This is a genomic window from Haliscomenobacter sp. (assembly GCF_033763495.1).
GTDB lineage: Bacteria > Bacteroidota > Bacteroidia > Chitinophagales > Saprospiraceae > Haliscomenobacter.
In genome coordinates this window covers 1-57,671 of the sequence record NZ_JANRKL010000209.1, presented here as the reverse complement: position 1 = coordinate 57,671, position 57,671 = coordinate 1, and the positions used below count along the sequence as shown (strand labels likewise).

The 57,671-nt window shown below is 46.3% G+C and carries 49 protein-coding genes and 3 pseudogenes (1 of these 52 running past the window's edge); 43 read left to right on the top strand and 9 right to left on the bottom strand.

The features are described from left to right. The 3 genes from SFV55_RS24775 to SFV55_RS24765 all read left to right on the top strand — a co-directional run. On the top strand, positions 1 to 334 hold the 3' end of the coding sequence (locus SFV55_RS24775; RefSeq protein WP_320032262.1) for a hypothetical protein. It extends 548 nt beyond the left edge of the window; the window shows 334 of its 882 coding nt (coding positions 549-882); its start codon lies beyond the left edge, outside the window; the stop codon is at positions 332 to 334. 77 nt (positions 335 to 411) lie between these two features. Then, positions 412 to 1,815, top strand: coding sequence for a dicarboxylate/amino acid:cation symporter (locus tag SFV55_RS24770; protein ID WP_320032261.1), 1,404 nt, complete (start codon positions 412 to 414; stop codon positions 1,813 to 1,815). A gap of 109 nt (positions 1,816 to 1,924) precedes the next feature. After that, entirely contained in the window at positions 1,925 to 2,695 is a 771-nt protein-coding gene (locus tag SFV55_RS24765; RefSeq protein WP_320032260.1) for a LytTR family DNA-binding domain-containing protein, read from the top strand. Positions 2,696 to 2,767: 72 nt separating this feature from the next. Here SFV55_RS24765 and SFV55_RS24760 read toward each other — a convergent pair whose 3' ends face one another. Next, the gene (locus SFV55_RS24760; RefSeq protein ID WP_320032259.1) at positions 2,768 to 3,781 is read right to left on the bottom strand and encodes a sensor histidine kinase; all 1,014 of its coding nucleotides are present in this window, start codon (positions 3,779 to 3,781) and stop codon (positions 2,768 to 2,770) included. A gap of 391 nt (positions 3,782 to 4,172) precedes the next feature. Between SFV55_RS24760 and SFV55_RS24755 the strand changes: the two genes are divergently transcribed. From SFV55_RS24755 to SFV55_RS24680, 16 genes and pseudogenes are all read left to right on the top strand, one after another. Further along, the gene (locus tag SFV55_RS24755; RefSeq protein ID WP_320032258.1) at positions 4,173 to 5,795 is read left to right on the top strand and encodes a SulP family inorganic anion transporter; all 1,623 of its coding nucleotides are present in this window, start codon (positions 4,173 to 4,175) and stop codon (positions 5,793 to 5,795) included. Positions 5,796 to 5,931: 136 nt separating this feature from the next. After that, positions 5,932 to 6,666, top strand: coding sequence for a DUF2490 domain-containing protein (locus SFV55_RS24750; RefSeq protein ID WP_320032257.1), 735 nt, complete (start codon positions 5,932 to 5,934; stop codon positions 6,664 to 6,666). Between the two features lie 285 nt (positions 6,667 to 6,951). Beyond that, on the top strand, positions 6,952 to 7,536 hold the full coding sequence (locus SFV55_RS24745) for an OmpH family outer membrane protein (protein WP_320032256.1): 585 nt from the start codon (positions 6,952 to 6,954) through the stop codon (positions 7,534 to 7,536). Positions 7,537 to 7,698: 162 nt separating this feature from the next. Beyond that, complete coding sequence (locus SFV55_RS24740; protein WP_413776737.1) at positions 7,699 to 9,537, top strand: phosphoenolpyruvate carboxykinase (GTP); 1,839 nt, start codon at positions 7,699 to 7,701, stop codon at positions 9,535 to 9,537. A 127-nt stretch (positions 9,538 to 9,664) separates the two neighbouring features. Beyond that, positions 9,665 to 9,880: a hypothetical protein gene (locus SFV55_RS24735; protein WP_320032254.1), complete on the top strand. Its 216-nt coding sequence runs from the start codon at positions 9,665 to 9,667 to the stop codon at positions 9,878 to 9,880. Positions 9,881 to 10,089: 209 nt separating this feature from the next. Beyond that, entirely contained in the window at positions 10,090 to 10,806 is a 717-nt protein-coding gene (locus SFV55_RS24730) for a TIR domain-containing protein (RefSeq protein ID WP_320032253.1), read from the top strand. A gap of 2 nt (positions 10,807 to 10,808) precedes the next feature. Further along, positions 10,809 to 11,702 (top strand): hypothetical protein, encoded by an 894-nt coding sequence (locus tag SFV55_RS24725; protein ID WP_320032252.1) that lies wholly within the window; start codon positions 10,809 to 10,811, stop codon positions 11,700 to 11,702. A 146-nt stretch (positions 11,703 to 11,848) separates the two neighbouring features. Continuing rightward, complete coding sequence (locus tag SFV55_RS24720; RefSeq protein ID WP_320032251.1) at positions 11,849 to 12,700, top strand: Rpn family recombination-promoting nuclease/putative transposase; 852 nt, start codon at positions 11,849 to 11,851, stop codon at positions 12,698 to 12,700. Between the two features lie 14 nt (positions 12,701 to 12,714). Beyond that, positions 12,715 to 13,326: pseudogene (gene rhuM / locus SFV55_RS24715) on the top strand (RhuM family protein); the annotation flags it as partial. Positions 13,327 to 13,421: 95 nt separating this feature from the next. Beyond that, a complete protein-coding gene (locus SFV55_RS24710) occupies positions 13,422 to 15,251 on the top strand; it encodes an ABC transporter ATP-binding protein (protein WP_320032249.1) in 1,830 nt (609 codons plus the stop codon). Between the two features lie 288 nt (positions 15,252 to 15,539). Beyond that, positions 15,540 to 15,755: a hypothetical protein gene (locus tag SFV55_RS24705; protein WP_320032248.1), complete on the top strand. Its 216-nt coding sequence runs from the start codon at positions 15,540 to 15,542 to the stop codon at positions 15,753 to 15,755. After that, entirely contained in the window at positions 15,740 to 16,078 is a 339-nt protein-coding gene (locus SFV55_RS24700) for a type II toxin-antitoxin system PemK/MazF family toxin (RefSeq protein WP_320032247.1), read from the top strand. The genes SFV55_RS24705 and SFV55_RS24700 overlap by 16 nt, the downstream gene beginning before the upstream one ends. Before the next feature lie 169 nt (positions 16,079 to 16,247). After that, on the top strand, positions 16,248 to 16,979 hold the full coding sequence (locus SFV55_RS24695) for an MBL fold metallo-hydrolase (protein WP_320032246.1): 732 nt from the start codon (positions 16,248 to 16,250) through the stop codon (positions 16,977 to 16,979). 51 nt (positions 16,980 to 17,030) lie between these two features. Continuing rightward, positions 17,031 to 17,909 carry a helix-turn-helix transcriptional regulator gene (locus tag SFV55_RS24690; protein WP_320032245.1) on the top strand — a complete coding sequence of 293 codons (879 nt, stop codon included), beginning with the start codon at positions 17,031 to 17,033 and terminating at the stop codon, positions 17,907 to 17,909. Positions 17,910 to 17,971: 62 nt separating this feature from the next. Continuing rightward, positions 17,972 to 18,559 (top strand): Crp/Fnr family transcriptional regulator, encoded by a 588-nt coding sequence (locus tag SFV55_RS24685; RefSeq protein WP_320032244.1) that lies wholly within the window; start codon positions 17,972 to 17,974, stop codon positions 18,557 to 18,559. Positions 18,560 to 18,734: 175 nt separating this feature from the next. Further along, entirely contained in the window at positions 18,735 to 19,439 is a 705-nt protein-coding gene (locus tag SFV55_RS24680; RefSeq protein ID WP_320032243.1) for a hypothetical protein, read from the top strand. A 176-nt stretch (positions 19,440 to 19,615) separates the two neighbouring features. Here the strand turns inward: SFV55_RS24680 and SFV55_RS30290 are convergent. Then, positions 19,616 to 19,690, bottom strand: a pseudogene (locus tag SFV55_RS30290) (SEC-C metal-binding domain-containing protein); the annotation flags it as partial. A 228-nt stretch (positions 19,691 to 19,918) separates the two neighbouring features. Further along, a pseudogene (locus SFV55_RS24675) lies at positions 19,919 to 20,578 on the bottom strand (DUF1186 domain-containing protein); the annotation flags it as partial. 262 nt (positions 20,579 to 20,840) lie between these two features. Here SFV55_RS24675 and SFV55_RS24670 point away from each other — a divergent pair. From SFV55_RS24670 to SFV55_RS24635, 8 genes are all read left to right on the top strand, one after another. Further along, on the top strand, positions 20,841 to 23,351 hold the full coding sequence (locus SFV55_RS24670; RefSeq protein WP_320032241.1) for a DUF2309 domain-containing protein: 2,511 nt from the start codon (positions 20,841 to 20,843) through the stop codon (positions 23,349 to 23,351). Between the two features lie 4 nt (positions 23,352 to 23,355). Beyond that, positions 23,356 to 25,227, top strand: coding sequence for a proton-conducting transporter membrane subunit (locus SFV55_RS24665; protein ID WP_320032240.1), 1,872 nt, complete (start codon positions 23,356 to 23,358; stop codon positions 25,225 to 25,227). 341 nt (positions 25,228 to 25,568) lie between these two features. Beyond that, a complete protein-coding gene (locus SFV55_RS24660) occupies positions 25,569 to 26,597 on the top strand; it encodes a sensor histidine kinase (RefSeq protein ID WP_320032239.1) in 1,029 nt (342 codons plus the stop codon). Continuing rightward, positions 26,594 to 27,319 carry a LytTR family DNA-binding domain-containing protein gene (locus SFV55_RS24655; RefSeq protein WP_320032238.1) on the top strand — a complete coding sequence of 242 codons (726 nt, stop codon included), beginning with the start codon at positions 26,594 to 26,596 and terminating at the stop codon, positions 27,317 to 27,319. The genes SFV55_RS24660 and SFV55_RS24655 overlap by 4 nt, the downstream gene beginning before the upstream one ends. Positions 27,320 to 27,407: 88 nt before the next feature. Beyond that, positions 27,408 to 28,166, top strand: coding sequence for a M15 family metallopeptidase (locus tag SFV55_RS24650; protein WP_320032237.1), 759 nt, complete (start codon positions 27,408 to 27,410; stop codon positions 28,164 to 28,166). 17 nt (positions 28,167 to 28,183) lie between these two features. Further along, positions 28,184 to 28,546: a rhodanese-like domain-containing protein gene (locus SFV55_RS24645; RefSeq protein ID WP_320032236.1), complete on the top strand. Its 363-nt coding sequence runs from the start codon at positions 28,184 to 28,186 to the stop codon at positions 28,544 to 28,546. A gap of 117 nt (positions 28,547 to 28,663) precedes the next feature. After that, positions 28,664 to 30,601 (top strand): tetratricopeptide repeat protein, encoded by a 1,938-nt coding sequence (locus tag SFV55_RS24640; RefSeq protein WP_320032235.1) that lies wholly within the window; start codon positions 28,664 to 28,666, stop codon positions 30,599 to 30,601. A 55-nt stretch (positions 30,602 to 30,656) separates the two neighbouring features. Next, positions 30,657 to 31,193 carry a hypothetical protein gene (locus tag SFV55_RS24635; protein ID WP_320032234.1) on the top strand — a complete coding sequence of 179 codons (537 nt, stop codon included), beginning with the start codon at positions 30,657 to 30,659 and terminating at the stop codon, positions 31,191 to 31,193. Positions 31,194 to 31,213: 20 nt separating this feature from the next. Here the strand turns inward: SFV55_RS24635 and SFV55_RS24630 are convergent, their stop codons facing one another. From SFV55_RS24630 to SFV55_RS24615, 4 genes are all read right to left on the bottom strand, one after another. Further along, entirely contained in the window at positions 31,214 to 33,367 is a 2,154-nt protein-coding gene (locus tag SFV55_RS24630; protein ID WP_320032233.1) for a cation:proton antiporter, read from the bottom strand. Positions 33,368 to 33,501: 134 nt separating this feature from the next. After that, positions 33,502 to 34,374 carry a hypothetical protein gene (locus SFV55_RS24625; RefSeq protein WP_320032232.1) on the bottom strand — a complete coding sequence of 291 codons (873 nt, stop codon included), beginning with the start codon at positions 34,372 to 34,374 and terminating at the stop codon, positions 33,502 to 33,504. A 1-nt stretch (position 34,375) separates the two neighbouring features. Continuing rightward, positions 34,376 to 35,089 carry a DUF2306 domain-containing protein gene (locus tag SFV55_RS24620; RefSeq protein WP_320032231.1) on the bottom strand — a complete coding sequence of 238 codons (714 nt, stop codon included), beginning with the start codon at positions 35,087 to 35,089 and terminating at the stop codon, positions 34,376 to 34,378. 207 nt (positions 35,090 to 35,296) lie between these two features. Then, positions 35,297 to 35,647, bottom strand: coding sequence for an antibiotic biosynthesis monooxygenase (locus SFV55_RS24615; RefSeq protein WP_320032230.1), 351 nt, complete (start codon positions 35,645 to 35,647; stop codon positions 35,297 to 35,299). A 112-nt stretch (positions 35,648 to 35,759) separates the two neighbouring features. On the opposite strand from SFV55_RS24615, the gene SFV55_RS24610 reads away from it, so the two are divergent. The 8 genes from SFV55_RS24610 to SFV55_RS24575 all read left to right on the top strand — a co-directional run bounded on the left by SFV55_RS24610 (position 35,760) and on the right by SFV55_RS24575 (position 45,294). Further along, positions 35,760 to 37,217, top strand: a complete 1,458-nt coding sequence (locus SFV55_RS24610) for a PLP-dependent aminotransferase family protein (protein ID WP_320032229.1) — start codon at positions 35,760 to 35,762, stop codon at positions 37,215 to 37,217. Positions 37,218 to 37,269: 52 nt separating this feature from the next. Next, the gene (gene truA, locus SFV55_RS24605; RefSeq protein ID WP_320032228.1) at positions 37,270 to 38,040 is read left to right on the top strand and encodes a tRNA pseudouridine(38-40) synthase TruA; all 771 of its coding nucleotides are present in this window, start codon (positions 37,270 to 37,272) and stop codon (positions 38,038 to 38,040) included. Between the two features lie 154 nt (positions 38,041 to 38,194). Further along, positions 38,195 to 40,303 carry a PQQ-binding-like beta-propeller repeat protein gene (locus SFV55_RS24600; RefSeq protein ID WP_320032227.1) on the top strand — a complete coding sequence of 703 codons (2,109 nt, stop codon included), beginning with the start codon at positions 38,195 to 38,197 and terminating at the stop codon, positions 40,301 to 40,303. A 77-nt stretch (positions 40,304 to 40,380) separates the two neighbouring features. Then, positions 40,381 to 40,809 (top strand): nuclear transport factor 2 family protein, encoded by a 429-nt coding sequence (locus SFV55_RS24595; RefSeq protein WP_320032226.1) that lies wholly within the window; start codon positions 40,381 to 40,383, stop codon positions 40,807 to 40,809. A 348-nt stretch (positions 40,810 to 41,157) separates the two neighbouring features. After that, the gene (locus tag SFV55_RS24590; RefSeq protein ID WP_320032225.1) at positions 41,158 to 42,111 is read left to right on the top strand and encodes a fasciclin domain-containing protein; all 954 of its coding nucleotides are present in this window, start codon (positions 41,158 to 41,160) and stop codon (positions 42,109 to 42,111) included. A gap of 196 nt (positions 42,112 to 42,307) precedes the next feature. After that, complete coding sequence (locus SFV55_RS24585; protein WP_320032224.1) at positions 42,308 to 43,489, top strand: lycopene cyclase family protein; 1,182 nt, start codon at positions 42,308 to 42,310, stop codon at positions 43,487 to 43,489. Beyond that, entirely contained in the window at positions 43,486 to 44,442 is a 957-nt protein-coding gene (locus SFV55_RS24580; RefSeq protein WP_320032223.1) for a Brp/Blh family beta-carotene 15,15'-dioxygenase, read from the top strand. The genes SFV55_RS24585 and SFV55_RS24580 overlap by 4 nt, the downstream gene beginning before the upstream one ends. 102 nt (positions 44,443 to 44,544) lie before the next feature. Further along, the gene (locus SFV55_RS24575; RefSeq protein WP_320032222.1) at positions 44,545 to 45,294 is read left to right on the top strand and encodes a bacteriorhodopsin-like; all 750 of its coding nucleotides are present in this window, start codon (positions 44,545 to 44,547) and stop codon (positions 45,292 to 45,294) included. 240 nt (positions 45,295 to 45,534) lie between these two features. Here SFV55_RS24575 and SFV55_RS24570 read toward each other — a convergent pair whose 3' ends face one another. Both SFV55_RS24570 and SFV55_RS24565 read right to left on the bottom strand, forming a co-directional pair. Continuing rightward, positions 45,535 to 46,224, bottom strand: a complete 690-nt coding sequence (locus SFV55_RS24570; RefSeq protein ID WP_320032221.1) for a hypothetical protein — start codon at positions 46,222 to 46,224, stop codon at positions 45,535 to 45,537. Then, positions 46,217 to 46,933 carry a hypothetical protein gene (locus SFV55_RS24565; RefSeq protein ID WP_320032220.1) on the bottom strand — a complete coding sequence of 239 codons (717 nt, stop codon included), beginning with the start codon at positions 46,931 to 46,933 and terminating at the stop codon, positions 46,217 to 46,219. The genes SFV55_RS24570 and SFV55_RS24565 overlap by 8 nt, the downstream gene beginning before the upstream one ends. A 172-nt stretch (positions 46,934 to 47,105) precedes the next feature. Between SFV55_RS24565 and SFV55_RS24560 the strand changes: the two genes are divergently transcribed. The 8 genes from SFV55_RS24560 to SFV55_RS24525 form a co-directional block, all read left to right on the top strand. Next, the gene (locus tag SFV55_RS24560) at positions 47,106 to 48,254 is read left to right on the top strand and encodes a radical SAM/SPASM domain-containing protein (RefSeq protein ID WP_320032219.1); all 1,149 of its coding nucleotides are present in this window, start codon (positions 47,106 to 47,108) and stop codon (positions 48,252 to 48,254) included. 81 nt (positions 48,255 to 48,335) lie between these two features. Then, on the top strand, positions 48,336 to 49,586 hold the full coding sequence (locus tag SFV55_RS24555; protein ID WP_320032218.1) for a hypothetical protein: 1,251 nt from the start codon (positions 48,336 to 48,338) through the stop codon (positions 49,584 to 49,586). 129 nt (positions 49,587 to 49,715) lie between these two features. Continuing rightward, entirely contained in the window at positions 49,716 to 50,489 is a 774-nt protein-coding gene (locus tag SFV55_RS24550; RefSeq protein WP_320032217.1) for an SDR family oxidoreductase, read from the top strand. Positions 50,490 to 50,526: 37 nt separating this feature from the next. After that, positions 50,527 to 51,411 (top strand): alpha/beta hydrolase, encoded by an 885-nt coding sequence (locus SFV55_RS24545; protein WP_320032216.1) that lies wholly within the window; start codon positions 50,527 to 50,529, stop codon positions 51,409 to 51,411. A gap of 105 nt (positions 51,412 to 51,516) precedes the next feature. Beyond that, positions 51,517 to 52,407, top strand: a complete 891-nt coding sequence (locus tag SFV55_RS24540; RefSeq protein WP_320032215.1) for an alpha/beta hydrolase — start codon at positions 51,517 to 51,519, stop codon at positions 52,405 to 52,407. Between the two features lie 25 nt (positions 52,408 to 52,432). Beyond that, positions 52,433 to 53,638: an MFS transporter gene (locus tag SFV55_RS24535; protein WP_320032214.1), complete on the top strand. Its 1,206-nt coding sequence runs from the start codon at positions 52,433 to 52,435 to the stop codon at positions 53,636 to 53,638. 706 nt (positions 53,639 to 54,344) lie between these two features. Next, positions 54,345 to 56,699 (top strand): TonB-dependent receptor, encoded by a 2,355-nt coding sequence (locus SFV55_RS24530; protein WP_320032213.1) that lies wholly within the window; start codon positions 54,345 to 54,347, stop codon positions 56,697 to 56,699. 4 nt (positions 56,700 to 56,703) lie between these two features. Then, positions 56,704 to 57,671 (top strand): PepSY-associated TM helix domain-containing protein (locus SFV55_RS24525; protein ID WP_320032212.1); only part of this gene is annotated, 968 nt, incomplete at its 3' end.

Genomic DNA, 57,671 nt, shown 5'->3' with positions numbered 1-57,671 from the left:
CCTTGCTCCATCCCTTTCGGGTTTGTTTGGCACCGAGAACATTCCCTTTTACACCTTGCCTTTGACCCAATTTGAAAGGACAAGCGGAGTACGCTGGGCGGAGCGCAAAAAGAAACTCCCAACCCCGAACCCCAGGCCCCGACAAGAAAGCAGCACCAATGTTTTTGGTCTGATGAGCATCAATTTGGCGGTACCCCTGTATTACTATGCGGGCAATTGGACTTTTAGCCTGTCACCAAATTTGGTCATCCCGGTGCCATTGCCTGGTGAAACCTATACTGAGGAACAAACCAGCAGTGCCTTTTTCAGTTTGTCCATATCCCGGCAATTTTAAGATTTTTAGCCGCTGCCCTAGGTTTTTCACCATTGTTGCTATCTTGTAAGCTGAAACCAAATTACAGACAGCACGAGATGGAACAAACAAACACCAAATCTTCCCCACAACTGACCTTGAGAGAGCAATTGCCTGTATGGATAGTTGTTGGTATCGCTTTATTTATCAACTTCCTGGCCTATAAGCTCCAAGTTTTACCTGACCAGGTTGCGACCATTGCCCGGTGGGTTGGCCTGGCTGGTCTGGCCTATCTGGCTTATCGAAAAAAAAGCATCACCACCTGGATTCTCTTTGCGCTGGTTTTGGGTGCCGAAGTTGGCCATACCCTGCCTGGGGGTGCCGAATGGTACAATGTGATGAGCAAAGTGTTCATCAAATTGATCAAAACCATTGTCGCACCGCTGATTTTTGGTACTTTGCTGGTGGGTATTGCCGGGCATTCCGACATGAAATCGGTAGGCCGGATGGGGCTGAAAGCGATTATTTATTTTGAAATTGTGACCACCATTGCCTTGGTAATCGGGTTGGCAGCCATCAATATCACCAAAGCAGGCGAAAACCTGCCGCCCATGCCAACATCCGAGACACTACCGGAGGTGCGCAAACCCATGACTGGCCCTGAGATCGTTTTGCATACTTTTCCTGAAAACCTGATCAAATCTGTAGCCGAAGGGGAAATCCTGCAAATTGTCGTCTTTTGTTTGATTTTCGCCTTTGCCATGACGCAGGTTAAGCCAGAGCACCGCCGCCCTTTCCTGACTTTTGCGGAGAGTTTGTCCGAAATTATGTTCAAATTCACCAACATCGTCATGTATTTTGCGCCTTTTGGCGTTGGTGGGGCAATTGCCTACACTGTAGCCAAATTGGGACTTGGCGTTTTTGCCAATCTGGGACTCCTGCTGCTTACCTTATATGGTGCCTTAATCGTCTTTATTCTGGGGGTATTGCTACCTGCTGCCTTGATTTTCCGCATTCCGATTCGGCGTTTTTGGAAATACGCCGCTGAGCCTGTCACCATTGCTTTTGCGACAACCAGTTCAGAGGCAGCACTACCCAAGGCTCTTGAAAACATGGAAAAAATGGGTGTTTCCCGCCGGGTGGTTTCCTTTGTTTTGCCTACCGGATTGAGTTTTAACCTGGATGGCTCCACCTTATACTTGTCCCTTGCTGCCATTTTTGTGGCGCAAGCGGGTAAAATTGAAATGCCCATTGGAGCCCAAATCACCATGCTGCTGACTTTGATGTTGACCACTAAGGGCATCGCCGGGGTATCGCGTGCATCTTTGGTGATTCTGACTGGAACCGCTGCTTCATTTGGTTTACCTGATTGGCCCATTGCAGCCATCCTGGGTATCGACGCCCTGATGGATATGGGGCGCACAGCCACCAATACCTTGGGTAATTGCCTGGCAACGGCTATCGTAGGTCAGTGGGAAGGGGAGACGAATTTTGTGGATGAAGAGCCGTTTGCGCAAGTTTAGAAAGTTGAAGATAGTTGAGGAGTTGAGAAGTTGAGGCTACCGCAGCGACTTAGACAAGGACGATGTCTAAGTCGCTGCGGTAGCCTCAACTTCCCTAAACCATTTTACAATGAAAGTGCTAATCGTAGAAGACGAGCCCAAGACCGCCCAGGACTTGAGTGAAACCCTCCAGGAAATCGATCCTTCCATCACCATTCTGGGTATCACTGATTCGATTGAAGGCACCCTTAATTTTTTGGCTTACCCACCGGCTCCGGATTTGATTTTTTTAGACATTCAGTTGGCGGATGGCCTCAGCTTTGAACTTTTTAAGGAAACTACCATCGCTTGCCCAGTGGTGTTTTGCACTGCTTACGATGAATATGCGCTACAAGCTTTTCAGACCAATGGCGTAGCCTATGTTTTGAAACCCTTTAGTGTAGGCGATGTGCGCCTGGCCTTGGATAAAGTGAAATCGCTAGCCAGTTTTTTTCGAGCCGATGTCCCAGATTTTCGCGCTTTTGCCGAGGCAATGGATACTTTCCGCACAAATGGAGGTTTGAAGAGCAACTTTTTAGTCTCTTTTCGGGGCAATTTCATCCCAATACCTACCAAGGAGATTGCCTTGTTTTATATACTCGGTGAAGATGTTTGTTTGCAAACTTTTAAAGGAAATACCTATCTCATACCACATTCTTTAGAAGAAATTGAACGAATGGTGGGCCACCAACAATTTTACCGCGCCAACCGCCAACACCTGATTAATTTTGAGTTGATTGAATCTGTTGAACAGGATTTTGCTAGGAAACTCAAAATTAAACCCAAAGTAAAATGCCACGATCAAATTACCGTTAGTAAAGCGAAGGCAAGTGAGTTTTTGCAATGGATGAACACGAGGTGAGTGAAAAGTGATGAATGATAAATGCTGAATTGGCTACCGCAGCGTTATTGACAATTCATCTCTTATCACTCATCACTTTTCACTCAAAACAGGTAGCCACACTTCAAAGTATTTTTCTCCTTTCAATACTTTAACTTCCTGGTTGCTAAGGAGCTGATATCGTTGGTGGATGTTCTCAAGGCCAAGTCCGGTATGGTGTTCAACGGTGCGTTTGGGCTGGAGGTTGTTGCGAATGATGATGTGGCCATCTTCGTTGTAAATTTCGACTAAGAGCGCTTTCCCATTACCTATCACGTTGTGTTTTACCGCGTTTTCAATGAGTAGTTGGAAGGTATTGGGAGGAGTATAAGTCTCATATATCTCTGGTGACAGCTCCACTTCAAGTTTAAAATTGTCTTCAAACCGTGCGTGGATCAAACTGGCGTAGGAACGGGCAATTGAAAGATCTTCACGCAGGGACACTTTTTCTTTTTGGTTATTTTGTAACAAATAGCGGTACACGTCCGCCAACTGAACAATGAAGTCCTGAGCATTGGGATTGTTGCTTTTGACTAAGGTTTTGAGGGTATTCAAGGCGTTGAATAAAAAATGGGGATTGACCTGCTGGCGCAACAGATCCATTTGAGCTTTTGCGCTCATTTCCATCAACTGGGCATTGCTTACTTGTACTTGTTGGATTTGGTAAACCGAACGCACCGCGTAGAAGAGAATTTGTAGGATGATGTTGATGAGGATGCCCCGAAAAATGAAAAAGGGCAGCGGTGCATTTTCTTCCTTGATGGTTTTGTGAACAATGAACTCAACCACTACAACCAAGGTGATGCCAACAAACAAGCTGATCGCACTTTGCACAAAGAGCCGGATGGCCTCCGATTTGAAGAATTTTTTCAATCGATTCTCTTGCTTGTCCAACGCGAAATTGAATTGCCAGATCAAAATGGAATAAGTGCACAATACCAAAAAGTCGATGGATGCATGCAACACATCCTTGTATTCTCCATCTACCGCCCGATTGAGCATGAAGAAAAAAGTAATTGCCAGTGTAGACCAAACCGCAATTTTCCGGAAATAACGTTGGAATTTCAAAATCTGATTTTTGCTGCAAAATACACGCTCTTCAGAATAGTTGTATTCCGGAATGTCAAGTCCCGCCCCTGAAATGGCCAATCTGTGCCCTCAAGCGGGCAAAGTCGCCCCTGAAGTTTCTCCTTGAATCCAGAAATTTGTGTCGTAAGAAACAGCCTACATCATCATTCTAACCAATCGACTGGAAGGAAGATCGCCAAGAGCTTAATTGGGGTTTTTCGGACGTTGGAGAGAAGCGTCCGAACATGGGTTGGGGGAATTCTTTTCCCCCATCTTTAACCTCAATAAGCAAAATTTCACCCAATTAAGGAATCTGACGGAATAATCACTCCTGCGCAGGAAGCTCTACCTGTTGCAACCAGGAGATTTTTGACCCAAATAAGTATTCCTTATGAAACAACAAACCACTGCTCGTCCCAAAACAGGTTGGGCCGGATTTAAAGAAAACTGGTCAAAAGACCTATTGTCAGGATTTTTGGTGTCCCTGATTGCCTTACCTCTGAGCTTAGGGATCGCTGGCGCGAGTAATTTTCCACCCATTATGGGGGTAGTAACTGCAATAGTCGGTGGGATTGCGGTTGCTTTTTTTGCAGGCTCTGAACTGACCATCAAGGGGCCTGCGGCGGGTTTGATTGTCATCGTTGCTGGAGCAGTAGAAGAATTGGGCCAAGGCAACAATGATTTGGGCTGGAAATTGGCCCTCGGCGTCGTTGTTGTGGCTGGGGCCATCCAGGTGCTGTTTGGCATTTTTAAAGTGGCTAAACTGGCTGATTTTTTCCCTCTTTCAGCTGTTCACGGCATGTTGGCGGCAATTGGCATCATCATCATGTCCAAACAAATTCACCTGGCCGTAGGGATTTCGCCTATGGAATTAAAAGGCAAAGAACCTTTGGAATTACTAACAATGGTGCCGCATAGCCTGTACCATATGGAATACCACGTGGCCATCATCGGTTTTATAAGTTTAGTAATTCTGTTTGGCTGGCAATTTATCAGGCCGAACGCGCTGAAAAAAGTTCCCCCTGCACTGCTGGTTTTGATTGTAGGGGTGCTTTTGGGCGGCTACTTCCACCTTTCTGACCCCAATTATGCCAACATTAAGCCGCTGGTCAATCCTGGCGATTTGAGATTGGGTTTTAATGCCAGTTTTGCCGGAATGAGTGGCGATTTGTTGCCCATTTTCCTGAAATACGTCTTGATGTTTACCCTGGTAGGTAGTCTGGAGTCTTTGTTGACCGGAAAGGCCGTAGACCTATTGGATCCCTACCAGCGCAAAGCCAATTTGAGCAAAGACCTCACTGCTGTAGGCATTGGCAATATGTTTGCCGGCCTTTTGGGCGGCTTGCCCATGATTTCGGAAGTAGCCCGCAGTGCCGCCAACATCAACAATGGCGGGCAGACTCGCTGGGCCAATTTGTTCCATGGCCTGTCTTTGCTCTTGTTTGTGGTGTTGCTTACGCCCTTGATCAAAATGGTTCCGGTGGCTTCTTTGGCGGCAATGCTCATTTTTGTAGGTTTCCGTTTGGCGGCACCGCGGGAGTTTGTGCATGCCTACCACATTGGTTTGGAGCAACTCTTTCTTTTTTCCATTACTGTAATCGTGACGATTTGTACCGACCTCTTGATTGGCATTGGAGCAGGAATAACTGCCAAATTCATCATTCAATTGGCCTTAGGCGTGCCAATAAGGTATGTTTTCCGCCAGCCAATCCGGGTTATCCAGCAAGGGGGTGAGCACCTGTTGGAAGTTGAAGGGGCAGCCACCTTCAGCAACTTATTGAATTTGAAAAAACACTTGCATAACATTCCTAACGGAACTCGACTACGGGTGAGTTTTGCCAAAGCTCGGTATGTAGACCACACAGTATTGGAAAACTTACATCATTTTCAGCGGGAATACGAAGCCAATGGCGGAAAGTTCACCCTTGAGGGAATCGAGCGGCTCAAGCCTTTGTCCAAACACCCCTTGGCTGCCCGCCGTAGCAAAAACGATGATTTGATTCAGCGTACTTAAATTAAACTTTTGAACGATACTCCTTCATTCCATTCTATACCATTCTTTCTTTTTGATTTTATTTGTAAAATTGTCTTTTAAGGCTAGTCCGGGGCGGTACTTGTTGTGCTGCCCCAATTTTTAAATCAATCACTCGATGAAAAAATTCTTTCTGACGACCTTTGCTATCTTCATCGGCTATTGGGCCATTGCTCAAGGAGGAAGAATAGTAGCCCCCTCAGGTCACGCGTGGTACATGGAAAATGGCACCATCAAACTCAGCGAAAAATGGCTGCTGTTTCATGACGTACAATTCCGTCGAGCCGATATTTTACCTGAAGCTCAGCAGTTGTTGCTACGGGCTGGCATTGGATACAACCTCTCCAAGTCCATCCAGATCATGGGCGGCTACTGTTTTGTACAAACCTATCCTTATGGCGATTTCCCGGTGAAACATGAGTTTCCTGAAAACCGCTTTTGGGAGCAGTTGATCATCAAAGCCCCCATTGGCAGGGCTACTTTTATCAATCGTTATCGACTGGAGCAGCGCTATCTTGGCAACAGTACCACTGGAAGCCTGGCCAATCCACGTTTTGAAAACCGGATTCGCTACTTCGGACGGATGAACATACCGCTGCAAAAGGCTGAGGAGTATAAATTGTACGGCTTTGTGTACGATGAGATTTTTATCAATTTTGGCAAAAACGTGGGGGTCAACATTTACGACCAAAACCGCATTGCTGCTGGCCTGGGCTGGAAGCTCGATAAAAAACTCAGCCTGGAATTGGGCTACATGAATCAGATGGTGCAACAACGCGCCTTACAGCCCAATGGAAAATCGGTAGTGGAAAACAACCATACCTTGATTGTTTCCCTGGTGAGTAACTTTTAGGACGAAAAAAATAAATTGTTCATTTTGCCAAACATGAGTCATCCCAAAAATTCGGGATGACTCATGTTTGGCTCAAGAAAAATGAACATTTATTTTTGCTCCACTACTTGGTAGCCTTGAAAAGCATTGACAAGATTTATTTTTTTAATTGACAATCGTCATCTTCCCCGACCCAGGCTTGCCCGATCTTGCCCTTGATTTCATGCAAAACCTTTACTTTCTTGGTTTTTTTCCAAAAATAATGGCAGTTTTGCCTTTGTTTATTCAAAATCAAAACAGCCATTAATGAAAAACATCACATCAGTACTGACATGGATATTGTTGGTAGCCGTCGGTTACCTGTTTTTTGCACATTTCAGCAACGCTGCATCAGGTCCAAAGAAAAAAACCACTGAAGTTAGCGCAACAGAGGAAACGCCTAAGATTGTGTACGTCAATGGCGACAGTCTGCTGAACAAGTACGCGGTTTTTCAGGCTGATTTAAAAGCATTGGAGACCCGTAGCAAAGGTATGGAAAGTACCCTGGCCAGTCGTGGTCGCTCTTTGCAACAAGAGTTGATCGCTGCCGAACAAAAGGCCCAGTCTGGTCAGTGGGCACCAGCGCAAATCCAGAAGGAACAACAACGCCTCATGCAAAAGCAACAAAACCTGGTTGCTCAGCAAGAAAACATGTCAAAACAACTGCTGGACGAACGCCAAAAATTGCAAGAAAATCTGGAAAAGCGGGTAAAAGAACTGCTCACCGCCATCCGCAAGGAAAAAGGGTATGATTTTATTCTGAATTACGGTCCAGGAACCGGGGTATTGATGGTCAATGATAGCCTCGACATCACCAAGGAGGTACTGGAAAAATTGAACGCCAAACAGTAGCAGCAACCCTCGCGGTTGCCGTTTTGTGGTCAGTCTTACGAGGGCGACCGCGAGTGTCGCCCCTACGATTTTCCCTAACCAAATTTCTTCCTGGACCGTCAGCCTTACCATATTTTCTAACCCAAAATAGGCATTGACATGTTACAGGAAGAAGCATTAACCATGAAAAACCCATACAGCGGTTCCTTCAAGGAACTCAAGCGCTGGCTCGAAAAAACGATCGAGCTCTGCCAACCCGACGAGGTGCACCTCTGCGACGGATCAGAAGCGGAGTACAATACCATGACCGAAAAACTGGTCGAAAAAGGGACCTTCATCCGCCTCAATCCCGAAAAATGGCCCAATAGTTTCGCTTGTTTCAGCGATCCCAGCGATGTAGCTCGCGTAGAAGACCGCACCTACATTTGTAGCATCAACCGCTCGGATGCAGGTCCTACCAACAACTGGGTGGAGCCCAAACAAATGAAAAAGACCCTAGACCCTCTGCTCAAAGGCTGCATGAAGGGTCGGACGATGTACATCATTCCCTTCTGCATGGGGCCTTTGGGCTCAGAATTATCCCGTTACGGCGTCCAGATTACCGACTCGGAATACGTAGTGGCCAACATGCGCATCATGACCCGCATGGGTACTCCTGCTCTGAAGCTCATCGAAGCAAAAGAAGATTACGTCAAGTGTTTGCACACGGTAGGCGCACCTTTGACCCCGGATCAAGAGGACAGTTCCTGGCCTTGTAATCCTACCGTAAAATACATCGTGCACTACCCCGAAGAGCGTTCGATCGTTTCCTACGGCAGTGGATACGGTGGCAACGCCCTCCTGGGCAAAAAATGTTTTGCTTTGCGCATTGCTTCGTCCATTGGGCGGGCGGAGCACTGGTTGGCCGAGCACATGCTCATTCTGGGGGCTGAATCGCCTGAAGGCGAAAAAACCTACGTGGCCGCAGCTTTCCCTAGTGCTTGTGGCAAAACCAACTTCGCCATGATGATTCCGCCGGATGCCATGGAAGGCTGGAAAATCACGACAGTGGGTGACGATATTGCCTGGATTCACCGGGGTGAAGGGGGCCGACTCTACGCCATCAACCCCGAAGCGGGTTACTTCGGTGTAGCTCCGGGAACCAACTTCAAGACCAACCCTAACGCCATGGCGGCGCTTTCCAAAAATACCATTTTCACCAACGTGGGGGTTACTCCCGATGGTGACATCTGGTGGGAAGGCATGAGCAAAACACCACCTGCCAACCTGATCGACTGGCGCAAACAACCTTGGGATCCAACTAGTGGGAAACCTTGTGCGCACCCCAATTCGCGTTTCACCGCCCCCTCTGGCCAAAATCCGGCCATCGACAGTGAGTGGGACAACCCCGAAGGTGTACCCATTGGTGCCTTTATTTTCGGGGGGCGCCGCAGTACCACGGTTCCGCTGGTGGTGCAATCGTTCAACTGGAACTTTGGCGTTTACCTCGCCGCTACCATGGGCTCAGAAATGACTGCTGCCGCTTTTGGTGAAATTGGCAAGGTGCGCCGCGACCCATACGCCATGTTGCCCTTCCTGGGTTACCACCTGGGCGATTATTTCAACCACTGGCTGGATTATGGCCGCGACTTGCCCAATGCTCCCCGGATTTTTGGGGTCAACTGGTTCCGCAAAGACGAAAATGGCGACTTCATTTGGCCTGGCTTTGGGGAAAACATGCGGGTGCTGAAATGGGTCATCGACCGCGTCAAAGGCCGCGCTTCAGCAGTGGAGAGCCCCATCGGCTGGATGCCCCGCTACCAAGACCTGGACTGGGAAGGACTCACCGACTTTACCCAGGAGGACTTCGATAAGATCATGTCCATCGACCGCGAAGCCTGGAAAAAAGAGGTCATCAACCACGAAGAATTGTTCGCTACCGCTTATGATAAATTGCCGAAGGAATTCCTGTTCATGCGGGAATTGTTGCTCTCGGCACTGTGGCGGTCTCCTGAGAAATGGGGATTGGCGGAGGAAAGGTAGAAGATTTTTGAGTTTAGATATGAATTGAGGGTGCCAGCTGAGCGGGAGTTCGGCTGGCATTTTTTTGTTGGGGAGAAAAAATTGCGAGGCGTGGGGTTTTTACTTATTTTTGTATGAAATGATACCAATGACAGATAATTTGTCCATCCCTATACAAATCACTTTTGCTCAGTTGCTTGATGCCGTTGATCAGCTTTCCAAAGCCGAACAGCATCAGCTTTTGCTGCATGTTTTACGCCGCCATGAGGAGGATAATTTGATCGTGACTCATTTTGCGAGTGAAACGGTATTGGCGAAAGATTGGAATAACTCAATAGAAGATGAAGTATGGCGGGATTTGTAACTATGGTACATATCGGGCAAGTGGTGCTTAACCATTTGCTTGCATAAATAAGCACGAAAGCTTATATTGTGTTTCAATTAAATATTTGTCGGCATTTATACCAATAGAAATGCTGACTACGTAAAAACACACACAACTTGGAGTGAGAAAATAAATTGGGATATGAGGTAGTACCCTTGTTCTGCTCAATTGTGTAAAAACAAAATGGAATGAACTGGAATAAAGCAATTTTTTTAGCACATGCCTCGGAGGATAAAGAGAGGGTTAGAAAGTTGTATAGAACGCTTAAGGAAAATGGCCTAGAGCCTTGGTTAGATGAAGAAGATTTAATGCCTGGCGTAAAATGGGATGATAAAATAAAGGAGGCTATAAAAAATGCAAGATTTTTCATGGCTTGTTTATCCAAGCACAGTGTGTCTAAAACTGGATACATTCAAAAAGAATTAAGACTTGCCCTAAATGAGCTTGAACAAAAGTCTCCTGATGTTATTTATTTTATTCCGGCTTTAATTGACAATGTTGAATTGCCAAACATAACAGTAGGAACAATTAACCTAAGAGATTACCAAGCAGTAAACATTTTTGATGATAATGGTTTAGATAAGCTAATCCGTCATCTACAAAAACAAGCCAATATAATTTCTGAAATTAAGAAAAAGGAAAATCCCAATTTTCAAGATTTACGAAATTCCATATCGAAAGGCCAAATAGAAACGGCATTAAGATTATTGATGGAGATTGTCAAAGATAAAAATGATGACCTCTATAATACTTGCCTTTTAACTTCATCTAAATACAATCGGGTCTCAAAAGAAAATATTTTAGGAATAATTACTAGAGAAAGTTATACAATGGAAACCAATCAAATCGTTTATTCTATTCTTGAAATCATAAAAATTCTAGAAGAAAGAGAAAATTATAATTGAACATGAAGAATTTTCTTTCATTTCTAAAGACTAAAAAATCAAGTGGAATATTTGTTCCACATGGCCGGGAATACATAGAGCTAAAGGACGAAATTGAAGATAAATCAATTAATGGCATAACTCGGCATTTAGGCTACAAACCAATTGAAGCATATTCTTATTTTGGTGATTTTAACCCTAAATCAATTGTTCGGCATGTAGTTTTAGAAATATTTACTGATAACATAATTTTCGTTTTAGCAAAAGACAATGTCAGTAAATTGGATAGTGAAAAGGTTAAAGAATTCATGAAGAAATTCAAACCTGAAGAAGAGTATGACATAATTAATATTAAGGGAATTCTCCTTGATGGAATTGAAGAAAAATCATTCGAGATAGGTTTTTTGAGCAGGGTTCTGCAAATTGACAATCCTTCGCAAAATGGCATATATAGGGTAGAAAAATTGGGAGTGAACCTATCATTTGCTGAGGGAATATTGGTAAGTTTTAAGCTTGATAATGAGTTAGGTGAATGGGCAAGACATTTTAAAAGTATTAATCCTGAATTAGTTGCAAATTACGCAAGAGTTGCCAAAATATTTTGGGGAGAAGATTACGACAAGATTTTTGATGAGGTGAATTTGCAGTTTGAGGCATTGGCAAATACTCCAGAGGGAGTTAAAAATAAATTCATTGACCTACACAGAGAAAAATATGGAACAATTAATTTTTTCATGTTGATTGTTTGTCATTATGGACAGAGAGTGAATCTAGAACAATTTGAGACGATAAATAAAGGAAGGTTTAAAGTGGTACCATCAACGAATGAAAATTTAGAAATTCGCTCATTAGGAAATTTTGTCTATGAATTTGATGAAAACGGAATTTTAATGAATACTGGAAGAAATAAAACCTGAAGAACGTGTAAAATAATTTTCTCCTGGAAATTGCTTCTAAATGCCGCGAATTTGAAAAGTAAAACTTTACTCCCCCAATCCCAACACAAAAAATTCCCCTCACCTACTCCCTAAAACATCTTATCTTTGTTTGAAAATTCACCGCAATGGCAAAAAAGCTGGTTCGATTCGACTGGGCGATGAAAAAAATGCTTCGCAACAAAGCCAACTTCGGCATCCTCGAAGGTTTTTTGTCAGAATTGCTCGGCGAAGAAATCAAAATCAAACAAATCCTCGACAGCGAGAGCAACAAAGAATCTGAGGACGACAAGTTCAATCGGGTGGATGTTCTTGTCGAAAACGCGAAAGGTGAACTCGTCATCATTGAGGTTCAAAACAGCAAAGAATACGATTATTTTCATCGGATGCTCTACGGCACATCCAAAGCCATTACCGAACACATTAAAGAAGGACAGCCATACGCCGATGTGAAAAAAGTGATTTCCATCACCATTGCCTATTTTGATTTAGGGCAGGGGAAGGATTACGTTTATCATGGAAAAACCACGTTTAAAGGCATCCATAAAAACGACATTTTAACGCTTGCCGATAAGCAGATGGAGTTGTATCGAAAAAGCCATATCCACGAGATATTCCCTGAGTATTATGTGATAAAGGTTGGTAAATTCAGCAACCGCGTAAACGACAAATTGGATGAATGGATTTATTTTTTTAAGAACGCAGAGATCAAAACTGACTTTTCAGCGAAAGGTTTGAAAGAGGCGAGCGAACGCCTTGACGAGATGAAATTGAACGAAAAGGACGCAAAAGAGTATAAAAAATACCTTAAAAACCTTCGCGACCTGGCCAGCGACCAGCATACCAAAATGGCCGACGCACAAGATTTGATAAAAAAGGGAAAAATCGAGGTGGCTCAAAACCTGAAATCGATGGGGCTTTCAAATTTGGACATAAAACAGGCGACCGGGCTTAGCGACGAAGAAATCGAAAAGCTTTAAAGCAAGTACACCAAATGAACACCAGCGAAATCCTCATCTATCAAAACCAAAACGGCCACATCAAAATCGATGTGCGGCTAGAGGATGAAACAGTGTGGCTTACGCAGAGCCAGCTTTGCGAATTGTTTCAAAAATCCAAGGCTAACATCAGCGAGCACATCAAAAACGTGTTTGAGGAGGGCGAATTAGAATCGGAGGCAACTGTTCGGAAATTCCGAATAGTTCAGCAGGAAGGCAACCGCCATGTAGAACGGGAATTGGAGCACTATAACCTCGACGTCATTATCTCCATCGGCTACCGCGTAAAATCCCCCCAAGGCACCCAGTTCCGTATCTGGGCAACTCAGCGGCTCAAGGAGTACATCATCAAAGGTTTTGCCCTGAATGATGAGCGTTTCAAGTCGGGCACTTCGATGAATTACTTCAGCGAATTGCAAGAACGCATTCGCGAAATCCGCCTCTCGGAGCGCTTTTTTTACCAGAAAATCAAAGACATCTACACCACCAGCATCGACTACGACCCCAAAGACGAAAAGACCCTCGAATTTTTCAAAGTAGTCCAAAACAAACTACTTTGGGCCATCAGCCAGCAAACGGCGGCTGAGTTGGTGTACCGTAGGGTAGATTAATAAATACCCTTCCCCCTACCACTTGAAACCAGAGCAACGAATAAAGTGTTTATCTTCTTTTCACCAACTTGAACACCTCCACCACCTACAATATGAAACTACTTTTCCGCTATTTCGCCCCCTATCGTTGGCTTGTCATACTGGTACTGCTACTGGCTGCCATCAACATCGGGTTTTCGCTGATTGACCCCATTATTTTTGGGAAATTGGTCACCTTGGCTTCCAACCACCAGGTGTCGTCCACCCCGCCGGGTGCCTTCGACTGGCAACGCTTCCTGTTCATCAACGAGAACGTCACCGACCAGGCCGGCAAAAGTGTGATGGTTTACGGCCTCATGTGGCTGCTGATCGGCTCCATTTCGGTGGCCATGATCAGCCGCATCGCCAAGGCCTTTCAGGATTATTTCCTCAACCTCATCACCCAAAAATTCGGAGCTACCATCTTTACCGACGGCTTGCAGCACGCCATGAAACTGCCCTATCAGGAGTTTGAAGAGCAGCGCAGCGGCGAAACATTGGGCATCCTCCAAAAGGTGCGCACCGACACCGAGAAGTTCATTTCCACCTTCATCAACGTGTTGTTTCCAGTCATTGTGGGCATCGTCTTCGTGGCACTGTATGCGTTCAACAAACACTGGAGCTTGCCTGTGATTTACTTCGGCGGCATTTTTTTACTCACCTGGGTGTCCAACCTCCTGAGCAAAAAAGTGAAAGCCATCCAGAAGATCATTGTCAAACAAACCACCTCGCTGGCCGGTGCCACCACCGAGTCGCTGCGCAACATCGAGTTGATGAAAAGCCTTGGTCTGACCAAACAAGAAGTCGAACGCCTCAATAAAAATACCTTCAACATCCTCAAGCTGGAGCTCACCAAGGTGAAACGTATCCGCAGCATCAGCTTCGTGCAGGGTACCTTTGTCAACACCCTGCGGCAGCTCATCTTGTTTATGCTCATGTGGCTGGTGTACAAGGGCCAATTGGCACCGGGCGAAATCGTGACCATGCAGATCTTTTCCTTTTTCATCTTTGGCCCCTTGCAGGAAATTGGCAACATCATCCTCAGTTACCGGGAAGCCGAGGCATCGCTCAATAACTTTGAGAACCTGATGAAAAAGCAGCCCGAGTCCGAGCCCACTCATCCCAAGCATCTGGGCGACATCGAAACCTTGGAGTTCCGGCACGTGGGCTTCCGCCACCAATCGGCGCAACAAAATGCCCTCAACGACATCAGTTTCCAGGTGAAAACGGGCGAAACCATCGCCTTTGTCGGCCCCAGCGGCAGTGGCAAAACTACCTTGATGAAACTCCTCGTCGGGTTGTACCGCCCGCAGAGTGGCAGCATTCTCTACAATGACCTCGACGAAAAATCCATCCACTTCGATGACCTGCGCCGCCAAATTGGCTTTGTTACCCAAGACACGCAGCTCTTCTCCGGCACCATCCGGGAGAACCTACTTTTTGTGAACCCCACAGCTACCGAAGCCGACCTGCAAAGAGCATTGACCAAAGCCTCCTGCAACACCCTGCTGGCTCGTGCCGAAAAGGGCCTCGACACCACCATCGGCGAAGGTGGCCTCAAACTCTCTGGTGGCGAAAAACAACGCATCTCAATTGCTCGGGCCTTGCTGCGCATCCCCAAACTGCTCCTGTTCGACGAAGCGACCTCCGCCCTCGACTCCCTCACCGAGGAGGAAATCACCGATACCATCCGGGAAATCAGCGCCGAAGGCCGGCAGATTACGTTGCTGATCGCGCACCGCCTCAGCACCATCCTGCACGCTGATCGGATCTATGTGTTGGAGAAAGGGGATATCGTAGAGACGGGATCCCATGAGGAATTGCTGGCCGAAAAGGGGCTGTATTATGCCATGTGGCGGCAGCAGATTGGGGAAAGGAAGGAGAAGGTGTTTTCGATGAATTAGGAGGCGGGTTGTTGAGTTATTCCGCAAAACATGAATCACCCTGAATTTCTTAAAGCATTACAAAAGCGACATTTTTTTATCACAAAGGAAAAAAAGAGAGCACAAAGGACGCAAAGTTAGAAGTAGACGAAGCTTAGCTTTGTGTCCTTTATGTTTCTTTGTGCTTTCTTTGTGAAAATCATGTCGCTTTGGGCTCATTTTTGAAAATTCGGGATAACGCTTGTTTTTGCCACGAGAAAAGATTGCGAAGCGTGGCGATTTTACTTATTTTTGTATAAAATGATACCAATGACAGATAATTTGTCCATCCCCATACAAATCACTTTTGCACAATTACTTGATGCAATAGATCAGCTTTCCAAACCAGAGCAGCATCAGCTCTTACTTCATGTTTTACGCCGCCACGAAGAAGACAATCTGATCCTGACTCATTTCGCAAGCGAAACAGTATTGGCAAAAGATTGGAATAACTCAATTGAAGACGAAGTATGGCGGGATTTGTAAAAGGGGAGGTTGTGGTCATTCCATTCCCTTTTTCTGATTTATCTGCATCAAAGCGTAGACCAGCGCTGGTATTAGCCGATCTTCCTGGAGATGATATTATCCTTTGCCAAATTACCAGCAAAAATAGTCCCTCTGACCCTTTTTCGATTCCAATCAGTAATGCCAACTTTATTAGAGGTTCATTGATGCTGGATTCAAACATAAGACCAAACCGAATTTTTACAGCAGACAAAGGCATTATCATTCGGTCGGTTGGGGTAGTTAATCCATCCGTTTTTAAATTGGTGACGGAATCTATTTGGGAGATTATTAAAGAAGTTTAGATATAGTTTCATGCTGTAAGCATTTTAAAAAACCAATCATTAAACCTGTCAAATTTCAGTGCCTAAGCACCTAGAATATCCATGTGTTAGCCAAAATCCTCCATTCCTGCTCTCATAGCTTGACCTGATCTTTGCTTTGTCAATTTGACAATCGCAAAATCAGCAAAACATGGAAGTTGCACCCGACATTTTTAAGTTTGACACTGGTCCATTCAATTGGTATTTGGTGAAGGAAAATGGACGCTTCACACTCGTTGACGCCGGTTTTCCGGGACATTATTCGGTATTTTTAAACGGTTTGAAGTCCATTGGCCATGTCGTAAAAGACCTTGAAGCCATCGTTTTGACACACGCTCATGCCGACCATATCGGCTTTGCGGAAAAGGTTCGGCAAGAAACGGGGGTGCCTGTTTTTGTCCATAAAGACGATGCGCGAATGGCCTCGCGCCCGCTTCAGTTGCCTTGGTTTGGCTTGCTTTCCAATGCCTGGCGGCCATACACGGCCACGATGCTTGGGGCAGCAATTGTCAATGGGGTATTCACTTTACCGCATCTCACAAAGACTATTTCTGTAAAAAACGGTGACATTTTAGACGTACCAGGCAGGCCACAAGTCTTGCACACCCCCGGCCATACGCCCGGAGAAATTGTACTTTTCCTGCCCGAAAAAAAGATTTTAATCAGTGGTGATACCCTGGTAACCCGCAACCTTTTTACCGGGAAACTGGGCCAACCACAATTGGCCAGTCCAATTTTGAATACCAATTACCGGGAGGCCATGCGTTCGTTGGATTTATTGAAAGAGTTGGGCGAAGTCACTATGTTGCCAGGGCACGGAAATCCCTGGAAAGGCAATATGGAAAAGGGCGTTTCAATCGCAATTCAAACCGGGAAGGTTTAAACATTTGCAAATTTCAAATCGTTTCCATAGTGCGCAAAAGTGGAAAATAAAATGGCCGATCAAAGTGTTTTCACCTTTATTAATCAGCAAAATGGCCACCTTGCTTTCAAACTTTTTTGGTTTGAGGACAACAGCCATTTCGACCATTTGCAACACAACAATTATTACTCCTTAATTTGGGTAAAAACTGGCGGAGGCTCGCTTCGCGCAGATTTTTCGGAGTACCTTTTTGAGGAAAACTCTTTGTTCGCCTTTGCGCCTTACCAACCTTTCCTGTTTTCTGTCAATGAAAAGATCAGCGGCATCGCCATTCAATTTCACTCCGACTTTTATTGCATCCACCGCAACCCTAAGGAGACGAACTGCGATACCACTTTGTTCAACAACCTTTACCAGCCGCCGTTTTTCAAAATGGACAAACCCTCGACTGAGGCATTTGATTTACTGTTGGGAGAACTCAAAAAAGAACTGGAAAGCATGAATTCAGGCGATGCTGAATTGCTCGTTCCGTATTTGAAAATCCTTTTGGTCAAGTCGTCCCGGTTAAAAATGCAATCTGAATCATCAAATTTTCAATTGGCCGAATCAAAACCGCCTTTCCTTTTGACCAAACTAAAAAGCGCCATAGAAGAAAATTTCAAAGAAAAACATTCTGCCAGCGACTATGCCGAAATGCTAAATATTAGCCCTGGTAACCTCTCCAAAATCGTCAAAACGCATTTTCAAAAAACACTCATGTCCCTCATCACCGAGCGAATCATCATCGAAGCCAAGCGGGAATTGTACATGACCCACAAACCAGTAAAGGAGATCGCGTGGCATTTAGGCTATTCCGACGAGTTTTATTTCAGCCGGGTTTTTAAGAACTATGCTGACGTTTCGCCTCAGGTTTATCGAGATACGGTGGGTTTTGGGAGGGCGGAAAGTTGAGTACAGATTTTTTTTGGTGAGCACCCAAAAACACTGACTTTTGTCTTTTTAATTGAAAATTTATGGAACAAGATAAACAAGTGTTGATCGATTTTATCAAAAAAAACGCACACACTTCCGACCGAATTGTGCAGGAAATTGTATCCCATTTTGAGTGTAAAAACATCCCCAGGAACGGTTTTTTTTTGAAATCAGGAAAAGTGAGCAACGAGTATTTGTTTTTGGAAGAAGGTGTCCTTCGGGCATTTACATTGGCAGTCAGCGGTGAGGAGGTGACCACCAACTTTTTCACAAAAAACAGATTGGTTTTTGAACCTTCCTCTCTTTTCATCCGAACCGTTTCAAAAGAAAACATTCAGGCATTGACAGATTGTAAGGGTTTTTCAATCACCTACGAAAAACTGAACATGCTTTTTCATTCTATCCCGGAATTTCGGGAGTTTGGTCGGGCGATGTTGGTCAAAGAATTTGCTGCCTTTAAAGCACGTACCTTGTCGTCAATCACAGAAACGGCGGAGGAACAATATGCCCGGCTTCTCGCCGAAAACCCCGAAATTTTCCAGTCCGCCCAATTGAAGCACATCGCATCTTACCTTGGCGTTACCGATTCTTCACTGAGCCGGATTCGGCGGGGATTTTCAAAAAAATAGTCCGTTTTTCATTTCTTGTCTTTTGGCAAGTGTCCGTTTTTGTGCTGCCCCTATCTTTGTGCCATCAAAAATGATGCACAATGAAAGAAAAAATTTTGGTCACTTCTGCCACTGGAAAATCGGGGTTTCAAACCACCGTACAGCTTTTAGCGGGTGGCTATAAACTCCAAACAAGATGATACAAATACCACAGACCATTTCGATCCTCTTTGGCCTTATTACTCTGGTAGTTCTGATGCTGTTTTACCGAGTAGTCAATAATTCGACCTCCCCGAAAGTTAGAAGCCAATCCATTCAGATATGTATTGGTTTGGCAATTTGGATTGCCCTTCAAGGTGTTTTGGCGTTTAATGACGTCTACAATTCCAATCTTCAAGCTATGCCACCAAGAATAGTTTTGTTTGGCATTTTGCCTGCTTTTCTTTTTACGCTTGGATTGTTTATCACCTCAAAAGGAAAGCTGTTTTTGGACACTCTGCCCCTAAATAATTTGACCTGGGTGCACCTTATCCGAGTACCTGTTGAGCTAGGTCTTTACTTTTTGGCGGCAAAAAAAATGCTTCCTGAACTTCTCACTTTTGAAGGGCGAAATTTTGACATTTTAGCTGGCTTGACGGCCCCATTTGTTGCTTATTTTGGGATTAAAAAAGGGAGAATGAGCCGTAATTTATTGTTAATTTGGAATATATTCTGCCTCGGTTTGTTGCTCAATATTGGTTTTCATGCTTTGTTTTCCGTTCCAACACCTTTTCAAAAATTTGCTTTTGACTTACCCAATCTTGCCGTGCTAAATTTTCCGGTTAGTTGGCTGCCGACATTTATTTTTCCATTGGTTTTGTTTTCCCATTTGACAGCGATCCGACAACTTTTTAAAGCTTGAAAGTTTGGAAACACTGGGCAAAAAACAAGCGATCAAGGCAAACAAATTCACTGATAATTGGCAAAAATATACTGTGAAGATAAATGCATTTAAAGCATCTGGATTTTCAAATTGGCTCTTTCTTTACGCAAAATGGTTCACTTTGATTTGAACTAAAATTTAATTTGGCTAACATTTCAATGCATCCCATGACACTTTTTATACTTCTTCCCACTACCACAAGGACAGGGATCATTTCTGCCGATTTTTTTGTTCTTGTTCGTTTGCTGGGCTTGAGTTTTTTCTCGCAATTTTTGTAGGCGCTCTAACTGACGTCGTTCCTCCTCCAAAGTATTATTTTGCATAACATCTAACCAATAGCGACCTCTATCGGCGTACCAATCGCGAATATCCAGGTACACTTTTTTCCCCAAATCGTAGGGGTTTCCAAAATCTTTCTGAAATTCAAACCAATCGCCTCTGAGGTTTAGGTCAATTCGGTCACGTTCGAACAGAGAGGCAATAAATGGTAGATATTCAGTCGCATTCAAGTCCGAAATACTACTGGCAAGATTAGAACATATAATGCAATGGTCTTCTGAAAATTTTTCATCTGGAATTTGATCAAAATGGCGCAATAATTCTGCCAAAACCTGAAGTATTTCTTGCCTACGGCTTGGGGCGTTGATTACAATTTGATCAAAGGTATCAACCATTTCTGTTCGGCAAAATACTCCAGGTACCGTATCATCAAGGATGAAATTTTTCAACAATGGAACCTGGTGCTCTCCACAAAGCCACAACACTTGCCAAAGATCTTCGTACAACAAGTCACCGAACACTAAATCAATGGTATCAGGCTCAAGCCGCCAAACTTCCAGGATGAGCGGCAAGCTTTTTTCTGAGCGCAAATGACCCAAAATCATCAGCGTGTGAAATAGCGTATAATTTTCTTCCTCTTCATCCTCCTCGTCTAAAGATTGAACATAATCAAGCTCATCCCTTATAATCCATTCCAAATCTTCAATTAAAGTTGCCCCAGGCAAGGCCAGCAGTTCTTCCAATAAATTACGAGGTGGTATAAAGTGCACGTCATAAAGCTTCTCCACAATAGGATGATTAAAGTTGGGCGTCAAACCTAGTGGTAGATTTAGCGACATAGATTGGTGTTTTAATGAAAGGTAGCATCAAGATAAAACTTTTGTCGAATACAAAAAATAACCTAATCCATTTACCTTCCCCAACTTCGCCCCCTAAATTTGCCCGCTTCAACCCTTTTTCCCCTCCCTAAATTTGACTGCTCCACTTTCAAGCCAATACCTTTGCTTTCAATCAGCACAAAAACAAAACCAAGCATGGAGCGTGGTTTTTTCGTACTTTAACCCAACTAAAAGCACCCACAACAACTTTAAGATTTCATCCATGAGTCAATCCATTGATTTATCGAGGGGCTTTGACGTACAGCACGTTTTACACGAGCTCAAACATTACCTCCCGGCACAAGCGCCCTTAATGGACTTTGTGCACCACAATACCTTACACGCTTTCCAAAATTTGGATTTTAGTGCAGGCACCCAAAAAGCAGCGACCATTTTTGGATACAAGGTTACCTTGTCGATGCAGGAATTTCGCGACTTGTACGCAGCAGAGCGCATCAATCCACAAGTCCTGGATCGGGTGATCACCGAGCGCAAAGGAGTAGGCCATGTGAAAGAATGGTTGGAAAAAGCCTTGTACCACAATTACCGCAAAGAAACAAGCCCCCGCATCGGCACCTTGCGCAGCCATTGGAAAACCCTTTACAACCTGGACATGGACTCGCTGATGCACCCCCTGCTTTTCCGCATTTTGTGCAGTTTTTTGGATCAAGGCATTTCCATGTGGCATTTTCCAGTGAATGAAAAAGGCTTTTTATCCGCTTTGCGGCGCTTGGAAAAACATAGTGACATCAGCATTTTTCGGCGCAAACGAGCCCGAGATTTGTTGCTGAACACCAAGTGTGAAATCAGCGACTTGTTGGGCTTGCTAATTGGGGACGAAAGCCTGTATGAACATTACCTCTTTGATCAACAGTTTGCCCACCAAGGTTGGTCGGGGATGGTTGCGACCATTGAGGAGCATCCCCATACACTGTTGGATACCCGCAGGATCAGCTTACACGATCTAATCGTTTTTGAATTGTTGTTGGAAATCGACACCCTGGATTTTGCACTGGGCAGGGATTGGGCCCCTATGGGTAAAAAGATCAAAGTGCAGCCCCAGCCCCTTTTTGATAAAATTGACTACTCCGAACGCTCCGAGGTGCTCAGCATCTGGCAGGAAGCATTTGAGTGGACGTATTACGACCAGGTATTGGCGGGTATTCAGTTGGAAAAGGCTGATACAAGGGGCATCCCATCCAAAAATTTCCAGGCGGTTTTTTGCATCGATGACCGGGAATGTTCACTGCGCCGTTACCTGGAATCTTTCGACCCTGAGTGCGAAACCTTTGGCACGCCAGGCTTTTTTGGTGTTGAATTTTATTTCCAACCCCAGGGAGGGAAGTTTTTTACCAAGTCCTGCCCCGCCCCCATGCACCCCAAATACCTGATTCGAGAAGAAGAGTCCAGCAGTCGACTGGAATTAGATGTGCATTTACTTAAACAATCCCACTCGTCAGTAGGTGGTTGGCTGATCTCCCAAACCCTGGGATTCTGGGCGGCGGTACGTTTGTTTTTCAATATATTCCGCCCTAGCATGGGCCCGGCCACGGCATCTTCCCTCAAGCACATGGACAAGTTCTCCAAATTGAGCATTGAGTGCGGCGAGCACCCTGAAAAAGTGCAGGACTTACAGGTGGGCTACAGCATTGAGGAAATGGTGACCCGGGTAGAAACGGTGCTCCACAGCATTGGGTTGGTTAAAGACTTTGCACCGCTGGTCTACATCGTTGGGCACGGGGCCAGCAGTGTCAACAACCCCTATTACGCAGCGTACGATTGTGGTGCTTGTAGTGGGCGGGCCGGATCGGTGAATGCCCGCGTGTTCAGCTACATGGCCAACCACCCCGAGGTACGCGAACGCCTGGCCGCTAAAGGACTGAAGATTCCGGCGGAGACCCAGTTTGTAGGGGCGCTACACGACACCACTCGGGATGAAATCGTGTTTTACGACGAGTTTTCACTGCCTGCACCCAATTTTGAGTTGCATACCAAAAATGAGGTCATCTTTGAAAAGGCGCTCGATTACAATGCCAAGGAACGTTCCCGGCGTTTTTATGCGGTGGATACCCGGCAGTCTGCGCTCAAGGTGCACGAAAAAGTACTGCGCCGCTCGGTATCACTCTTTGAACCCCGCCCCGAACTCAACCATGCCACCAACGCCTTGTGCATCATCGGTCGGCGCTACCTCTCCAAGGGGCTATTTTTGGATCGGCGCTCTTTTCTCAATTCTTACGACTATGCCCTCGACCCGGATGGCATCTATTTGTCCACCATCCTCAACGCGGCTGCACCCGTCTGTGGGGGGATCAACATGGAATATTTCTTCTCGCGGGTAGATGAACAAAAGCTGGGTGCTGGTTCTAAATTGCCGCATAACGTCATGGGCCTATTTGGCGTAGCGAACGGGATTGACGGCGATTTGCGACCAGGTTTGCCCACTCAAATGACGGAAGTACACGATCCTTTGCGCCTGCTGATGATTGTTGAACACGATCCAGGAGTAGTATCAAAAAGCATCCAACGTTCTGCCGCCACCTACGAATGGTTCATCAACAACTGGATCAATCTGGTAGCGGTTCATCCCGAAACCCAGGAGTTGTACCGCTTCAAATCCGGGCATTTTGAGCCGTATCACACCTTGCAAAAGGACCTTCCGCTGTTGCAGGATCTCAAATCCACGATTGAAAGCAATACCGAGAACTTACCCGTTTACCTCATCGCAGAAGGCTAATCCTATGAATCAATTGCTTCCATTATTTGTGCTGCTCCCGGTGATCGGGTTTTGTGTGAGTTTGTTGGTACCCGCCAAAAAAGAGAACACCCTGTCCAGAGTAGTTTATTTGAGTATGGGTTTGCACACCCTGCTGGTTTTTGGCTATACTATTTATTGGTGGTTGCACCAACACGAAACCCAACACAGCCAGAGTGTGAACCTGTTTAACTCGGAGCATTTTCAGTTCAATTTTATCCTCATGTTTGATCTGGTCACGGCTACTTATTTGCTCACCGGAGCTTACTTGACCATGCTGGTGACCATTTACAGTAGCTATTACTTGCACCGGGAATCGGGGTACAAACGCTACTTCAACACCATCCTGTTTTTTTACATCGGGTACAACATCACGGTGATGGCCGATAATTTTGAAACCTTGTTCATCGGCTGGGAAATTTTGGGGATCACCTCTTTCCTTTTGATCGCTTTTTACCGCAACCGCTATTTGCCTGTCAAAAACGCGGTGAAAATTTTCTCCATTTACCGCATTGGTGATGTTGGCCTATTGCTGGCGATGTGGATGAGCCATCACCTCTGGCACGAAAGCATCACGTTTCAAAAATTACAAAATGCCGAGCTGGTGAGTGCTCAATTGCAATCCCACACTTGGATTGGGGCCTTCATCTCCCTGATGATTTTGATGACGGCAGCAGCTAAATCGGCGCAGCTGCCCTTTTCTTCCTGGTTGCCGCGGGCGATGGAGGGGCCTACCCCTTCCAGTGCCATTTTTTACGGCTCTTTGTCGGTGCATTTGGGGGTCTTTTTGTTGTTGCGCACTTATCCGTTTTGGGAGCACCAGTTTTCGGTGCGCGTGATTATTGCCTTGTTGGGCTTGAGCACTACCATTTTGTCCATAGGGATTGCCAGAGTACAATCTTCAGTAAAAAGCCAATTGGCGTACGCTTCCATTGCTCAAATTGGTTTGATTTTTATTGAAGTAGCCGCCGGGTGGCACATTCTGGCATTGGTTCACTTTGCGGGCAATGCCTTTTTACGCACCTACCAACTGCTGGTTTCGCCTTCCTTAGTGAGTTATTTGATCAAAGAACAGTTTTACAAATTTGTGCCCCGCCAGAAATCATTTGAGGGGAAATTTTTGTCCAACAAACTGGAATACAGCCTCTACATCCTCTGCTTGAAGGAGTGGAACCTGGACGCTGCCATGTACCAATACTTGTGGAACCCGCTGAAAAAACTAGGCAAAAGGCTAGATTTTATCACCTTATCTTCCCTCTGGTGGTTCATCCTGCCAACGTATTTCATCGGTTTGTACTTCTTAAGTTTTGCCGAGGACAAAATCTCCCCTTTTGCACATGCTTATTTGCCTGCGGTGTTTGGTTTGGTTGGTTTTATTTTAGCCTTAAAAGCTTTTTCCGAGCGGATTCACGCCCGCTTGAGCTGGGTCTTGGTAGTCCTTAATCACGGATTCATTGCCCTGGCGGTATCGTACAATGAGCACTTCGACTTTTTTCAGGTTTACATCTACCTGAGCGGGGTGATTGTGGCGGGGATTGGCGGTTTTGTGGTGCTCAACTGGTTGAAAAAGACCGAGACGGTCAGTTTGGATCGTTTTCATGGCCACGTATATGAGCATCCCACTGCTGCAGTGCTGTTTCTGATTGCTTGTTTGGCTTTATCGGGTTTTCCGATCACCCCCACCTTTATTGGAGAGGACCTGATTTTTAGCCATATCCACGAGAATCAAATCGTTTTGGCCACTTTTGTTGCTTTGAGTTTTATCATAGATGGTTTGGCGATCATGCGCATCTACGCACGGGTATTCCTGGGTCCACACATCAAAAACTACCACTCGATTGCATACAGATCTTCCTAAATAATTGTCTTCAAATTAGGGCTGATCCATCTTGGGTCAGCTTTTTTTATGGCAAAAAAAAAGCGCCCCAGTGGGAGCGCTGCGAAGTTTGGATGAATATGAAAACTTGCTGGCATGGTTTTCAGGTGATTTCTTGAAACAAAGCTAAAATCATTTTTTTTGCGGTGTTTTTTTTGTGCTCAAACCATCAGATCGGGGGCTGAAATGCCGTATTTTGGTTTTTTTAGGTAAAAAAAACGGATTTCATACAAGAATCACATTTTTGTCGTTTTTGACCTCAAAAAGCCTAGGTTTATTGCAGATAATGCGGCATCTAGCCTCAAATCCTTACCTTTGAGTTCATGATAAAGAGAATCGCCAAGCATATCCTTTTTTGGGCCATCATCTGGTTGTGGACAACCATTTTGTGGATGAATATGGATTGCGAGTTCTCGAATATCGCCTGGGCCAGCCTTTTTCGCTTGCCTTTGCTGATGGCTGCCACCTATTTCAACAACTACTTTTTGATCCCCCGTTACCTGGTTAAGCAACGCAATTACCTAGCTTATGGAGGTCTGTTTAGTTTGTTGGTTGGCATTCATTGGTTGTTGGATCGCTCCTGGATGTTGTTGTGGGTTTTTTCGGAATTTATGGAGGACCTGGGGTACAATTTTTATTTTTTTTACTACCTGCCCAACTTGCAAAACCTCTTCGTATTCCTCTCCGTAATGCTTTTTGCAGCAGTGATCCGCTTCTCCCGCATTTGGTACGAAACGGAAATGACTACGCGCAAACTGGCCGCAGAAAAACAGGCTACGGAGCTGGCTTTCCTAAAAGCTCAGGTCAACCCGCATTTTTTGTTCAATACCCTCAATAGCTTGTACGCGCTGGCTGTAGAAAAAAACCAGGAAGAATTGGGGCAAAGCATCGCTTCGCTGGCAGGTTTAATGCGTTACCTGACCTACGAAACCAATGCTGAAAAAGTGCCCTTACGCCGTGAAGTTGAGCAAATTGGGGGCTTCATCGAAATTCAACACCTGCGCCTGAGTGATGACGACGACGTGATCATCAGCCTCAATACCCAGGGGGATATGGACGGCAAAATGATTGCCCCAGCCATTTTGATCCCCTTTGTGGAAAATGCACTCAAACACGGCATCGATGTGACCAAGCAGTCGATGGTCAAAATTGACGTGACAGTGGAAGGACGGATGTTGTATTTCAACACCAAGAACACCAAACAGGTGTCTACTTCCCTGAATCAGGAGGGTATAGGCCTGGAAAATGTCCGCAAACGCCTAGCGCTCCTGTATCCTGATCGCCATACCCTGCGAATTGTAGACGAAGCGGATTATTTCTCCATCCACCTTAGCCTTAGCCTGGACGAATGAAAGAAGTACTGATCATCGACGATGAACCTAAGGCCATTGAACTCTTGAGCAATTACGTCAACCGTTTGCCCTGGCTGAAATGTGTAGGTACTTACCGCAATCCCTTGGAGGCATTGGCTTTTTTACAAAACCATCCCGTCGATTTACTCCTGCTGGACATTCATATGCCCCAGATCTCCGGGGTGGAATTTTACCGCGCCTTGCCCGACAAACCCAAGGTCATCTTCACTACCGCCTACTCCGAATACGCCGTGGCCAGTTACGAACTGGAAGCACTGGATTACCTGGTCAAACCCATTACTTTTGAACGTTTTTTGCAGGCTTGTAGCCGTTGCAAAGAGGCGCCGGTCAGTGCCCAGCCCCGTATTGAAAACGGCCCTGCTGCGCAGGAAATTTTCATCAAAAGCGGCCCCAAGCTCTACCGCTTGAACTGGGAGGAGGTGTTGTTTTTGGAAAAAAGTGAAAACTACGTGGTTTTTCACACCCAGGACCGAAAAATCCTTAGCCGACAAAACATGCAGGATGTGCAGGAAATCCTACCCGATTTTTTCTGCAAAATCCATAAATCTTACATCATTTCGCTGCGGCATTTGAATGTGGTTGAGCGCCACCAGGTGAGCATCGGCAAACACGAAATTCCGATTGGGCAGAGTTATCGGCCTGCGTTTTTTAAGTTGTTGTCGGAAAGATGGGGGCAGGATAAGGTGTTTGATGCCGTATAGGAGCAAGCACGTAGGCTTACCCCTACATTTGTGTTGCACATCACAATAATATCTTTCACTTTCCGCTATTTTTGTAAAAAATCCACCCATGCCGATTCTTTTTCTGCTTATCTCCCTTATCTGGGCGCTACCTACCCAACCCGAACTCCCCACTGGCATCCAGCGCCTGCAAAAAGCCTACCCTGATTTCATCGTCAAAGCCGACGCCAACAGCATCACCCTGAAAGACGGCACTGTATTCAGCTATGATGACGGCAAAAAAAACAAAAGCTTCCAGGAATTGCTGGATAACCCGGATTTGGAAGACCAGTTTCGTTACAACTACCCCTCCCAATTCCCTGGTAAAGATGGCCTGCCCGTCAACAACGACCCAGGCCGCATTCGCTTTATGCCCTTTTACATGAAAATGTACGGCAATACCCAGGAGGAAGTACGCGCCAATTTGCGTGAAATTGTATGGCTACCCAAAACCATCGGCAGCAAAATCCTGGTGACCAAAGTAAACGGTGTGGATAAAAAACTGGAATCCATTTCTGCCGAATTAGACAAACTCCCCGGCCTAAAACAATACCTGGAAAACCCCGGAGGTACCTTCCTCTGGCGAGTGATCAAAGGCACCAATCGCTTGAGCATGCACAGTTTTGGCATGACCATCGACATCAACGTGAAATACTCCCACTACTGGCAATGGGATTGCAAATGCACCAACGAAGACGCCAAATTGGGTTACAAAAACAGTATCCCCAAGCAGGTTGTTGATGTATTTGAAAAACACGGTTTCATCTGGGGTGGCAAGTGGTACCATTACGATTCAATGCATTTTGAATACCGTCCGGAATTTTTATAAAATCAAAAACAACAACCATGAAAACAATATTTTCCTTGTTTCTCCTCATCGCTTTGACTTCTTGCGTTCAAGCTCAATCGCCAGGCATCATCACCCAAGATGTAGCTACCTTCAAAAAAACCATCCAATCCAAAAAAGTACAATTGGTGGATGTGCGCACTCCTGCCGAATTCAGTGCAGGAAGTATTGAAGGAGCGCAGAACATTGACGTGAAAAATGCCGAGTTCAAAACCATGGCGGCTAAATTGGACAAAAAACGCCCAGTGGCAGTGTATTGCCTGTCTGGCATCCGCAGTGCCCGGGCTGCCAATCAGCTGAAAGAAATGGGCTTCAAGAAAATTTACAATTTGGACGGAGGGTACACGGCGTGGGCGAAGTAAGTGAAAAGTGAAAAGTGAAAAATTAAGCAGTAAAAGCCAAATGCCGTATTTGCTTTTCACTTTTCGCTTTTCACTTTTCACTTACTTTGTAATTTCACGGCGCAAAACTGCGCCACTATGTCCAAGCCCAAAAAAAAGCCTGCCCCCAATCGCTCAAACCCACCTAAGGCCAAACCGACGATGGGAAGTACAGGTGCCATCAACCGCGACGCTGCATCAGCTACTGAAAAAGGCAGTAAGCCGCTGAGCTGGTTATGGATTGCTTTACTGGCCGCTTGGGTATTTATTGCCTATTCCCGGGCTTTGGACAATCAGTTTGTCGATTGGGATGACCCTACCTATGTCACCGAAAACCCTTACCTCAATCCTGCTACTTCAGAGAGTTTGAATACACTGATGCGTTCGGTAGTGTCCTTGAACTACCACCCCTTGACGATGGCTACCTTGTGGTGGAATGCGGCCAATTCTGGTATTGAAAGCGCCCGATCGTACATTGCTTTCAATATCATTTTTCATGTATTCAATACGGCTTTGGTCTTTCTCTTTGCACTCGCATTGAGCAAGCGGAATGTATTGATTGCACTGGTAACAGCTCTGGGTTTTGGCCTGCATCCCATGCATGTGGAATCGGTAGCCTGGGTGTCGGAACGCAAGGATGTGTTGTACGTGTTTTTCTTTTTGTTGGCGGCATTGGCGTATTTGAAACATTTGGACAAAGGGAAAATTGGCCTGTGGTGGGGCCTGGCGCTGACTGCTTTTGTACTGTCTTGTTTGTCCAAGGCTATGGCTGTTTCTTTGGTGCCGATTCTCTTTTTGCTTGACTATTGGCAGGGGCGTAATGTGTTGAGTTTGGTCAGCATTTTGGAGAAAATCCCTTTCCTTGCCTTGGCGATATTGTTTGGCCTTATTGCGCTGGATGTGCAAGATGGAGGTAGCTTTTATGGGGCATTTGGTATGGTGGAAAAAAATGACGCGCTGGCTGATTTTGAAGTGTTCAGTTTTTTTCAACGCCTCAAGTTTGCCGGTTATGGTTTTATGATGTACATCGTCAAGTTGTTTTTGCCCTTCAATTTATCAGCCTTTTACCCGTATCCGAATTTGGAGTTGGTCAAACAAGGCAATGAGGGTGGAGTGTACTTGTCTGGTTTGATCTTTACTCTGGCTGTAGGTGCCTGGAGCCTCTGGACTGCCCGCAAAAATAAAATTTATCTCTTCGGTTTTGGCTTTTATTTGTTCAGTATTGCCCTGGTTTTGCAGGTCATTTCAGTCGGGGCTGTGATTATGGCCGATCGGTATACCTATTTGCCTTATGTCGGATTGTTTTTTATGCTGGGGTACGGCCTGGATGCTTTAATCCACAAAATTCCATCCAGCAAGTACATGGTATGGGGCGTCATTGTCGGGCTAAATGTCTTTTTTATGCTTCGCACCCGAGAGCAGGTCGACATTTGGCAAAACCACGATGCCCTTTGGACAAACGTCATCAAGTTGTACCCTAACGCAGGTGAGCCTCGCAAAATTCGTGGCCACTACTACGGCAAAACTGGCCGCATTGATCTGGCCATTGCCGATTTTGAGGCCGCATTGCGCAACAATTTCCAAAACGTGTCAATCTATGAAGGCCTGGGCAATGCCTATGGCACCCAGGGGCAGATTGACAAAGCGGTAAGTATGTTCAATGAGGCGCTGAAATTGGACTCTAACAATGTCAGTGTACGTTACAACCGCTCGATTGCACTTTTGAATAAAAACCCACAAGCGGCGATTGCCGACCTGGATTTTGTCATCAAAAATTCGCTATTGGAAAAAGCGGCCAATTTCGGGGCTAGAGGATATGCCTATTTGGTTACTGGCAATTATCCCGCCGCACAAGACGATTACAGCAAGGCGATTTCACTCGATGCTCAGGATCCCTATCATTTTTTCAACCGCGGTCAGGCCAAACAAATGCAAGGAGATAGTGCTGGTGCAATTTCAGATTACCAGGCTGCATTGAAGTTGAAGCCTGGTATGCCCGAGGTGTTGGAAAAATTGAAGGGTTTAGGTGTGCAATAAATAGGCAGCAAATCCGCTCAATCCTCGATCTTTGTATTGTTAATCATCAAAATACATGCGCGCACTCACTTTTTTTCTCAGTATGCTTAGTTTGCTCCTGTTCAATTGCAATGGCAATCATGAAACAGTGGAAGTTTTTTCCAAAGAAGACGTCTCCGTCGAACGGATTAAAGACGTAGACATGTTGTACAGCGATTCCGCCCTGATTCGGGTGCGCATTCGTGGGCCAGTGATGCTGCGCCATCTGGTCAGCGACGACCCCCGGCAGGAATTTATCAAAGGCATCAAAGTAGATTTTTTCAACACTTATGGTGCCCTGGCAGGTACCCTCACCGCCAAATACGCTGTGCGTTACGAATACAAAGGTGTGACCCTGGTGCGAGACAGTGTGGTGTGGCAAAGTGTGGATGGTAAAAAACTGGAATCCCCCGAACTCACCTGGAACGAACGGGATCAGCAAGTTTCCACCAATCGTTTTGTGGTGGTGACCACCCGCAAGGATACCATTCGCAGTCATGGCTTTACGGCCAATCAAGATTTTTCCAATATCCGCTTTAGTGCCGTGGATGGCAGTTTGGAGGTAAAACAATGATTTGCTCAGAAAATTGGAACTCAATCCTTTGGCGCATCCCCAGGGTGAAGAATCAAAATGGAGGGCGCGTAGGCCATTAGTTCGTAGCGCTGCAATTTGATGACTTCCCAAAAACTGCGACTCAAAATCAACAGATCGTATTCCCGAAAGGTGCTCATCTCCAGGTTGGATTGTACGACCCAATTGCCTTTTGCTACATAGGGTGCCGCTATTTCCGTAGGTTCTTCGTAACTCAGTACCTTGAATTGTGGCATATTTTCCCGTTCAAAACATTGGTGCAGTAGCTTCAACAAATGTGCATCCTGCTCATCGTAATACACCATTAACACTTTTTTGATTTGGCCAAAACCCTTGTCAATCAATACCCCAATTGAACAATCGATGCTTTCAAAAAAAGTTTGCACCATACCTCCCGTTTCATCACTCGAAAACAAGGGCCGGGAACTACCAATCAACATCAGGTTGTAAGCCCCACGATTGGCGTGTTGGATGATTTCCTGCGGAACGTTGTTGCTGGCTTTGTAATGCGTTTTTATGGGAAGGTGATATTTGTCGGCCAAACCTAAAATGGGCTCAAATCCCTCTTTTTCAAAAATTTCTGCCTCTGCAATAGAAATATCGGCATTGGGGGTAAAATGTAGGGCATGTGTTTCGCCCAAAATGTGTAATTGTTGTGCCAATTGCAAAAGGCGAGCGCCCGCTCTGGGTTGTCCAAAAGAAATCAAGAGCCGAAAAGGCGAGCTTTGGCTTTGCTCTGCCAACGCTGGAATGATGCCCGGCTTATTTCCAAATTTACCCTGAAACCAGTGCAAACCATTCAATGCTGGGCCAGTCATAAAAGTAGTCGCCAGGGCCATCAGTACCATCATGGCAAACACTTCAGGCGATAAAATGCCCAGGTCAAAACCAATATTGAGCACAATCAACTCCATTAAGCCCCGCGTATTCATCAAGGCACCCAAGGCCAGGGAGTCGTGCCAGTTTTGCCCACTGATTCGAGCTGGTATGGCACTGCCGATGAATTTGCCCAATACCGCAAAAAGGATGATCAGGCCGCAGGTTTGCCACAATTCGGGGGTGTTAAGCAATCCAATTTGGGTGCGCAATCCGGTAAACACAAAGAAAAGTGGCAATAAAAGCACCACCGTTAAATCTTCAATTTTATTGATGATCACGTGGCGGAATTCCTCGTTTTGGGGGATGATCACTCCCGCTAAAAAAGCACCAAAAAGCGCATGGATGCCAATGATTTCGGTCATGAGGGCCGAAAGCAACAAAACCGCAAAAATGACCGCAATTACCGTGCGGTTCATCGTCTCATAACTAAAAAAACGGTTGGCGACCCTGGCCAATAAGGGGCGAACCACATACAACATAAACAGCACATACAACACCGAAAGCCCAATCGTCAACAATGCACTGTGCGCGGGGCCGGTGCGAACCAGGGCAATTATCGCAGCCAGGATACACCAGGCCAACACATCATTGATCGCTGCTGCGGCCAAAGCCAAGCTGCCCAGAGGGGTTTTGTTCAAACCTCGTTCCTGGGTAATTCGGGCCAACACCGGGAATGCGGTAATGCTCATCGCAATCCCGATAAACAAGGCAAAAGCCAAAAAACTCACTCCTGCGGGGGCATAGGTCTGGTACAAAATCCAGGCCAGCAAAATTCCCCCCACGTAGGGCACGATGATGCTGGATTGACTGATAAAAACGACATCAAGCGCGGACTTGCGCAGTATCCGCAAGTCCAGTTCCATTCCTACTGTAAACATGAACAAAACCAGGCCCAATTGGCTGATTAATTGGAGATTGCCCAAGGAGTTGGGGGCAAATAAAAAACCAAAAAAATCGGGAGCAAGCCAACCCAGCAAGGAAGGGCCTAAGAGGATTCCTGCCACAATTTCGCCCACTACACTGGGCTGCCCCATTTTGCCGATCAGCCAGCCCAAGAGGCGGGCAGCGCTTAGAATGGTCAGAATTTGGAGTAAAAAAATGCTCAGGGGATGGCTTATTCCTTCGCGGATGGAGTCCAAAAAATGCATTGCGGTATGCGATGCCGGAGCCACTGAATTGTTTGGTTGCTCCAACATCTGCCCTTGTTCCAGTGTCCACCAGCCAAGCAGCACCAAAAAAGCGATGACGATTCCGTAGAGCACCCAATTTTTTTTCATTTACCTAGTACTTTGGCCTGCAAACTACAAATTTGGAATTGAGTGTCTTCCTTAGATTTGTTTTTTTTACTAAATGAGCCGTCAGCAACCAGCAAAGGGATTTTACCCATGGCTGATTGCTGACGGCTGACAGCTTACATCGTCACCTTCTTCGACTCGGCCCACCATTCTTCATTTTCCCAAAAGTTATCCCAGCCCAGTTTGCGGTATTTTTCGTTGATTTCAACGTCGCGTTCACCGATGGAGAAATCTTTGAGGATGTCATTGGCAAAGCGGAAAAGGTCTTTGGACCAGATTACGGGTTTGGATTTCCCGGTTTTGTAGCTCGTCCAGGTACCGTCATAACGAATACCACTGCCCTGGTTGGGGGTTTCGGAGAAAAACCAGATTTCGGTTGGTGCCTTGTCGTAGGAAGCAAAATCCATTTGCATCTTGCCGGTAAAACGGCCAGAGTACTTTTTCAGGCTGTCTTCGGCCAGGGTGAACTTCCCATTGGCGGAATAGATGCGTTGTACACCCATGTCTCCTACCTCCTCGGTATCGAGGTTGGGGTCGGAAATTTGTGCCAGGCTATCAATGCGCAGGGTGCCTTTGAATTCGGAAACCACTTTCTTGTGCCGATTCTTTCCAACGATGTGGTAGAGGAAAGGGTCTTTTTCATCCTTGGTGACATCGGAGAAATAAAACTCAATCTTGTAACGGTCTTCACCGTAGAAGCCCAATTCCGCCCAGTCGTGGCTCACGATAATATCCGATAAGTTCAGTGTATCCAATAAGGAATGCATACCTGCCGAATTGAGCCATTTCAATTGAATGGGCTTGATTTCGCTCTCGGCAATGTTTTCATCCCGCAGGGTGTCCGCCCCTTCAGCGTGGGTTACCAGTGGAGTAGGTTCGGTTTCTTTTACGGTTTGTTGGGCAGCCTTTTGGGTGCACTGCATCAAACCAAACAAGCAGAGCACAAAGGCTACTGCGAAGAAGGTCAATTGAGAAAGGTGTTTTTTCATTTTACATTGATTTATGGTATAACGATGACGGAGGGAACATTCTTTTGATCATATAAGAGCCCCAGCCCAAAAAAATCAATATTTCGGCGAAAAACAGATTGCCTACCCAGGAAAGCCAGGTCACGGTCAGGTAGGTCTCGATGGGTTTGGTACCTAGGTAATAAAACATAAAATAACTTTCGGTGCGCAGGCTCATGGCAGCCAGGGTCACAGCGAGGCTGCGCAACATGGCATTGGCGTGTTTTTCCCATTGCCGCAGACGGGCGTAACGCCAGGCTTGCAGGGTCAGAAACCACCAAACTATACATTGCAGCGTAAATCCTACTTTGGCAGCCAAACCACCATTGGCATAAATGGCCAGTCCCAAGCCCGAAGGGCAAGCCAGTACCAGAATAACCGCAGCGTAAATCCGCCCCGTCCAACGGTGGAATTTAGGCCAATTGCGGTACAGCGCTGGAATGAGTTGCAAGGCACCCGTAGTCATCACCACCCAACTGCTGGCAATGTGGATGTAAAAAGAAACCTGGAAGAGGGGTTTGGCCAAAACATGGTCGGTTTTGGTGCCCAAAAAATCCTGGAGCGGGTTAAAACTGAAGTAGGGCACAATTTTGGTGCCCATCAGGCAGGCAAAAGCAAGGATGACTGCTGCGGCCAGTAGCAGCAGCAATTCCATAAACGTGTCAAAAGTGGTGGCCCGCTGGGCTGTATTGGCCATAAATGCTTGAAATTCTTAGGCAAGAATAGGAAATTTGAGGGAGAAAGTGAGCTGTTGGGCACAAAAAATAAGATTAATGAGTTGAGTTCCGAATACCTGAGTAGCTCACTTCAAAACTCGCTACTCAGGTATTCGGAACTCAACTCAAAAAAGAAAATCATCAATTGTTTGAAAATCAAATCGCCTAAAGTCTAATAATATCCCCTCTCACCGCTTCTCAAACCCATAATCCCGCTCCACCTTCGCAATCCGCAAGCGGTACGACTGATACCATACCTCCCGTCCCAAATCCCGGGCCTCCACGTGTTCCATCTGGTATTTCCAGTTTTTGATGCTTTCCAGGTCTTTCCAGTACGACACGGTGATGCCAATTTCATTACGGGTGCTTTCTACCCCCAGGTATCCGGGCATGGTGGTTGCAAGCTGCGCCATTTTTTCTGCCATTTCGCCATAGCCATTGTCGCCTTCGGTGCGCGTGGTACTGAAAATGACCGCGTAATACGGTGGTTTGGGCGTATCGGCTAGTGCAGGCTGCTGTTTTTCGGTATTGGAAGCCATGATTTATTCATTTTGAACAAAAATAGGGTAAAAAGGACTACTGTAAGTTGCCAGTTTATAAAAAATCAATAGTCCAGATTTGTATTTTTGGGGGGAACAGATTATTACCAACATGTTGCCCTTTGCTACCCTCATCCACATCGACAAAGGAGTTAAAGCTCCGGTGTTTATCCAAATCTCCAACAGCCTGGCGGAGCAGATCCGCAAAGGCACCATCCCGATCGGGGCGCAATTGCCAGGCACTCGCGCCCTGGCGGAAGTATTGGGGGTACACCGGCAAACGGTTGTAGCCGCTTATGATGAGCTGTTGGCCCAGGGCTGGATCGAAACCCAGGCGGCCAAGGGGACATTTGTCAGCCAAAAACTGCCCGAAATCAAAGTCCAGCGGCTCAACCCAAACTCCGGCCCGGCCACCAGCCCCAAGGAAAAAGCGGGGTTCTCTTTTCAGGTTGACCCAAACCTAAGTAAGCCCATTTTGCGCGGCAGCAATAGCCTTGCCTTTGACGATGGGTTTCCCGATGTGCGTCTCGCCCCCTGGGATGCCCTTAACCGCGCCTACCGCACTGCACTCCAGCAAGGTTACCGCAAAAATCTATTCTTTTATGGCGATACCCTGGGCGAGTTGTCGCTACGCACCCAAATGACCAAATACCTGCGCGAAACCCGTGGCCTGCCCATCGAATTGGACAATGTGCTGATCACCCGCGGCAGTACCATGGCCATTTACCTCACTGCACAGCTGCTCGTTCAGGCGCAGGATGTGGTGGTGGTGGGGCAAATTTCATACGGTTCGGCCAACCTGATTTTTAAACGCCAAGGTGCTAAATTGATGCAAGTCCCGGTAGATGAAAAGGGCATTGATGTAACCGCCATCGAACGATTGTGCCAGGAACAGCCCGTTCGCCTCGTTTATGTCACCCCGCACCACCACTACCCAACTACCGTGACCATGCCCGCCGAGCGCCGCCTGCGCCTCCTGCAATTGGCACAACAATACCATTTTTGTATTCTGGAAGATGATTACGACTACGATTTTCATTACAACAGCAATCCGATTCTTCCCCTCGCAGGTGCCGACACGGGTGGGCACGTGGTATATGTAGGTTCTTTGTGCAAGGCTTTTTCGCCCGCTCTGCGCATTGGTTACGTGGCTGCGCCGAGTGAGGTAATTGAAAATCTGGCCCGCTTGCGCCGCATTTTGGATCGGCAAGGAGACAATTTATTGGAAGCAGCTACGGCCACCCTTTTTCGGGACGGAGAGATGAAACGCCACCTGAAAAAAGCGCAAAAGACCTATCAACAGCGGCGCGACTTGTTTTGTGAAATGCTAATCCAGGAATTGGGCTCCATTGTTGAGTTTGAAAAACCTAGGGGCGGTATGGCGGTCTGGGCGCGATTTGATCCCGAATTTCCCTTGCGCAAAATCCGCGAAAAGCTGTTGCAAAAAGGCTTATACATTCCCGATGCCTCCAATTATACCCCCGATTTGAATGTAACCCGCCTGGGTTTTGCTTCAGCAAATGAAGAGGAAATGGAACGGGGCATGCAGATTTTTAAAAGCTGTTTATAAAAAAAAGGGCGAAATGCTGTAAAACCTCTAAATCCCGCCCCATTTTTGCAGGATGGGAAAGTTTAAACTGACGATAGAATACGATGGTGGCCGCTTTAAAGGTTGGCAAGTCCAGGAAGATGCCCGTTCCATTCAGGGCTTATTGATCAAGGCTGCAAAAACAGTATTTGAAACCGAAAAGGTAGAAGTATATGGCTCTGGGCGCACCGACGCAGGGGTACATGCCCTGGGCCAAGTAGCGCACCTGGACGTGAATTCCAAAATGCCCGTGCGTTTGATCCGGCAAAAAATGAATGACCTGTTGCCCCACGATGTCAACATCATCAGCGTGGATGCGGTGTCGCCAAAATTTCATGCCCGCCATGATGCCATTGCGCGCAGCTACATCTATCAAATTTCACGCCGCCGCAATGCCTTCGGCAAACACTTCATGTGGTGGGTCAAAGACCCCTTGGATGTGGAACGGATGAATCAGGCTGCTGCACACCTGGTGGGTTTCCACGACTTCAAGTCTTTCTCGAATGAAAAAGGGACCGAAAAAAGCTCCAAAGTGGAGTTGCAACAGCTTAAAGTGGTGGAAAAAGGCGACATGGTCATTGTACACATCGTTGCTTCTCATTTTTTGTGGAAAATGGTGCGCCGAGTTGTAGGCTGCCTCGTGGAAGTGGGCACTGGCCGAATGGACCCTGCAAAATTTAAAGAATGGCTCGAAGCGCCCAGCCAGGAGCCCGCAAAATACACTGCACCCCCTGCAGGCCTGTTTTTGGAACGGGTTTATTTTCCCGGGGAACAGGTGAGTAAGGAGTTTAAGACACTGCTGTAAAGGTTGAGAAGTTGAGGAGTTGAGAAGTTGGGGCTATCGCAGCGACTTAGACGATGTCTTGGTCAAAATTACTGCGGTAGCCTCAACTCCTCAACTTTCTCAACTAAAAACTCTATTTTAGCCAGCTCTCTTCATCAACTCGCAAGCAAGTGCTATGAAACGTTTGGCTATTTTTTCCCTACTTGGATTGCTCTTGGTAAGTATTCTGGCCTGGAACAATGCGGATACTGATCCCGCTGGTTCCGATTGGCCCGAATACCTTGGCGGCCCCGACCGCAACCATTACTCCGAACTCGTCGACATTACCCCGAGCAACGTCGACCAACTCAAAATTGCCTGGCGCTACTCCCTGCCCGACTCCGGGCAAATGCAAGTCAATCCACTCGTAATCGATGGGATATTGTATGGCGTAAGCGCAAGTGTACAAGCCTTTGCATTGAACGCTGCGACAGGGAAACAGCTCTGGCGTTTTGGCGATCCTTTAAAAGATTGGTCCAGTACCAGTCGAGGTGTAGCTTATTGGACGGACGGAAAAGAGCAGCGCATTTTGTACACCGCCGGACCCAACCTCTGGGCATTGGATGCCAAGACGGGTAAACCCATCCCCAGTTTTGGCGATCAAGGCAAGGTCGATCTACACACTGGATTACCCGCAGTTTCGCAGAAAAAATTCATCATTTCCAACACCCCGGGCACCATTTTTGAAGACCTCATCGTGATGCCCGTTCGGCTTTCTGAGGGCTCCGACGCCGCCCCTGGAGACATTCGCGCTTTCAATGTACGTACGGGCAAATTGGCCTGGACCTTTCACACCATTCCTTACCCAGGTGAATATGGCTACAAAACGTTCCCCAAAGACGCCTACCTCAATACCTACACTGGTGCCGCCAACAATTGGGCTGGGATGTCCGTCGACCGCAAACGGGGCATTTTGTATGTGCCGACTGGCTCGGCGGGTTATGACTTTTATGGCGGTAACCGCAAGGGCCAAAACCTGTTTGCCAATTGCCTGCTGGCCCTGGATGCTCGTACGGGTAAACGCCTTTGGCATTACCAATTGACCCATCATGACGTTTGGGACCGTGACATGCCTGCGCCACCCAATTTGATGACTCTGCAAAAAGATGGCAAATCCATCGACGTGGTAGCACAAGTGACCAAGCAGGGTTTTGTGTTTGTGTTTGACCGGGTTACGGGCAAACCCATTTATCCAATCAAAGAGGTACCCGTGCCTACTGTAGGTTTGAAAGGTGAAAAGCTTTGGAAAACCCAACCCATGCCTACACTACCGCTTCCCTACGCACGGCAGTCCAATGCACTGACCGAAAATGACATCAGCCCCTACGCCGAAAACCGCGAGGAGTTGATGCAAAATTTCCGCAAATACAAAACGGGCTTTTACGATCCTCCCAGTACCGAAGGCACCGTGATTTTTCCCGGCTACGACGGTGGAGCAGAGTGGGGTGGAGCAGCTGCCGACCCTGAGGGTACCCTCTACGTCAACAGCAACGAAATGGCCTGGATTTTAACCATGAAACCACCTGCTACCGATTTGCTGGCCAATGCAAGTCCCGGCGAAAAAGTGTACCTCAATACTTGTGCTTCTTGCCACGGAATAGACCGCAAAGGCAATGCTAAAAGTGGTTTTCCTGCTTTGGTGGATATTGGGAAAAAACGGGACAAGGAATTTGTCACCCAAATTGTCACTGCGGGCAAGGGGATGATGCCAGGCTTTCCGGCACTTTCTTCCGCTGAAAAACAGGCTTTGGTGGCCTATCTGTTTGGGGACGAGAAAAAAGAAGTAGGGGCTGTAGCCGGAGCTCCAAAACCGGTCCAATTGCCATTTTACAGTACAGGTTACAACAAATTCCTCGACAGCAAAGGACTTCCGGCCATTGGCCCACCTTGGGGTCAACTCAGTGCCATCAATTTGAATACGGGTGAATACCTCTGGCAGGTGCCCTTCGGGGAAGAACCCACTCTGGTCGCAAAAGGAATCCGCAACACTGGAGTAGAAAACTACGGTGGCCCCGTGGTGACGGCGAGTGGCCTGCTTTTTATTGCAGCGACCAAAGACGGCATGTTCCGGGCATTTGATAAAAGAACGGGCAAGGTACTCTGGGAAACCAAATTGCCTGCTGCCGCTTTTGCTACCCCGGCCACTTACGCCATTGATGGTAAACAGTATATTGTGCTGGCTTGCGGGGGGACCAAATTGGGCACTCCCAAGGGCAATCAGTACGTTGCCTATGCATTGCCTTAAAGTACGTATACTAAACTTCAAAAGTTTAGTATACGTACCCCATTATTTGCCTTATTAACTATAAACAATACATGAAGATGAAAAAATCAATCCTTCTGCTCTTTTTGCTGTCCATTGCTTTTGGCACCTTTGCGCAGTCCAAAGCAGAGCAACAAGTGGCCGACGCAGTTTTGGTTTGGCGCAAAGCCATGCTTGATGCCGACAAAGCTACCCTTGAAGCCATCCTTGCTCCAGAGCTGAGCTATGGCCATTCCAGCGGTAAAATTGAGGACAAAGCGATGCTGGTCAAATCGATTTCTACTGGTGAATCCGACTTCGTCACGATGGAACTGACGGAACAGAGCATCAAAATGGCGGGCAAAACGGCCATTGTACGCCACAAACTAGCCGGTGACATCAACGACGGCGGCAGGCCCGGCTCAGTGAAACTTTTGGTATTGCAAATCTGGCAAAAACAAGGACCAGACTGGAAATTGCTGGCTCGTCAGGCAGCAAGACAGCCCTAGCACTTCGCACAACCAAACCAGTATGGTTTACTGACATAGCTGTTCCAAAGGCATCAGTAAGCAGAGATAAACAGGGGGTAAGGCATCAGGATTGGTGTTTTAGCCCCTGTTTAATTTGGTAACCACCCAGAGGAAATTTCACGACAAAACCAACGATTAGATTGGCCGTTGTTCTGGCCATTATGTAGAACACCAGTTTTGTTCATGTAAAAAGAGAAAATAACAACCTTATGTAAAGAATTAGACAAGCCTTTACTCCAGAGCTATTTTTATAAACATAGCAATAAAAACTACGTTCTTATTCCTGATTTCATACTTCCTAACTTATCAACCAAAATGAACCAAATTATGAAAACCAAATTTTTGATGTTCCCCATGCGTAGTTTAATGATGACCCTACTCAGTATTTTTGCCTTGGCCCTGACCACTGCTTGTGAAGACAAAGATGACGATGCAGCAGATGCCAAAACCATCACCCAAATTGTGGTAGATGGAACTGATTTCACCTTGCTGGAAGCGGCTGTAATACGCGCCGGATTGGCCGATGCATTGAGCACCGGCAGTTTGACTGTTTTTGCCCCAACCGATGCTGCTTTCCGTGCGGCTGGTTTCGCAGATGTAAACGCCATCAACAATACACCAGTGGCTACCCTGCAGGCGGTATTGCAGTACCATGTGATTGGCAGCAAGATCAATGCAGCAGCCATTCAGGTAGGAGACAACCAAGCGACCAAAATGTTGAGCAATGTGGATGCTTTTATTACCAAAAATGCTGCTGGTGTATCCATCAACGGCGCCACAGTGACCCAGGCAGATGTTAGCGCCTCCAATGGAGTGATTCACGTGATCAACGCAGTTATTCTCCCCCCATCGGTAAACATTGTAGGTTTGGCTTCGGCCAATGCAAACTTGAGTTACCTGGTGGCTGCAGTAACTCGTGCAGGTAGTGGGGTGGTCAATGCCCTTACTGCAGCTGGCCCACTGACTGTATTTGCACCCACCAATGCCGCATTTCAAGCTGCTGGTTTTCCGACCATTGCTTCCATCGAGGCTGCGGATCCAGCTACTCTTGCAAACATTCTTACCTACCATGTGGTTGCGGCTAGAGCTTTTTCTACCAATCTGACCAACGGTGCAGAATTGACTACCGCACAAGGTGGCAAAGCCAAAGTAACCATTGCGGCAGGTGCAGTGAGCGTTTTGGGGAAAGGCAATGGTGCAAACGCCTCGAATGTAAGCATCGCTAATTTATTGGCAACAAATGGCGTAGTGCACGTGATTGATCGGGTATTGTTGCCCTAATTTTTTCGATTTAGTTTAGTTGTATTTTAGTGCGCTCTGGCCAGTCTCCTTATCGAGACTGGCCTATTTTCTTCTCGATTCAGAATCAGTTTTTTAGTTGATGATTTGAATTTCATTTGTGTTTTCAAAGTATCAGTTCAAAGTCTAAACCTTTCTTGGTTTATCTTGTCTTATTCGCAATTGCATTAGTAATAAAATGAAACAACACTTCGATTGCATTATCGCAGGAGGAGGTTGCTCAGGTTTGAGCCTTGCTTACTATTTAGTTGAACAAGGCTACCTGGGTGATATCCTTGTATTGGATCGCGAACAGAAGTCCAATAATGACCGTACATGGTGTTGGTGGAGTAAATCACCAACACCATTCGATTCCTTGTTTACCCATCAATGGCAGTATCTAAGGTTTGCGGATTACCATTCACAAAGAATCCAGTCAATTGATCCTTACCGTTATTGTTTGCTTCGCTCAGCAGATTTCTACCATTTCATTCAACAAAGACTAGCGCTCGCACCCAACGTCACTTGTCATCAAGCTGACATCAGAAGTATTGAAGATGCTGAAACTGGTGCAATTGTAAGAACTGAAAACGCCATTTTTTCAGGGGAATCGGTATTCTCCAGCATTCCAAAAAAATCGGCCACAATTGAGCCCAATAAACTTATTCAGCATTTTGCAGGATACTGGATAGAGACAGCTGAGGATTGTTTCGACCCGGGGTGTGCCTCTATCATGGACTTCAGGGTTCCACAACACAACGATACTCGGTTCTGTTATGTACTTCCTACCTCCAGCCGGAGAGCACTCGTAGAGTTCACCGTTTTTTCAACCCAGTTATTGAGCGAAAAAGCTTATACAACAGCGCTTGATAAATACCTGAGTAAAACCCTAAAAATTAAATATTGGGAGGTACTTGAAAAAGAGTTCGGCGTGATTCCTATGCAAATCATGGGAGCTAAGCCCACAAAAAAGCAAGGCCATATCTTCCAAATCGGTACAATGGGTGGAGCAGTTAAGCCATCAACTGGCTACGCCTTTGCGCGGATACAGGAACAAGCCAAACAAGTTGCTCAACAATTGGTCGGCCAGAAAAAACCTGATCCCAGACTCGGACATTCCAAACGATTCGAATTTTACGATCAATTATTGTTGGACATCCTAACCCATCGAGGAAAGTTGGGCGCTCCTATTTTTAGTAAATTGTTTCAGCGGATCGACTTCCCCAAAATCCTCAAATTTTTAGATGAAGATACCCACCTGGGTGAAGAGATCGGAATTTTGGCCAGTTTGCCACCTGTTCCTTTCCTACAGGCTATTTGGGCATTTTATCTTGGTACCAATAAATTCGCAGCATCACCCCCCAATCCTGTTCGCATATGACTGCACGCTACCCACATCTTTATTTTTGGTTGCGTTTGTTTAGTTTATTGCTGGCTGCAATTGTAATTCTGTTGCCAGCTTTGGCTGATAACTTGAGCCTCTTTCTGGCATTGTTCCTGATCATTGGTTTAGGGATACCTCATGGGGCAACCGATCACCGGATTTTTCATGTATTGTTACAGCGAAGGGGTGGGCAGCCAGCCATGCTGGGATTTTACGGTGGCTATTTGGGTTTAATGCTGGTTTATGGATTGTTGTGGTGGTTGAGTCCGGCCTTGGGCTTGTTGATTTTTTTGTTGACTTCTGTATATCATTTTGGCCAGTCCAACTGGAACTATGTGAACCTGAATAGCGGGTTTCAAGCCCTGCTTTATTTGATTCATGGCGCTTTTGTACTCTTTTTGCCCATTTTGGCCCACTTCAAAACGGCTCAGCCCATAGTGGAGTCGATTATTCAACGATCCCTTCCCGAGTTGTCGGCCCTACTCCTCAATGGTAGTATTGGACTGATTATTGTTCTCAACTTGCTAACTATAGGTTTGCTCTGGTTGAAGAGGGAATTGTCCAATCAGGAAGCTTGGGCCGAGGTTTTTAATTTATTCATTTTATTGGTTCTCTTCGTATCCACCCCGCTTTTGCTGGGATTCGCCCTCTATTTTTCTGCTTGGCATGCGTTGAGCTCGATCCAGGATCAAATATCTTTCTTCCGATCACAAAAGCCTGGGTATAAGCTTAAAGATTATGTCAGGGAAGCTTTGCCATATAGCGGGTTAGCAATATTAGGATTGATGATAATGGTCTGGTATTCCCCGTCCATCCAGATGAACGCAACTTGGGGAATCCTGTTCATTTTTCTGTCTTTGGTTACACTACCGCACCTGGTGCTAATCGAAATGTTGTACCAAACTGGTCAATCTGATAAATTTGAATGGAGAGTAGATATTTCAGAATAAGCAACTATGTTTTAATTTTAATTGAAAATTCTGAATTTTTTGAACATTTCAAACGGCTCTTCGTTAAGCATATATTGTATCTTTAATAAACCTTATTACATCATGAATGCATTAGTAATCAACAACTTTCAGCCACTTTTTCTGGCCCAATTGCAGCCTGGAGATTACGTTGGCTTCACCTTTTTTATCGGTTCAATGGCCATGCTGGCCTCAACCGTTTTTTTCTTTGTTCAGATGACCCGCGTGGAAGGGAAGTGGAAAGACTCCCTGCTTGTATCGGCACTGATCACTGGAATTGCGGCTGCGCACTACTTTTACATGCGCAGCTTTTGGGCCGAGAACCAAACTTCTCCAACTGAATTTCGCTACATCGACTGGATTTTGACCGTGCCATTGATGTGTGTTGAATTCTATCTTATCCTAAAGCCTTATGGTGCCAAGCAAAGCCTGATGTGGCGAATGATCTTCTGGTCATTGTGGATGCTTGTAACCGGTTATTTGGGCGAAACGGTTTTCCGTAGCCAGTCCGCTATCTGGGGAGCTATTTCAACCATTGGTTATGCGTTCATTGCTTATGATGTGTGGTTTGGTGGTGCCAGAAAATTGGCAAACAGCTCCGCTGACGTAAATCTACAAACAGCAATGAAAATCCTTGGATGGTTTATTTTTGCAGGTTGGGCTATTTACCCAATTGGTTACATGGCCATCGATGGAGGATTGTTGAGTGGAGTACTGCCAGTTCAGGCTATGGACTTGATCTACAACATCGGAGATGCAGTCAACAAAATCGGCTTCGGTTTGGTAATTTACAGCCTGGCTATCAGCAATCAGAAGGCAACTGCTACTGCTTAAGTAGAACAGTTAGTACTGGTCAATAAAAAAAGCCTACCCCAGGATTTACCATGAAGCAGGCTAAATTGCATTAGTAATAAAGTTGCAATTTATGGACTTTTCAGGATAGGCGAGATTTTTTAACGTTTTTTTATCTTTTGCCAAAAGAGACTAAGCGTTATTGCAATAGAGGGCTGTAAAGGGGATCATTCCTTTACAGCCCTTTTTTATGTCAGCCCTGATTATTTGCGGGGAGAAAATTCAGGATAAATTCAAAAGTAAGATAATGGAATTGTGGGCTAGGGCTTCAAAATCAAACTCCTGCATTTGTGTTAAAAGCAGTCCATCGCGCGCATGCAACAAACGGTTTTGTACTTCAAAAACCCCATCTATGATAAAAATAAAACTGTTTTTGAAAGGGCCATCAAGGATTTGGCTATACTCGGCCCGCCCATCAAACTTGCCAATCAAAAACTGGTAGCCATTGTCCAGCTCAGCCAGTTTCAGCATACCATTTGAATGTTGCCTCAGGTCGAAAGTGTGAAGCTCCAAACCAGTTTTAAAAATAGCCCGGCTCACAACCACGTGGAGATAGCTCACTAAATCCGCCTCAAAGGGGTTTTCAACTGTATACTTCTCTCCCTCCGACAAATTCACCACCAAAAGGGTGCCTGCTTCTACATATCGCCGCGGTTTTCCGCTGTACAACTCTACTGTAATGCCACCTACCAGTGGTAAAAGCATGATATCTGCAGCTTCAGCTGCCTGATGAACCATCCGTTGCCCTCCTGCCAGGGTATCTTCATTAAAAGCCCGCAAAGCCCCGGGGGCTTCGCGGTGTGGATTTTGGTAATCACCATAGTTGAAAGTATGCCAACTGCGATATGATTGATCCGCTTGGGTAATTCCACGCTGCTCGGCCAGATAGATGGTTGCTGGGGATCTATCCATTGACAACGATTGTATGGGTGAGTTCATAACCTGCGGCAACACTGCCTGTTACGGTAGACATTTCTTGCGCCAGGGAATCGGAAAAGATGTTGTCGCTGGTGTTGGATGTATCCTGCTTGCCACGCGTGTAGTAGTTGGTTGCTGTGGTATAAACCGTGTCACACACGCTGGTGGGGAAGGCAATCTGGGTTACCAGGAGTGACTTTCCACTCGCATTGTAAATGTGAACGTGGATGTGTGGTGCTCGCCCGGAATACCAACCAGGGAAAATGCTTGAAAAACCTACCTGCCCATTGGCATCCGTTACCTGACGCCCGCGCAAGAAGTGAACGCTGGTGAAGTCAGCTTGTTGCATACCCGTGCCGCCGTATTCAGAGTAATATCCGTCTTTGTCGCAATGCCAGATGTCGACGATGGCACCTGACATGGCTTCGCAGCCAGTATTGAGGTTTTTGATGTTGATTTTGACGCTGAGGGGTACCCCAGTACGATCCGAACGGATGTCCACCATTTGTAAGGTAGCTGGCGACTTGGTAGGGAAGGGGCCCGCCGTTTCTGTTGGGGAAACAGTACAAGTTCCGCTGGAACTGGATCCATCCGGAGTAACTTCATCCACCAGGGAGTCTTTTTTGCATGAATTAGCCAGGGGTACGATGAAGGCTACGCCCAGGGCCCCCATGCCTTTTTTCAAAAAATCGGTGCGTTGCATGTTGTTGGTTTTTAAAATTCTAGGGAAATACAAGCAGTATAGTAGTATAAGGCGGACTGATATAGATTGTACTCAAAAAAAAAAGCAATTTTTTTGAACCGTTTGTGAAAGACCTGAGTCTTTGTAATTTATGACAAACATCTCCCGTTTTAAAAACATACAAAATCCCACTATGACACAAACTCTTGCCGCCACCTTTCACCTTACGCACCAGTGCAATTTGCGCTGTACTTACTGTTATACCGGAACAAAAGTGCATCGCCCCATGTCGAGGGAGGTAGCTAATAAATCCCTGCTATTTGTACTTGATGAAGCCCGCAAGGCGCAAGTAAAATTCCTGGACATCACTTTTTTTGGTGGCGAACCCCTGATCGAAGCCGAGCTTTTGTTTTGGCTGGCAGATTCCTTTCAGGAAAAATTACCCCCAGGCATGACCCTGTCTTTTCGCATCAGCACCAATGGTACCTTATTGACCGAGACTATGATGCAGGCTCTGGCCCAACGCGACATCTATGTTTCTTTGAGTGTGGATGGAGTTCCCGAGATTCAGGATATCCAACGACCCAACGCTGCGGGTAAAGGCAGTAGTGCAGCGATTGAAAAAGCCATTCCCATTTTGTTGCACAGCAACCCATGTGCGAGCGTCACCACAGTACTTACGCCCAATTCTGCCGGCCATGCGGCGGAATCCATAGACTGGCTCTACCAAAAAGGATTCAGGTATTTCAACCTTACCCTGGATTACAGTGCTGATTGGACGATGGAAGACATGCACCGCTTGGAAAAGAGCTACCACAAACTTGCCCATTGGTACGAGGAAAAAACGCAGCAAAATCAGCGCTTTTACCTCAGCTGTTTTGATGAGCGGATTCGCTCGCACACCCAAGGCCCGCCGGGGCGGGATGAACGCTGCAATTTGGGCCAACGCCAGTTTTCCATTGCTCCCGACGGAGCACTTTATCCCTGTATTCAGTTTGTGACCACCGAAACCTTGCCGGAGTTTATGATTGGTCACGTGCTGCACGGTGGTTTTGATGAAAACTGCCGGGAACACCTGCACAGTTGTTCCGAAAAGCCTAAGGATGCTTGTAGTACTTGCGCTTTGCAGGGGCGGTGCGCCAGTTGGTGCTCTTGTATCAATTTTGCCAGCACTGGCACCGTCACGCAGGCTAGCCCGGTGGTTTGTTACCACGAACGGACCTTGATGCCCTTGGTGGATGCCATGGCCAATCGCCTTTGGCGCAAACGCAATCAACAGTTTTTGCACAAGCACTACAACCCGCTTTATCCCATGATTGATTACCTCGAACACCTGGTATAAACCATGAAAAAACAACTCGAAATCAAACCCGTACTTCGGTACAACAAGGCAAAATACCCCAGGTATACCGATCCAAACCCTTTGGATGATCCCAAAGCTTTGCCTTATCCTTTTTCAAAACGCATGCTTGAATGGGCAATGGCTGTGGGAATTTTTGGGGCTACTTCCATCGAGGGGATGACCCAGGAGGTGGGCAATACTTTTACATTTGATCAAACCGGGCTTCCATATATGCCCGCGATTTATGGCACTGGATTACCCGATAATTTGTCCAATAAAGAAATTCGGGAAATTGTTATGCGTATTTCCAAAGATGAAGGGCTGAATGTTAAAGAAAATGTACCACGGAGGTATAGTGAGGCAGGTTTTAGCCTGGAATTCCCAATTAGTATTTTTGATGAAGATAAAAAGATCGGCTTTGCTATTTTGGATTTCAGCAATATGGATCGAAATTCAATTATTCATGAAGCTTACAAGGAGATTCCAAAGCCAGCAATTAGTGCCCCGAAGATGAAGCTGATGTGGGAACAATTTGCACATGGCAAGCTAGATTTTTTCTTACGTGGCTGGTTGGATTTAGAAAAACAAGCCCTATGGACCAAAGAGGAAAACGATTTTTATAAGCTTTTTGTAAAAACAACTTTTTCATCCCTGTCAACAAAAGAACAAAAGGAGGGAGAGTGGCTGTTTTATAAAATGCTGATCAAAGATAGATTCAAAAAGAATGAAAAAACGTTTTACACAAAGCCAGCTATTGAAAAAGCTTTGCAGGAAGAAAACTGGCTTGCTCTCCAACAAGCCCTTGATTTGAATTTTTTCATCAGCTTATTGCACGAATTTACACGGGAACAAGAAGGAGATGAAAAAGTATTGGAACAATACATCACTGAACAGGAGCGCTGGTTGGCACAAAATCCTGGAAAATCAAGCAACGTTGCTAATGGACTGGCTGAATTAAAAGCCCCATTTGAGGTAGATGCAAAAGTAAAAACTGCCTTGCAAGCACTTTTTCAAAAATATAACCCCAAATGGAAAGAGGTGCTTTTAGACATTCTCAACCAATTTCAAAACAGCCGTTTCAGTTTGGCAGAAATCAAAAATCTGGATTATTGGGCAAAAGAAAAAGAACTGTTTGTAGCACCCATTAGTTTTGACGATGATCGTTTCAAATATTATTACACAGAAGAGAAACTGATGAAAAATGAAGCCCTATTTAAAGATTCTCCTGAATTGCAACGTGCTAAAATGATGACCAAAGAAGCGGCAATAAAACGGTTGGAAGAAAACTTACGCCTATACATCAATTGGGCAAAAAGCCAGGGCAAATATTGAGTTTTGAGTAACATCCAGGCTGAGCAATTGAGTTTGAGGCGAGTCAATGCACGAGGGTGAAATTTTGGCCTTTTCTTCCTATTTTGCCCCCAGAACATTCACTACACCATCGCAACACACCTCAACCTTATGTCCACAACTCCTTCTGCTCAGGTAGCGGTCGTAACTGGTGCCGCCCGCGGTATTGGCTTGGCCATTGCTCATCGTTTTCAGGCAGAAAACTACCATGTCATCATTTTGGACAATGATGAAACTGGCTTGCAACAATGCGAAAAACAACTGAAAGGAAACGGAAATTATTCCTTTGTCCTCTGTGACGTCTCTGATCCAGCGCAAGTACAAACTACTTTTCAGAAAATTCTGACCCAATTCCCCTCCATTCACGCCCTGGTCAACAATGCCGGAATCGCCATTTTTAAACCTGCTGAACAAGTGACTTTTGAAGATTGGAGTGCGGTGATGTCTACCAATCTGAACGGTACTTTTTTGTGCACTCAGGCTGCGCTACCCGGTTTGTTGGAAGCAAAAGGAAGCATTGTCAACATCGCCAGTATTTCCGGGGTGCGCGCCAGTACCCTGCGCATTGCCTACGGCACCAGCAAGGCAGCAATCATGCACCTGACCAAACAGCAGGCGGTGGAGTACGGCAACAAAGGGGTGCGCGCCAACGCCATAGCCCCTGGACCGGTAGAAACCGAAATGGCCAAGCTCGTGCATAGTGCCGATATCCGAACCTCTTACAGCGACGCCATTCCACTCGCGCGGTATGGCACTACTACAGAAATTGCCGATGCGGTTTATTTCTTGTGCAGCCCTGCTGCCGCTTACATCAATGGGCAAATCCTGGCTGTGGATGGCGGTTTTGATGCGGCGGGGGTGGGTTTGCTAAGTTTGCGGGGGTAGTATATTTTTAGATCGTTTTAATCAAAATCTTACAACCATGTTGTACTCAAAAAACTGCCGTTTTACACTATTGGTCACTCTTTGTCTTTCCTGCTTTTGGAGTCACGCCGCCAAAGTCGACAGCTTGGAAGTGTTCAGCGCGTCCATGAACAAAACCTACAAGGCTGCAGTGGTGGTGCCTAATTCATATGCCACCAGTAAAGCCACTTATCCTGTATTGTACCTGCTGCACGGCGGGGGCGGCCATTTCCGGGACTGGCTGACTTCCACCCCCGATAAAATGCTGGTCAAAAACCTGGCTGATCAATACAACCTGATCATCGTGATGCCCGAAGGTGAAACCTTTGCTTGGTACCTGGATAGCCCTGCTAATCCAAATAGCAAATTTGAAACCCACATCATCAAGGAAGTCATTCCCAAAATTGATGGCACTTACCGTACGGTACGCAGCAATAAAGGCCGCGTAATCACTGGCCTCTCCATGGGTGGGCATGGAGCCATGTACCTTTCTACCCGACATCCTGATTTATTCTGTGCAGCAGGCTCCATGAGTGGCGCCTTGGACATGAACTGGACCAAATTTAAGATCAATGAAGATTTCGCCAAGTCCCTTAAAAATGGCTTCCAGCAATTAATGGGCAGCGATGACCCCACGAATGATGTTTATTTTAAAAACTCCATTGTCAATATGGTCGAAACCATTAAAAAGAATGCTTTGCCCATCATGATTGACTGTGGGGTAGACGATTTTTTGGTTGACATCAATCGGGAACTGCACCAACGCTTGGTGTACAACAACGTACCGCATGACTACATCGAAAGACCTGGTGGACATACTTGGGGGTATTGGGAGAATGCTTTACCGTATCACCTCTTGTTCTTCCACAAGATTTTAAAAGGCCACGGAGTAACGGTGAATTAAAAGCCGACTTGGAGCGGTGACTCAAGTTCAAAAACAATTTAAAAAGAAACCTGGCCGGCTACTGTTGCATTGGCTTAGCGCATGTTTAATCAAATTTTCACCATTATGTTGTGCTCAAAAAAATATCGTTTTGCCCTTTTGCTGATCTTAAGTCTATCTGTATTTTCCACCTTTGCTGCCAAAGTAGATACCTTGGAAGTACCCAGCGCATCCATGAATAAATCCTACAAAGCAGCAGTGGTGTTGCCAGATTCTTATGTCAACGGTAAAAACAAAGCAGCTTATCCGGTCATGTATTTGTTGCACGGTGCCAGTGCACATTTTCGCAACTGGCTGACTTCAACCCCGGATAAAATGCTGGTAAAAAACCTGGCAGACCAGTACAACCTGATCATCGTAATGCCCGAGGGAGAAATCTACAGTTGGTACCTGGACAGTCCTGTGAACCCCGAAAGCAAATTTGAAACCCATATCATCAAGGAAGTGATTCCTAAAGTGGATGCCACCTATCAGACCGTAGCCAATAAAAATGGCCGGGTGATCTCCGGGCTTTCCATGGGTGGACACGGCGCAATGTATCTTTCGATCCGCCACCCTGAACTTTTTTGCGCAGCCGGAACGATGAGTGGTGCCATGGACATGAACTGGAGCAAATACCGCATTAGTGAATCCTATTTCCAATCTTTGCGAGACCGCTTTCAAAAACTCCTGGGTACTTCCGATCCCAACAGTGAAATCGTGGCCAAACACTCCGTAGTAAACATGGTGGAGGCCATCAAAAAAAATGCACTGGCCATTGTAATTGATTGTGGGGTGGATGACTTTTTGATTGATGTAAACCGGGAGCTACACCAACGCCTGCTGTATAACCAGGTGCCGCACGATTACACCGAAAGACCTGGCGAACACACCTGGGAATATTGGCAAAATTCCTTGCCTTACCATGTTTTCTTTTTTCACAATGTTTTGAGAAAGAACGGGTCGACGGTAAATTAGTACCTGGCAGAACAAATCATAAAAGATGAAAAGACATATCTGGCTGGCCATTATTGCTTCGGCGTTGGGCTTTTTTGTTGATTTATACGACATCATTATTCTTAGCATCGTACGTGCCAAAAGCCTCCTGGCGATGGGTGTACCTGAAGCGGAGCTGCTTTCCAAAGGGGTTTCCCTGATCAATATTCAAATGGTGGGCATGTTGATCGGCGGCTTTGTGTGGGGCATCATTGGGGATAAATTCGGGCGACTTTCGGTGTTGTTTGGCTCGATTATTCTGTACTCCACGGCCACTTTTGCGAATGCTTATGCGGCTAATTTTGAAACCTACCTTTTGCTGCGCTTCTTGGCTGGCCTGGGTTTGGCTGGCGAATTGGGAGCTGCGATTACCCTGGTTACCGAACAAATGCCCCAAAAATACCGGGGCATTGGTCCGGCCATCATCGCGGGTTGTGGCATGTTGGGCGCGATCGTGGGGGCATATGTGGGGGGCAGGTACTCTTGGCAATTCACCTACCAGTTGGGCGGCGCGATGGGTTTTGTGCTGTTGATTCTGCGTTTGGGTGTACTCGAATCGGGGCTTTTTAATCAGATGAAAGAAAAAACGACGCTAAAGGGCGACTTGCGGCTCTTATTCAAAAACCGCGACTACATCCGAAGATACATTAGCATTTGTATCATGGGTTTCCCCTGTTGGTTTATGAATGGGGTAGTAATGACCTTTACCCCAGAGATTGGTAAAGCCTGGGGGATGGATCCATTGCCCTCCGTATCGGTAGTGTTTACCTTCTTTTTTATCGGTTTTACTTTTGGGGATTTAACGGGTGGTTTTGTTAGCCAGTATTTAAAAAGCCGCAAAAAGGCCATCCGTGCTTATCTCAGCATGTACGGATTAGGGATGGTAGCTTTTTTTCTCTTTGGCCGTTATTCCTTGACTTTGTATTACAGCATTTTTCTTTTTGTTGGCTTTAGTGCGGGGTATACGATTGTTCTGCTTACCCTGGCCGCCGAGCAGTTTGGGACCAACATTCGTGCTACAGTGACGACTTCGGCCTTGAATTTGATTCGAGCTACGGTGATTCCGCAGGCTACCTTATTTGGAATACTGAGCCCGAGTATTGGCGCGGCCAATGCCGCCATGGTGGGTGGGGTGATTGCGATTGTGGTGGCATTCTGGGGCTTAGGGAATTTGGAGGAGACCTTTGATAAGGATTTGAATTATACAGAGTGAGGCAGGAAGGGCACCCAAAACATAAGTCATCGTGAATTTTTGAAAAGCCAAAATCGGGCTAAAATCTAATCGCGGAGCGATTGAATTTTGAATAGCGGCAGTCGTCTGCGGTAAAAAGAACAAAACAATGTATCATAACCGCGGCAGCGGTTGAATTTTCAATGGATTATGTTCAACCACTACCGTGGTTGTGAACGCCGCGTATCCGCTATAATCCGCAGACGACTGCGGCTATTCAAGATTAAACCGCTGCTGCGGTTGGGTTTTTAAACCTTGAGATTTATGTTCTGAAAACGCTGAAGTGCTACCCAATTGTGAGTAAATGTTAGGTAGGTTTTGTAGTGGAGCGTATACCTAAATATTTGCTAGGGAGTGGTGTACTTGGCCCAGTATTAAGCAAGACAAGATTTGAGTAAAATAGAATCTAGTAGTTAAAATTATTGATTGTCAATTATTTATTTGATCGATTTTTTAAAAAAGGATAAAAAATTGCTGAATAGTTAGGTAGCTACTCTTTCTGATCCCATACCTAACAATCGGAATTCTGAATTCCGCATTCTACCACTCGCATTTCCCCTCTCCAGATCTCTCGCTTGCAAAAAATCATATGATCCTTATTTTTGCGACATTGTTTAGAATTAGTCTTAATAAACAAAAGCTGAAGCCGCATCTACCAGCGCTTCAATTTTACCGCAACTTCTGGATCATGAGCAATTTTAACTTTTTTCCTATTCTGGTTCTAATGGTTGGTTTGAGTTGCAGCATAGCCGCTCAAACGGGAAACATCCAAGGCCGTGTCAGCACCAGCGATGGTCAAGCCGCTGAATTTGTCAACATCATTCTAAAAGGTACGGGCAAAGGTGCCACTGCCGATGCAGCAGGTGCCTACCACATCGAGGGCATAAAACCTGGCACTTATACCCTCCAGGCCAGCTTTGTAGGATTGAGTACCGAAAGCCAAACAGTGGAGGTGCTAGCTGGTCAAACCACCAATCTTGATTTTACCCTTTCTACCAACAGTGAAGACCTTAAAGAGGTAGTGGTCACTGCCAACCCCAGCAAATACGTCACCGATTATCCTTCCATCTCCCTGCGCTTAAAAACGCCCTTGCTTGAGGTACCACAAAACATTCAGGTCATTACGCGTCAAACCCTGCAAGACCAGCAGATTTTTGACATGCAGGAAGGGGTAATCCGCAACGTGAGTGGTGCCACCCGCTCAGAGCACTGGGAAACCTACGCCCGCATTGTGATGCGTGGCGCACGAATAGCCGCCTTTCGCAACGGCATGAACGTGCAGGAAACCTGGGGCCCACTCACCGAAGACATGAGCATGGTAGAACGCATCGAATTTGTCAAAGGTCCGGCTGGATTTATGCTGGCCAGTGGCGAACCCAGTGGTTTTTACAATCTGGTTACCAAAAAACCAACGGGCATTCGCAAGTCGGAATTGGGCATGACCGTAGGCAGCTTTGGCACTTACCGGACCACCTTGGACTTCGACGGCTTGTTGGACAAAAGTGGCAAAGTCCAATACCGCCTCAACTTGATGGGCCAACTCAAAGGCACCCAGCGCAGTTTTGAATACAACAACCGGGTATCCATTGCGCCAGTTGTGAAGTTTCAAATCAATCCCAATACTTCCCTAACGGCTGAATACACTTACCAGGGGGTGAACATGTCGCCAATTGGCTCGAACTACATCTTTTCGCCCAAAGCCCTGGGTGACCTGCCCGCCAATTTCACATCTCTGGAAGCGAACATGAAGCCAGTAGAGATCAAGGACCAATCGATTATTGTGACTTTTGCACACAGCATCAACAAAAACTGGAAATTCACCGGACAGCTGGCCTACCTGAATTTTAATCAGGAAGGTTACAGCCTTTGGCCCTCGGGTTTCAAAGGAGACACCCTGCTACGCGCCGCTTCCAACTGGGACATTTTGGGTCAAACCCGCGTCGGCCAGTTTTTTGTAAACGGCGATGTGGCTACTGGAAGCATCAAACACCGGATCTTGGCCGGCCTGGACATGGGTGACAAAGACTACTACCACGACTGGGCTCAAGGCGGTGCCATCACCGGTTCCGCTGGATTCAATGTGTACAATCCGGTTTACGGCACCGTGCCTGCCAGTGCTTATCCGACCTACAATCGTACGCTGAGCATTCGGGAGCGTGGGGTTCACTACAACAACCTCTACACCGCCGTGTACATCCAGGACGAAATTCACCTGCTTGAGGATAAGTTGAGGCTGACCTTGGCAGGAAGATTCACAACCACAGGCGACGAAGATCCTTATTCCGGCAAAGTGGCGGCTGAAAAATTCACCCCAAGAGTGGGTCTGAGCTATTCCTTGAACAAAAATACCAGTGTTTATGCAGTGTTCGATCAAGCTTTTGTGCCTCAGGCTGGCGCCTCCTTTGCTGGCGAAAAATTTGATCCGATCACGGGCAACAATCAGGAAATTGGCCTCAAGCGCGAATGGTTGCAAGGCCGCTGGACGGCTACTGTAGCGGCTTATCGCATCACCAAAAACAATGTACTGACTCCCGATCCTGACCACCAATATTTCTCTATTCAATTGGGACAAACCCAAACCCAAGGCCTGGAATTCGACGTACGCGGCCAGTTGTTGCCCGGTCTGGAAGCAACCTTGAACTATGCCTTGACCGATGGGCGCGTGACCAAAGACACCGAAAACAATCAGGTGGATAAACAATTACCCGGTACCGACAAACACATCGCCAATGCCTGGTTTACTTATCGCGTGCAAAGTGGTGCTGTGAAAGGTTTGGGCATATCTCTGGGGGCTTCACACGCAGCAGGTCGCACGGCCTGGTATGGGGCTTACGATCGCTCACTGGACCCGACGATGCCTGATTACACCCGTTTTGATGGTGCCTTATCCTACCAATTCGACAAATTTGGGGTAGCCTTGAATGTCAACAACATCTTCAATGCCGACCTGTTGTCTGGTGCTTATTACTCCTGGAGCAAATTTTACTACTGGCAGGCGGAAGCCTATCGCAATGCCCGCTTGAGCTTTAACTACAAATTCTAGTTCCATGACTTTTAAAAAAATCATAGGGAAAGTACACCTCTGGCTCGGACTCACGTCCGGGTTAGTGGTGTTTATCGTGGCCATCACGGGCTGTTTGTATGCTTTCAAAGACGAAATTGAAAATGCCAGCGAACCCTATCGACGGGTGAGCCCATCGGCAACCAACTTCCTACTTCCTTCTCAATTAGCGGCCATTGCCAAAAAGGAGTTGCCCGAGCGGCAACTCCACGCCGTCAAGTACAATGGCAAAAACAAGGCCGCAGAAGCCATCTTTTACCATTACGAGCCCACTTATTACTACATCGTTTACCTCAATCCTTATGATGGCAAGGTGCAAAAGGTAAAGGACATGGAATGGGGCTTTTTTCACTTCATCCTCGATGGCCATTTTTACTTGTGGTTGCCACCTCGCATAGGGCAACCCTTGGTGGCCTCCTTTACGCTGATTTTTTTGGTCATGCTCATTTCGGGCCTGGTTTTATGGTTTCCGATCAACAAAGCGGCCATCAAACAACGCTTTTGGTACCGTTGGAAAAAAACGACCCAGTGGAAGCGCAAAAACTACGACCTGCACAATGTTTCGGGGTTTTATGTGAGTTTGTTGGCCCTGGTTTTTGCTGTGACGGGCCTGGTATGGGGATTTACCTGGTTTGCACAAGGCTATTACACGGCGATGGGGGGCAAAAAATCCCTACTTTATGTAGATCCAGTTTCGGCAAAAAATCCAGCGATCCTCCCCAATGCGCAGTCGCCTTTGGACAAGGTTTGGTTAAAAATGCGGGCGGAATACCCCGGTGCTAAAAGTATCGAGGTACATCCGCCCGAAACGGATTCTTCCTCCATTGCAGCCAACGCCAATTTCCAGGAAGGAACTTACTGGAAAACGGATTACCGTTATTTCGATCAATACTCTTTGCAGGAAATGTCCGTGGTACACATCTATGGGCGGCTCAAGGACGCGAACGTGGCCGA

What these genes read in the sequence shown, in the direction of transcription:
- truA (WP_320032228.1), top strand. Translation starts at nt 37,270, where the DNA reads ATGGGAAAGTTTAAACTGACGATAGAATACGATGGTGGCCGCTTTAAA.
- SFV55_RS24540 (WP_320032215.1), top strand. Translation starts at nt 51,517, where the DNA reads ATGTTGTGCTCAAAAAAATATCGTTTTGCCCTTTTGCTGATCTTAAGT.
- SFV55_RS24570 (WP_320032221.1), bottom strand. Translation starts at nt 46,224, where the DNA reads ATGGATAGATCCCCAGCAACCATCTATCTGGCCGAGCAGCGTGGAATT.
- SFV55_RS24615 (WP_320032230.1), bottom strand. Translation starts at nt 35,647, where the DNA reads ATGGCTTCCAATACCGAAAAACAGCAGCCTGCACTAGCCGATACGCCC.
- SFV55_RS24535 (WP_320032214.1), top strand. Translation starts at nt 52,433, where the DNA reads ATGAAAAGACATATCTGGCTGGCCATTATTGCTTCGGCGTTGGGCTTT.
- SFV55_RS24585 (WP_320032224.1), top strand. Translation starts at nt 42,308, where the DNA reads ATGAAACAACACTTCGATTGCATTATCGCAGGAGGAGGTTGCTCAGGT.
- SFV55_RS24720 (WP_320032251.1), top strand. Translation starts at nt 11,849, where the DNA reads ATGGCAAAAAAGCTGGTTCGATTCGACTGGGCGATGAAAAAAATGCTT.
- SFV55_RS24625 (WP_320032232.1), bottom strand. Translation starts at nt 34,374, where the DNA reads ATGAAAAAACACCTTTCTCAATTGACCTTCTTCGCAGTAGCCTTTGTG.
- SFV55_RS24610 (WP_320032229.1), top strand. Translation starts at nt 35,760, where the DNA reads ATGTTGCCCTTTGCTACCCTCATCCACATCGACAAAGGAGTTAAAGCT.
- SFV55_RS24770 (WP_320032261.1), top strand. Translation starts at nt 412, where the DNA reads ATGGAACAAACAAACACCAAATCTTCCCCACAACTGACCTTGAGAGAG.
- SFV55_RS24650 (WP_320032237.1), top strand. Translation starts at nt 27,408, where the DNA reads ATGCCGATTCTTTTTCTGCTTATCTCCCTTATCTGGGCGCTACCTACC.
- SFV55_RS24560 (WP_320032219.1), top strand. Translation starts at nt 47,106, where the DNA reads ATGACACAAACTCTTGCCGCCACCTTTCACCTTACGCACCAGTGCAAT.
- SFV55_RS24530 (WP_320032213.1), top strand. Translation starts at nt 54,345, where the DNA reads ATGAGCAATTTTAACTTTTTTCCTATTCTGGTTCTAATGGTTGGTTTG.
- SFV55_RS24695 (WP_320032246.1), top strand. Translation starts at nt 16,248, where the DNA reads ATGGAAGTTGCACCCGACATTTTTAAGTTTGACACTGGTCCATTCAAT.
- SFV55_RS24565 (WP_320032220.1), bottom strand. Translation starts at nt 46,933, where the DNA reads ATGCAACGCACCGATTTTTTGAAAAAAGGCATGGGGGCCCTGGGCGTA.
- SFV55_RS24665 (WP_320032240.1), top strand. Translation starts at nt 23,356, where the DNA reads ATGAATCAATTGCTTCCATTATTTGTGCTGCTCCCGGTGATCGGGTTT.
- SFV55_RS24705 (WP_320032248.1), top strand. Translation starts at nt 15,540, where the DNA reads ATGACAGATAATTTGTCCATCCCCATACAAATCACTTTTGCACAATTA.
- SFV55_RS24750 (WP_320032257.1), top strand. Translation starts at nt 5,932, where the DNA reads ATGAAAAAATTCTTTCTGACGACCTTTGCTATCTTCATCGGCTATTGG.
- SFV55_RS24660 (WP_320032239.1), top strand. Translation starts at nt 25,569, where the DNA reads ATGATAAAGAGAATCGCCAAGCATATCCTTTTTTGGGCCATCATCTGG.
- SFV55_RS24580 (WP_320032223.1), top strand. Translation starts at nt 43,486, where the DNA reads ATGACTGCACGCTACCCACATCTTTATTTTTGGTTGCGTTTGTTTAGT.
- SFV55_RS24550 (WP_320032217.1), top strand. Translation starts at nt 49,716, where the DNA reads ATGTCCACAACTCCTTCTGCTCAGGTAGCGGTCGTAACTGGTGCCGCC.
- SFV55_RS24545 (WP_320032216.1), top strand. Translation starts at nt 50,527, where the DNA reads ATGTTGTACTCAAAAAACTGCCGTTTTACACTATTGGTCACTCTTTGT.
- SFV55_RS24595 (WP_320032226.1), top strand. Translation starts at nt 40,381, where the DNA reads ATGAAAAAATCAATCCTTCTGCTCTTTTTGCTGTCCATTGCTTTTGGC.
- SFV55_RS24640 (WP_320032235.1), top strand. Translation starts at nt 28,664, where the DNA reads ATGTCCAAGCCCAAAAAAAAGCCTGCCCCCAATCGCTCAAACCCACCT.
- SFV55_RS24685 (WP_320032244.1), top strand. Translation starts at nt 17,972, where the DNA reads ATGGAACAAGATAAACAAGTGTTGATCGATTTTATCAAAAAAAACGCA.
- SFV55_RS24670 (WP_320032241.1), top strand. Translation starts at nt 20,841, where the DNA reads ATGAGTCAATCCATTGATTTATCGAGGGGCTTTGACGTACAGCACGTT.
- SFV55_RS24690 (WP_320032245.1), top strand. Translation starts at nt 17,031, where the DNA reads ATGGCCGATCAAAGTGTTTTCACCTTTATTAATCAGCAAAATGGCCAC.
- SFV55_RS24655 (WP_320032238.1), top strand. Translation starts at nt 26,594, where the DNA reads ATGAAAGAAGTACTGATCATCGACGATGAACCTAAGGCCATTGAACTC.
- SFV55_RS24680 (WP_320032243.1), top strand. Translation starts at nt 18,735, where the DNA reads ATGATACAAATACCACAGACCATTTCGATCCTCTTTGGCCTTATTACT.
- SFV55_RS24710 (WP_320032249.1), top strand. Translation starts at nt 13,422, where the DNA reads ATGAAACTACTTTTCCGCTATTTCGCCCCCTATCGTTGGCTTGTCATA.
- SFV55_RS24765 (WP_320032260.1), top strand. Translation starts at nt 1,925, where the DNA reads ATGAAAGTGCTAATCGTAGAAGACGAGCCCAAGACCGCCCAGGACTTG.
- SFV55_RS24725 (WP_320032252.1), top strand. Translation starts at nt 10,809, where the DNA reads ATGAAGAATTTTCTTTCATTTCTAAAGACTAAAAAATCAAGTGGAATA.
- SFV55_RS24645 (WP_320032236.1), top strand. Translation starts at nt 28,184, where the DNA reads ATGAAAACAATATTTTCCTTGTTTCTCCTCATCGCTTTGACTTCTTGC.
- SFV55_RS24740 (WP_413776737.1), top strand. Translation starts at nt 7,699, where the DNA reads ATGAAAAACCCATACAGCGGTTCCTTCAAGGAACTCAAGCGCTGGCTC.
- SFV55_RS24635 (WP_320032234.1), top strand. Translation starts at nt 30,657, where the DNA reads ATGCGCGCACTCACTTTTTTTCTCAGTATGCTTAGTTTGCTCCTGTTC.
- SFV55_RS24600 (WP_320032227.1), top strand. Translation starts at nt 38,195, where the DNA reads ATGAAACGTTTGGCTATTTTTTCCCTACTTGGATTGCTCTTGGTAAGT.
- SFV55_RS24735 (WP_320032254.1), top strand. Translation starts at nt 9,665, where the DNA reads ATGACAGATAATTTGTCCATCCCTATACAAATCACTTTTGCTCAGTTG.
- SFV55_RS24620 (WP_320032231.1), bottom strand. Translation starts at nt 35,089, where the DNA reads ATGGCCAATACAGCCCAGCGGGCCACCACTTTTGACACGTTTATGGAA.
- SFV55_RS24575 (WP_320032222.1), top strand. Translation starts at nt 44,545, where the DNA reads ATGAATGCATTAGTAATCAACAACTTTCAGCCACTTTTTCTGGCCCAA.
- SFV55_RS24590 (WP_320032225.1), top strand. Translation starts at nt 41,158, where the DNA reads ATGAAAACCAAATTTTTGATGTTCCCCATGCGTAGTTTAATGATGACC.
- SFV55_RS24730 (WP_320032253.1), top strand. Translation starts at nt 10,090, where the DNA reads ATGAACTGGAATAAAGCAATTTTTTTAGCACATGCCTCGGAGGATAAA.
- SFV55_RS24630 (WP_320032233.1), bottom strand. Translation starts at nt 33,367, where the DNA reads ATGAAAAAAAATTGGGTGCTCTACGGAATCGTCATCGCTTTTTTGGTG.
- SFV55_RS24700 (WP_320032247.1), top strand. Translation starts at nt 15,740, where the DNA reads ATGGCGGGATTTGTAAAAGGGGAGGTTGTGGTCATTCCATTCCCTTTT.
- SFV55_RS24755 (WP_320032258.1), top strand. Translation starts at nt 4,173, where the DNA reads ATGAAACAACAAACCACTGCTCGTCCCAAAACAGGTTGGGCCGGATTT.
- SFV55_RS24745 (WP_320032256.1), top strand. Translation starts at nt 6,952, where the DNA reads ATGAAAAACATCACATCAGTACTGACATGGATATTGTTGGTAGCCGTC.